Raw genomic sequence first — 56996 nt, 5'->3', positions numbered from 1 at the left:
GCGCTGCCGCTGGTGAAGAGGATCTTGACGACGGTGTCGGGGCCGACAGCAGCGTGGGCGGCCTCCAACGCGGGGCCGGGCTCGGTGGCGAGCATGGCCGCGAACGGTGTGCTGGAGCGGTCCTGCAGTTCGCCGCGACCGAGCACCACGGGCACATCGGCCGGCACCACCGCCGCGATCGCGCGGCCAAAGCCTTCATGCGCCGCGTAGATGAGGCCCGGCGTCAGCACGCCGAGGATGTGGCGCAGCCGTGCGAAGTCGCTGGACACCAGCGCATAGGCCACCGACACGCTGACATAGGGCACGCCGGCCCACATCGCGGCCATCATCAGCGTGGCGTGCTCCAGGCTGTTGTCGGACAGGATGGCCAGCGGGCGCTCGGCCGTGACGCCGGCGTCCAGCAGCGCCTGGCCCACGGCGCGGGCGCGGGCCAGCATGGCGGTGTAGCTGAGGTGCTGCCATTCGCCAGTCGCATCGCGTTGGGCGATGAAGGTGCGGTCAGGCACGGCCGCGGCCCATTGCTCCAGCACATCGGTCAGGCGCGGCGGGTAGTCCTCCAGCGGCTCGGTCGACGTCAGCACCTGGCTGCCGTCGGCCTGCATCGTCAGGCTCGCCTCGACGCAGCCCGCCACGCGCGCAAAGCGGAACGGCGCGCTCATGACTTCACCACCTTGGAGGCCTTGCCGTCGAGGAAGGCCTGCAGCCGGGCCTGGGCCTCGGGCGTGCTGGCTGCCACGGCGGACATCAGCGATTCGGTGAACAGGCCCTCTGCCGGGCTTTGCTCGGCGATGCGCGGCAAGGCATGCATGACCGCATAGGCCGTCATCGGCGCGGCGCGGGCAGCCTTCTGGGCCAGCTCCATGCCCTTGGCCACCGCCTCGCCTTCGCCGACGCGGTACTGAACCAGGCCGATGCGTTCGGCCTCCTCAGCGGCGTAGACGCGGCCGGTCAGCATCATGTCGGTCATGCGAGCGACGCCGATCAGGCGCGGGACACGCACCGAGCCGCCGCCACCGACAAAGAGGCCGCGCTGCCCCTCGGGCAGGCCGAAGTAGGCGCTGTCGTCGGCCACGCGGATGTGGCAGGCCGAGGCCAGCTCCAGCCCGCCGCCGACCACCGCGCCATGCAGGGCCGCGACGACCGGCACGCGGCCGTACTGCAGCGCATCGAAGGCGACATGCCAGCTGCGCGAGTGCAGCACCGCGCCGCCGATGTCGCGCTGCACCAAGGCCGACAAGTCCAGGCCGGCGCAGAAGTGGGCGCCCTCGCCGCTGATCAGCACGGCACCGACGTCGGCCGGCAGGTGCAGCAGCGCGGTGTGGATCTGCAGGATCAGCTCGTCCGAGATCGCGTTGCGCTTGGCGGCGCGGTTCAGGCGCAGATGCAGCACGGCGCCGGCGCGGTTGATCTTCAACAGGTCCAGCGTCGCCAGCAGGCCTTCGACCGGAAGTTCCGCCGGCAGGGTGGGATCAGCAAGGTTCATTTGATTCAGTCGTTGAACTACTCAATGGATTGAATGATAGTTCAATGTTTGAATCATTTCAAGCTAAATTTTCGACACATCGCAGGAGACATTGCGCATACAACCAACCACTTGATTACATCTTTTAATCGTTATACGATGAAATCAAGTTGTTTGGAGACATCCCATGAGCGCCTACATCCCCTACGGGGCCTACTGGTCCACGCCCTTTGCCAAGTGGCAGGGCTCGCTGGCCAACCTGAACGCGCTGCAGCTGGCGGCCCTGTGCGGCAAGAACGCGCTGGCGGCGCGCAGCTTCCCGACCGAGGCGATCGACCTCGGCATCCTGGGCGTGACCAACCCCCAGGTCGGCGGCTTCTACGGCCTGCCCTATGTCACCGGCCTGATGGGCATGGACCGCGTCGCCGGCCCGACCATTCAGCAGGCCTGCGCCACCAGCGTGCGCGCGCTGCAGATGGCCGCCGGCGAGCTGCGCGAAGGCACCGCCCAATGCGCGTTGCTGGTGATGGCCGACCGCCAGTCCAACGGCCCGGTCGTGCAATACCCGGACCCGAGCGGCAGCGGCGGCTACGGCATCACCGAGCGCTGGGTGCTGGACAACATGGCCCGCGATCCCTACGCGAAGAACTCCATGCTGCAGACCGGCGAGAACGTCGCCGCGCGCTACGGCTTCACGACCGCCCAGCAGCACGCCGTCAAGCTGCGCCGGCATGAGCAGTACCAACAGGCCCTGGCCGACGACCGCGCCTTCCAGAAGCGCTACATGGTCGACGTGCCGCTGTCCGACAGCCGCTTCAAGAAGAGCACCGGCGTGCTTTCGACTGACGAGGGCATCTTCCCGACGACGGCCGAGGGCCTGGCCAAACTCAAGCCCGTGCTCGAAGGCGGCACTGTCACCTTCGGCGGCCAGACCCACCCGGCCGACGGCAATGCCGGCGCCATCGTCACCACGCGCGAGTTCGCCCGCGAGGTATCGGCGGAGCCCGGCATCGAGATCGAGCTGCTGAGCTTCGGCATGCACCGCGAGCAGGCCGGCTACATGCCCGCCGCGCCCGGCCCCGCCGCGCTGGCCGCACTGAAGCGCGCCGGCGTCGCCGCGAGCGAGCTGGATGCCGTCAAGACGCACAACCCCTTCGCCGTCAACGACCTCGCACTGGCCGCCGACATCGGCTTCGCGTGGGAGCGCATGAACAACTACGGCAGCTCCCTCGTCTGGGGCCACCCGCAGGCGCCAACAGGCCTGCGCGGCGTCATCGAGCTGATCGAGGAACTAGTGCTGCGCGGTGGCGGTGTGGGCCTCTTCACCGGCTGCGCGGCCGGCGACACGGGCCTCGCCACCGTGCTGCGCGTCACCGATTCCCGCAACCGCTAACCGGTCAAACCCATGCAAGTCATCCACCCCGCCGACGTCGGCGCACTCATCCCCGACGGCGCCACTCTCTTCCTCGGCGGCCTGGCCGTCACCAGCCTGCCGGAGGAACTGCTCGCGGCCCTCGAACAGCACTTCTTGTCCACCGGCCACCCGCAGCAGGTCAGCACCTGGGCCTGCGGCGCCATCGGCAACTCCGGCGCGGCGGGCATGAAGCACTTCGCCCACGCCGGCATGATCAAGCGCGTCGTCGCCGGCCACTTCGGCCAGACCGGCCCCGAGATGATGAAGATGGTCTTCAACGGCGACGTCGAGGCCTACAACTTCCCGCAGGGCTCGCTGTCGCACCTGACGCGCCAGATCGCCTGCCGCTCGCCCGGCGTGCTCACCAAGGTGGGCCTGGGCACCTTCGTCGACCCGCGCCTGGAGGGCGGCAAGATGAACAGCCGCTCGACCGAAGACTTGGTGCGCCTCGTCGAGTTCGAAGGCGAGGAGTGGCTGTACTACAAGGCGCCCAAGATCGACGTCGCGCTGATCCGCGGCACGCTGGCCGACGAGCACGGCAACATCACGCTGGACAAGGAAGGCGTCATCCTCGAGCAGCTCTCCATCGCCCAGGCCGCGCGCGCCAGCGGCGGCATCGTCATCTGCCAGGTGGAGCGCATCGTCAAGGCCGGCACGCTGCACCCCAAGGCCGTCAAGATCCCCGGCGTCGTCATCGACTACGTCGTCGTCGCCGAGCCGCGCAACCACATGCAGACCATCGCCACGCAGTTCGACCCCGCGCTGTGCGGCGACATCCGCGTGCCCACCGGCAGCCTGGCCGTCATGCCGCTGGACGAGCGCAAGGTCATCGCCCGCCGTGCGGCCATGGAGCTGAAGCTTGGCGCCATCACCAACCTGGGCATCGGCATCCCGGCGGGCATCCCGTCGGTCGCCGCCGAGGAGGGCATGGCCGACGCGCTGACGCTGAGCATCGAGAGCGGCGTGACCGGCGGCATCCCGGCGCAGCTGGGCGACTTCGGCCTAGCCTACAACGCCGAGGCCATCATCGAGCAGAGCTTCCAGTTCGACTTCTACGACGGCGGCGGCCTGGACGCGAGCTTCCTGGGCCTGGCCCAGGTGGACGCGGCGGGCAACGTCAACGTCAGCAAGTTCAACGGCCGGCCGGTGGGCTGCGGCGGCTTCGTCAACATCACGCGCTCGACGAAGCGGCTGGTGTTCTGCGGCAGCTTCACGGCCGGCGGCCTGGCGCTGCAGATCGGCGACGGCCAGCTGCACATCGAGACCGAGGGCCGCTCGCGCAAGTTCATCAACCAAGTCGAGCAGATCACCTTCAACGGCCGCGATGCGGCGCAGCGTGGCCAGCAGGTCGTGTTCGTCACCGAGCGCGCCGTCTTCCATCTGCGCGAGGACGGCCTGGAGCTGACCGAGATCGCGCCGGGCATCGACCTGGAGCGCGACGTGCTCGCGCACATGGACTTCAAGCCCATCGTGCGTGACGTCAAGCGCATGGACACCGGCCTCTTCCGCGAGACCTGGGGCGGGTTGAAGGCCGCGCTGGGCGGCTGAGGCTTCAGGCGGGTTCCGCTTCACTCACGCGGAACACGTTCACCGCTTCGGCCAGCCGCTGCGCCTGCTCCTGCAGGCTTTCCGACGCGGCGGCGGACTGCTCCACCAGCGCGGCGTTCTGCTGCGTCATTCGGTCCAGCTCGTTGACGGAGTTGTCGACCTGCGAGATGCCCGAGGCCTGCTCCTGGGCGGCGTTGCTGATCTCGCCAATCATCTCGGTCACGCGGCGCACGCCGTCGACGATTTCCTGCATGGCGCCGCCGGCATCCTTCACCAGCCGGCTGCCGCTGCTGACCTTCTCGGCCGAAGCGCCGATCAGCGTCTTGATCTCCTTGGCAGCCTGCGCGCTGCGCTGAGCCAGCGTGCGCACCTCGCCCGCCACGACGGCAAAGCCCCGCCCCTGTTCACCGGCCCGTGCAGCCTCGACAGCGGCATTCAGCGCCAGGATGTTGGTCTGGAAGGCGATGCCGTCGATGACGCTGATGATGTCGTTGATCTTGCGCGAGGCGTCGTTGATCTGGTCCATGCTCGTCACGACCTGGGCCACGATCTCGCCGCCGCGCTGCGCCGCCTGCGAGGCGGTGCTGACCAGGTCATCAGCCGTGCGCGCCACCTCGGCGCTCTGGTGCACGCTGCCGGTCAGCTGCGAGATGGACGAGGCCGTCTGCTGCAGGTTGGCCGAGGTCTGCTCGGTGCGGGTGTTCAGGTCCATGCTGCCCGCCGCGATCTCGCGTGAGGCCACCGCGATGGAATCGGTGGCGTGCCGGATGGTGCTGACCGTCTGGCCCAGGCGGCTGACCATGGCGATCACGGCCGCATGCAGGGATCCCGGCACCGAGGCATCGCCGCCTTCGCTGCTGAGGTCGCCGTCGGCCACGCGCTGCACGAAGCGCTGCAGCCGCGCCGGCTCGTCGCCCAGCTCGCGCCAGACCGACGCGAGGATGAGGCGCGAGGCCATGCCCAGCACCAGCAGCACGACGATGCCGGTGCCCAGCCCCACCCAGCCATTGGCCTTCACGCCGGCCAGCGCCGCCGCCTGCGCCTGGCTCACGGCCTCGGCGGCCACCTGCTTGTCGGCCTGCAGGCGCTGGTTGAAATCGGCCAGACCGGTCTGCATGCGCTTGACCGAGTCACCGGCGTCCTTCTGGGCCAGCATCGCCCGCGTCGCCTCCAGCGCGGCGCCCTGGTAGGTGTCGAAGGCGCCGCCCAGGCTGCGCGCGGCGTCGGCCTTGCCATCGAGCCCGGCGGCCTCGGCCACCGACTTGCGCACGCCGGCCACCACATCCTCAACCTCCTTGAGCTTGCTGTCGTCGCCCTCGGCAGCGGCCGACTGCAGCGTCAGGCGGAACTCCTCGGCGCCGCGGTCGATGCGGGCAACGCTTTCCATGTAGGGGTAGTCCACGTCGCGCAGGTGCTCCATCTGCGCCGAGGTGCGAGAGCCGACCACGTAGCTGACGCTCGAGCCGACGATGAAGACCAGCGCTGCGCTGATCGGCAGCATCCAGATCTTGGTTCTGAAGTTCATGGGGCGCTCCTGGCTGGCCGTGGAAATGCGAATGAAGGCCATCTTATTGAGACGCTTTGTTCGCATCCAGGCAGCTTCTCACGCTTTCACCGGAAGTGCGAACAATGCTCGCATTTGCCCTGATGTGGTGCAAATATGGCCAAAGCAATCCTTTTCAGCGGGCCTAAGGCCGGTTTGATGCTTGATCTGGCCATCCGGTGACGGATCGCACGAAAGCCATGGCATCCGACATCGTCGCCTCTATTTACGAACTTTTGTTCGTCTTAAGATGAATTCAACGCATCCCCAGCCGGGCTGCGCAGCGATGCAGAGCCAGGCCGCCGCCTGTGCCCGGCGGTCCTCCACACAACCCGTTGAACCCCACGATGAAACCCATTCTTCGCCTCGCGGTGGCCTCCGCCCTGGCCACCGCTGCCCTCGGCGCCAGCGCCACCGAATACACCTTCGGCGGCTACGGCACGCTGTCGGCCGTGCGCTCCAGCAGCGACACCACCGCCTTCCGCGCCAACTGGCGCCAGGACAAGGGCAGCCATGGCAATGTCGACTTCGGCGTGGACTCGCGCCTGGGCGTGCAGGCCACCGCCAAGTTCAACGACACCTTCTCGGCCACCGGCCAGCTGCTGGCCCTGCGCCGCGACGGCAAGGACAAGGTCGACGTCGAATGGCTGTACGCGCAGGCCCAGATCACCGACGAGCTGAGCGCCCGCGTCGGCCGCGTCGCGCTGCCGGCCTTCATGCTGTCGGACAGCCGCAACGTCGGCTACAGCCAGCACTGGGTGCGCACACCGGCCCAGGCCTATCTCGGCTTCCCGGTCACGTCCATCGACGGCGCGCAGGCCACCTATCGCGTGCGCCTGGGCGACGTCAACCTGACGGTGCAACCCACCTTCGGCCAGGCCAAGGCCAAGCTCTATTTCGACCTGGGCCCGCAACTCGGGATGGCCACCAACGACAGCGCCTGGAAGCGCCTGGGCAGCGTCAACGTGACGGCCGAGAAGGGCGACTGGCAGCTCCGCCTGGGCCACACGGTCACGCAGGACGCGAGCAACGTCTACGTCTCCCACCCCTTCATCCCGACCGACCATTTCCGCGACGCCTTCACTGGCGTGGGCGCGCAGTACGACAACGGCAGCCTGCTCGTGATGGCCGAATACATCATGCGCAAGACCTCGGGCAAGGTCTTCGACACCCGCAGCTATTACGTGACGGCCGGCTACCGTGTCGGCGAGTGGATGCCCTACGCCATCCACTCCTACCTGAAGTACACGGGCGTGGCCCTCGCCGGCCTCGGCCCGGCAACCACCGACGCCGTCGGCCTGCGCTGGGACTTCAAGACCGGCATGGCGCTGAAGGCCCAGTACGAACGCGCCAGCCAGACCGGCCAGCAGTTCCTCGTCATCGACCCCTCGGGCAAGAAGGTCGGCATCACGACCGTCGCCCTCGACTTCGTCTTCTGAAAGGACGCGCCATGCACAAGCATCTGATGGCGGGCGCCGCCCTGCTCGCGGCCTTCACGGCTGCCTCCTCTGCAATCGCCGCCGACATCGTCGTCGTAGGCCACCCCTCGGCTGCGCCCATGTCCAAGGACCAGGTCTCCGACGTCTTCCTCGGCAAGAACACCGCCCTGAACCCGGTCGACCAGCCGGAGGCAGCGGCCATCAAAGCCGAGTTCTACAAGAAGGCCACCGGCCGCGACCTCTCCCAGATCAAGGCCACGTGGGCCCGCCTCGTGTTCTCGGGCAAGGCCCAGGCGCCCAAGGAGGCGGCAGACGTCGCCGCGATCAAGAAGGCCGTGGCAGCGGATCCGAAGAGCGTGGCTTACATCGACAAGGCGGCGGTGGATGGCAGTGTGAAGGTGCTGGCTACGGTCGAGTAGGCGCTGTTGCTGGGCGACCAGCGACGGCGCCGCGTTTAGCGCGCGGTGTGATGCAGCAGAACCTGCAGAACTCCACGGCCTACGCGCAGGCCGCCCAGGAATACCGCGCCTGGTCGCAGAAGAACTGGCAGGCCGTGACCGACGCGCGCGGGGCCTCCACCGACCGCAACAACCGCCAATTCCGCGAGACGCTGGGCAATGTGCAGACCTACGCCAACCCTCATGACCCGCGCACGCCCGTCGAGCTGCCCAACACGTATCAACATTTCTGGGTGAACGAACAGGGCAGGATCATCGGCACCAACGATGCCGGCATCGACCCGAATGCCGGCTCGACGCGGGACTGGCGAAGGATGCCAAAGCAGGTGCCGTAGCGAGAGCGCCGCCGGATATTCCCAAGCGGCCCAATTCCGGCATCGTCAACAGCGGATCTGCTCGTAGAAAAGCGTCAAACAAACAGCGATCTGCCGCACGATGCACACCGCATGCGACGCAGCGACCAAGGGCGAATCGACCCGAACGGTCGCCCACCGCAGTAAGGGCACTTCGCGTCGGAGCCTCGCGTTCCCAGCCAAAACCAGATAGCGCCCCAAACCAAGAGGGCAAAGACCCCACCCGGTTCAAATGTGAACAAATCTCGTGGCAAGAGATTGAACAGCGCACGCAGCGGAATGGTGACTAGGCAGCCAGGAAACCACCAAAGGAAGACGAGGAGCTTGTCGCGGCGCAACATTGCTCGAAATTCTGAGACATCCATGGGTGTTAACCACTCCGGCCTTCGCTGAGGCTCATTAGGTTTAGTTCCGAAGTCGGAACGCGACCTGCATGGTGTCCATGGTAGTAGCCCTTGACGCAAACACCTCGCATAGGTCTTTGCCACGACACCGGAAGCAAAGTTGCTTCGCAACCGGATAGCTGACGGTCGCAGGCGTCAGCTATCGGCCGAAATCGGCGCCCAGAATCGGGGCCTCCAACGTCCGAGTGGCCCGATATCCTCCGCATCCGAAACTGGAGCACACACTAGTCATGGGAACGTCGGGCGCCGCGCTATTCAGAGACGATGTCGCATGCGACATCAGACGGGATTTTCTCGACCTCTTGCAGCGCGGCCTCACAGCCGAAAGGGCAGCCGAGATTCTGATGAAGGACTGGGCCGACTCCATCGCCGATGCCGACGATGGACCGACGTTCTGGCTGGCTCTTGCCGCCACCCAATGGACATACGGCTGTCTCAATGAAGACGTCAGGCGCACAGCAATCGAGGTCATCGACAACGGAAACGACCTCGCGCGATGGTCGGGTGCAGCGTTGGTTAGACGTCGAAACATGCTCGAAGCGCTCAAACTTCAGTTGCTCTCACCTCAGCCAAAGGCTAGGCGCCCTCGCAGGCAGAAGCACGCGGAGCCGCCACCTAGCCACGAAGCCGCTGCACCGGATGGGCGCGGAAAAGCTGTCGCGTTTCGTCTGCCGGACGCGGAAATCACGCAGGTCTACGTGGAGCGTCTCGTCGGCACATCGCGCGGAGGAGGAAGCATCTTCGTAGCGGAGTGCGCTTACGGCGAGGTTGAACTGCAATGGCTGGCGGAGGGCGGATTGCAGGTCACCTACCCGGCGAGCGCCAAGGTGACGCAGAAGTCCGCGTCGCACTTCTACTGCGGCGAGATTACGCCGATCGTGTACCGGACGAAGGACGTATAGGACGGACTACTTGGCGAGGCTCTTGATCTGCCTTGTCGCATGCCGGGCCCACGTCGGCGCCCAGGTCACCTCACTTACTCGACGGAAACGCAAACACCGCGCCCTCGCGCACACCAGCCGACGGCCAGCGCTGCGTGATCTGCTTGCGGCGCGTGTAGAAGCGCACCGCGTCCGGGCCGTAGGCATTCAGGTCGCCGAACAGCGAGCGCTTCCAGCCGCCGAAGGAGTGGTACGCCACCGGCACTGGCAGCGGCACGTTGACGCCCACCATGCCGACGAGGATGTGGTCGGTGAAGTGGCGCGCGGTCTCGCCGTCGCGCGTGAAGATGCAGGTGCCGTTGCCGTATTCGTGCGCGTCGATCATGGCCATCGCGGCCTGCAGGCTGTCGACGCGGACGATGCCGAGCACCGGGCCGAAGATCTCCTCCTCGTAGATGCGCATGCCGGGCGTCACGCGGTCGAACAGGCAGGGGCCAAGGAAGTAGCCGGCCTCGTGGCCCGCCACCGTCAGGCCGCGGCCGTCGACGACGAGCTCGGCGCCCTCTTCCACGCCCTGGTCCACATAGCCGCGCACCTTCTCCAGGTGTGCCTTGGTCACCAGCGGCCCCATGTCGCAGCCGGCCTCGCGGCCCGAGCCGATCTTCATGCGGGCCATCTCGGCGATGAGCTTCTCGCGCACGGCATCGGCCGTCGCGTCGCCCACCGCCACCACCAGCGGGATGGCCATGCAGCGCTCGCCGCAGGAGCCAAAGGCCGCACCCATCAGCGCCGTCACCGCGTTGTCGATGTCGGCATCCGGCATGACGACGGCGTGGTTCTTGGCGCCGCCCAGGGCCTGCACGCGCTTGCCGTGCTTGGTGCCGGTCGAGTAGATGTATTCGGCAATCGGCGTCGAGCCAACGAAGCTGATGGCCTGCACACGCGGGTCGGTCAGCAGCGTGTCGACGGCCTCCTTGTCGCCATTGACGACGTTCAGCACGCCCGGCGGCAGGCCGGCGTCCTGGGCCAGTTGGGCGATGAAGAGGGTGCTGCTCGGGTCGCGCTCCGACGGCTTCAGGATGAAGGTGTTGCCGCAGGCCACGGCCATGGGCCACATCCACAGCGGCACCATGGCCGGGAAGTTGAACGGCGTGATGCCGGCGCACACGCCCAGCGACTGGAACTCCGACCAGGCGTCGATGCCCGGGCCGACGTTGCGGCTGTGCTCGCCCTTCAGCAGCTCGGGCGCGTAGGTCGCGTACTCGACGTTCTCGATGCCGCGCTGCAGCTCGCCCAGGCTGTCGGCCAGCACCTTGCCGTGCTCATCGGTGATGAGGCGGCAGATGGTGTCGGCATGGGCTTCGAGCAACTCCTTGAAGCGGGTCAGCACGCGGGCGCGCTTGAGCGGCGGCGTGTTGCGCCAGGCGGGGAAGGCGGCTTGCGCGGCTGCGATGGCCGATTCGACGGTGGCGCGGTCGGCCAGGCGGACCTGCTCGCCGACCTTGCCGGTGGCGGGGTTGAAGACGTCGGCCGAGCGGCTGCCGCCGTCGACCTGCTGGCCGTTGATGAGATGGGTGATCACGGGAATGCTTTGAATTGAGAAGTTAGGCGGTGGCGTTGAAACAGTCGCCCAGCGCCGAGACCAGCGTGTCGATCTCTGCTTCGGTGCTGATGAAGGGCGGTGCGAGCTGGATGGTGTCGCCGCCGTAGCGCACGTAGAAGCCCTTGCGGTACATGGCCATCGCGATGTCGAAGGGGCGCTTGGCCGGCTCGCCGGGCAGCGGCGTGACGGTGATGCCGGCGGCCAGGCCGAAGTTGCGGATGTCGGCGACGTGCTTGGCCGTCTTCAGGCCATGCACCGCGGCCTCGAACTTGGGCGCCAGCGCCTTCACGCGCTCCAGCGAATGCTCGCGCTCCAGCAGGTCCAGCGACGCGAGGCCCGCCGCACAGGCGACCGGGTGGGCCGAGTAGGTGTAGCCGTGCGGGAACTCCAACATGTAGTCGGGCCCGCCCTGGCTCATGAAGGTGTCGTGGATCTCCTGCTTGGCCACCACCACGCCGAGCGGCTGCACGCCGTTGGTGATCTGCTTGGCGGCGGTCAGGATGTCGGGCGTGACGCCGAAGGCCTCGGCGCCCGTCCATGCGCCCGCGCGGCCGAAGCCGGTGATGACCTCGTCGAAGATCAGCAGGATGTTGTGCGCCGTGCAGATCTCGCGCAGCCGCTGCAGATAACCCACCGGCGGGATGACGACGCCGGCCGAGCCGGAGAAGGGCTCGACGATGACGGCGGCGATGTTGCTGGCATCGTGCAGCGCGATCAGCTGCAGCAGGTCGTCCGCCAGGGCCGCGCCCATCGGGCCTTCCTGCGGCGGCATGCCCTTGAAGAAGCTTCCGTTGGCCGGCTGGGTGTGCGGCAGGTGATCGGCCTCGATGCCTTGGCCGAAGGTCTTGCGGTTGCCCACCATGCCGCCGACCGAGATGCCGCCGAAGTTGACGCCGTGATAGCCCTTGGCGCGTCCGATCAGCCGCGTCTTGCCTGCCAGGCCCTTGGCACGCCAGTAGGCCCGCGCCATCTTCAGCGCCGTGTCGGCCGACTCCGAGCCCGACCCGGTGAAGAACACGCGATTCAGTCCCGCAGGCATCTTCTCGACGATCTTGTTGGCCAGCTCGAAGGACAGCGGGTGGCCGAACTGGAAGGCGGGTGAGTAGTCGAGCTCGCGCGCCTGGCGGCTGATGGCGTCGACGATCTCGGTGCGGGCATGACCCAGGCCCGTGCACCACAGGCCCGACAGGCCGTCAAAGATCTGCCGGCCGTCGTCGGTGCGGTAGTAGGCGCCGGCGGCGCCGGTCAGCAGGCGGGGGTTGGCCTTGAACTCCCGGTTGCCGGTGAAGGGCATCCAGTGGGCGTCCATCCAGCCAGCGGGGCGGTCTTTGTCTGCGGTGAGCGTCATGGCGTCTCGTGCGAGTGATTTGCCCCCGAATCGTGCCGGCGCCGATGCTTGTAGACAATGACAACATCGCCATGTCTACTTGCCGACCCATGAAACCAAAGACCGCGAACATTCCTGGCCAGATTGCCGACGTGGACCTGCGCCTGTTGCGCGTCTTCAAGGCCGTCGTGGAATGCGGCGGCATGGCGGCGGCGGAACTGGAGCTCAACGTCGGCATGCCGACCATCAGCCGGCAGATCAAGGACCTGGAGGAGCGCCTGGGCCTGGTGCTGTGCCGCCGCGGCCGCGCCGGTTTTGCGCTGACGGCCGAGGGCGCCGAGCTGTACGCGGCGGCGCTGCAGCTGCTGTCCGCCACCACCGACTTCCGCGCCCGGCTGGAGGAGATCCACCACCAGATCGGCGGCGACCTGCACCTGGCGCTGTTCGAGAAGACCGTCAGCAACCCGGCCTGCCACATCGACCGCGCGCTGGCGCAGTTCAACCAGACGGCGCCCGGCGTGAAGCTGCACATTCACGTCGGCACCATCACCGACATCGAGCAGGGCGTGCTGTCAGGCCAGTTCCAGGTCGGCGTCATCCCCGAGCACCGCCGCTCGGAGAGCCTGGCCTACCGGCCGCTGTTCAACGAGAACATGCACCTTTATGCCGGCAGCGGCCACCCGTGGTTTGCGGCCGACCACCGCTGGAGCTGGGCCGACCTGAGAGGCCAGCAACTCGCCGGCCTGGGCTATCACTCGCCCAACCTCGTGCTGACGCACCGCCGCAAGCTGGAGCGGGCCGCCACGGCGTCTGACCAGGAGGGCGTGGCCACGCTGATCCTGACGGGCTGTTTCGTCGGCTTCCTGCCGGATCACTACGCCCAGCCCTTTGTCGACGCCGGCCGGATGCGCGCCGTGTCCGTCGATGAGCTGAGTTATGACTGTAGCTTCGCCTGCATCTACCGCCACGACCCCAGGCCCACCCGGGCCGCCTCGACGCTGGTGCAGGCGCTAGAAGAGGCACACGCGCCAGGCTAGCCAACTACCATCCTGCCCGCCCTCCCCCTTCATCAGCGGCCCCGTGCCGCGCACCACGCATGAGCCACACGCCCGATTCCTCGCGATACGACCGCCAACCCTATCGCCGCAGCGGGCGCAGCGGCCTGCTGCTGCCGACCTTGTCGCTCGGCCTGTGGCACAACTTCGGCGATGTCGACAGCTACGACAACGCCCGCGCCATGCTGCTTGGCGCCTTCGACCGCGGTATCACCCATTTCGACCTCGCCAACAACTACGGCCCGCAGCCGGGCTCGGCCGAGCTGACGATGGGCCGCGTGTTGCGGGAGGACCTGCAGGCCCACCGCGACGAGCTCATCATTTCCACCAAGGCCGGCTACCGCATGAACCCCGGCCCCTACGGTGAGTGGGGCTCGCGCAAGTACATGCTGGCCAGCCTGGATGCCAGCCTGAAGCGGCTCGGCCTGCCGTATGTCGACATCTTCTATTCGCACCGCCCCGACCCCGACACCCCGCTGGAGGAAACGATGGGCGCGCTGGACCACGCCGTGCGCAGCGGGCGGGCGCTGTACGTCGGACTGTCCAACTACTCGGCCAAGCAGACCCGCGAAGCCAGCGGCATCCTGCGCCGCCTGGGCACGCCCTGCGTCATCCACCAGCCGCGCTACAGCATGCTGGACCGCTGGGTCGAGGGCGGCCTGCTGCAAACGCTGGCCGACGAAGGCATAGGCTGCATCGCCTTCTCGCCGTTGGCTCAGGGCCTGCTGACGGAGAAGTACCTCTCCTCGGCCATCCCGGCCGACTCACGCGCCGCCCTGGGCGGGTTCCTGAAGCCCACCGACATCACGCCGGGCCGCCTGGCTGCGTTGCGCGCACTCAAGACACTGGCAGATGCACGCGGGCAGACCCTGGCCCAGTTGGCCCTGACCTGGGTGCTGAGGCAGCCGGGCATGACGTCCATCCTCATCGGCGCCAGCCGGCTGGCCCAGATCGACGACGCCCTGGGCATCGTCGCGGCGGCGCCGCTGACCGAGGGCGAGCTCGCCGAAGTAGAGGCTGCACTGGCGCTGGAGAAGGCGGCGGGCTGAGCTCAGGCAGCAGCCCTCAAGCGCCGCTGCCGGATTCCCCATCACCTGAGCCGTCTCTCGCCAGGTTCTCTTGGAGTTTGGCCAGCAGCGCCAGCAGCTGCCGACACTCCGCCTCGTCCAGCCCGCTGACGGCCTGGGCCGACACCCGCTGCGCCTGCTTGCGCACCTGCTGCTGCAAGGCCTTGCCCGCCGCGCTGACCTGCAGGCGCACGCTGCGCTTGTCGGCCGCGTCGGCGCTGGCCTCCAGCAGGCCGCGCTCGCGCAAGCCCGCAATCAGCCGCGCCAGCTGGCCCTTGTCGCGCCCCGAATGCTGCACCAGCTCACTCTGCGTCGCACCGGGCCGCGAGGCGAAGAAGCCCAGCGTCTTGGCCTCCATGTGGCTCAGGTCATGCGCGGCTTCCTTCAGCGCCTGGAACTGCAGCGAACGGAACCGATGCATGACGGTGTGGACGCTTTCCACGACCTCTTCGGCCAGGCTGGCTTTATTGTTGACAATATCAACTTGTTTGCGCATGATGGATGACATTATCAACCAATGTTCCAACCCTCATGTCTGAGATCACCACCGCTCCCGTCCGCCGCATCCAGCGCGTCCGCCATGAACTTCACCGCCGCGACCTCGAAGTCACGCGTGTCGAACAGCTGAGCCCGAATTTCGTCGCCGTCACCTTGCACGGCGAGTCGCTGGGCAGCTTCCGCTCCGATTCCTTCGACGACCACGTGAAGGTCTTCTTCGGCGAGGACGCCAAGCGCGACTACACCCCGCGCAGCTTCGACCTGACCCGGCAGGAGCTGACCCTCGAGTTCGCCTTGCACGGCAGCGGCGCCGCCTCCGACTGGGCGCGCCAGGCCAGCGCAGGCCAACGCCTTGTCGTCGCCGGCCCGCGCGGCTCCATGGTCATCCCGGCCGACTACGACTGGCACCTGCTCATCGGCGACGACTCCGCGCTGCCGGCGGTGCATCGCCGCCTTGAGGAACTGCCGCCTGAGGCCCGCGTCATCGTCGTGCTGCAGGTCAGCGACGCTGCGGACCGCCGGCTGTTTCCCGAGCAGGCGCACGTGCAGTGGGTGGAGACGCCCGAGGAACTGCACGCCGCCGTCGCCGCGCTGACGCTTCCCGAAGGCGAAGGTTTCGCCTGGGCCGCTGGCGAGGCCGCCGTGATGGCCGCTGTGCGCCCGCTGCTGGTGGCCAAGGGCCTGCCCAAGGAGGCGCTGAAGGTGGCGGCCTACTGGAAGGCCGGTGCCGAGGCCTTCCACGAGACGCTTGAGGCCTGAGCCTCGGCCGATCAGGAGAAGCGGTGTGTGCCCGCCGGCACTTGCCGTGCCTCACGCCCCGGCAAGGCGACGTTGGCGTTGACGCCTGCAGGCAGTTCGAGTTCGAACCAGGGCTTGCCGCTTTCGTCGATACCCCATGACGACGCGATGGCGCCATGCGCGGTCGCCTGCGTGCACCGCCCTGCCCCCAGCCGCGCGTCGAGCAGCGGCCGGCACAGCACTGATCCGAAGCCTGGTGCGCCGCTCGCCAGCCCGGCCACGCGGCGGTACAGGAAGCCGGTGATGGCGCCCAGCGCGTAGTGGTTGTAGGAATTCATCGCCACGTCGCCGGTGTCACCGTTCCAGCGCTCCCAGATCGTCGTGGCGCCACGCTCGACCATGTAGCCCCAGCTCGGGAACTCGGTGCGCAGCAGCAGCTCGACGGCGAGCCCGCCGTGGCCGTGGTCAGCCAGCACGTCGAGGCTGAAGGGCGTGCCGAGGAAGCCGGTCGTCAGCAGCGTGCCGCGAGCGCGGATGGCGGCGGCCAGGTGATCGGCCGCTGCCTGCTGCAGCGCGGGCGGCACGAGGCCGAAGGCCAGCGCGAGGATGTAGCCGGCGTGGCTGCCGTTGCCGATGCGACCGTCGGGCTGGATGAAGTTCGCCGCAAAGGCCCGGGCGACCCGCTCGCGCCACGCGCTGAAGTGCGCTGCACGCTCGCTGCGCCCGGTGGCCATGGCCATGTCGGCCATCATGCCCAGCATGCGACCCCAGCAGGCGGTGGCGCTCAGCAGCTTGGGCGTGGTCTCGTCCATCAGGCTGACGGCGTCCAGCGACAGCCAGTCGCCGAAGTCCACCTCGCGCCGCGCGCGCCACAGGCCCTCGCCGTTGGGCTCGGCGATCCAGGCCATCCAGCGCTCCATCGAGTCCCAGTGCTCGCCGATCAAGATGGTCTCGCCGTAGTGCTGCCAGACGGTGTGCGGCAGCACCACGCCGGCATCGCTCCAGCCATGCGCGCCGTAGGCCGGCAGCGCGGGCGGGTTGGTGTCGGCGTAGGCGCCGTCGGCACGCTGGCTGGCGCGCAGGTCGGCCAGGAAGCGGCGGGTGAAGCCGCGCACGTCCATGTTGAAGGCGGCGGTGGGCCAGAAGACCTGGGCGTCGCCCGTCCAGCCCAGGCGCTCGTCGCGCTGCGGGCAGTCGGTGGGCATGCCGACGAAGTTGCTGCGCTGGCTCCAGAGGGTGTTGTGCCACAGGCCTTGCAGGATGCGCTGGCTGCTCTCGAAGTGGCCGGCGACGGGCAGGTCGCTGTGCACCACCACGCCGTCGATGTCGTCGGCGGTCAGCTCGCCCGGCCAGCCCGACACCTGCACGTAACGGAAGCCGTGGTACGTGAAGCGCGGCTCCCACGTCTCGCCGGCCGGGACACCGCGCAGCGTGTACTGGTCGGTGCAGCGAGCCGCGCGCAGGTTGCGCATGTCGACCTGGCCGTCGTCGCCGACGATCTCGGCAAAGCGCAGCGTGACCGTGCGGCCCGCCTCGCCGCGCACGCGGATGCGGCACCAGCCGGCGAAGTTCTGGCCGAAGTCGATGACGTGCTGGCCCGGCACCGGCTCGGTGATGCCCTGCGGGCGCAGCGTCAGGTTGGCGCGGATGGGCGGGCCTTCTTGCAGGAACAGCGTGCAGCTGGGCGTAGGCGCTGGCCAGACCTCGTCCCAGGCCCGGTCGTCGAAGCCGGGTGACGACCATCCCGGCTGTTCCAGCCGCGCGTCGTAGGTCTCGCCGTGATAGATCTCGGCGAAGCGCACCGGCGCGGTGGCCGCACGCCAGCGCTCGTCGGTGGCGATGCGCTGCGTGCTGCCATCGGGCAGCGTGACGTCCAGCGTCAGCCACAGGCGCCGGGGTGCGCCGCCGAAGGGATAGCGACCGCGGCCGATGGCTTCGCTGGCGTAGAAGCCGTCGCCGACCATGACGCCGAGGGCGTTCTCGCCGGCCTGCAGTTGGGCGGCCACGTCATGCTGCTGCACGAGCAGGCGGTGGCGGAAGTCGCTGTTCTCGGGCGCCAGCAGGGCATCGCCCACGCGGCGGCCGTTCAGCTCGGCCTCGCAGCCGCCCAGGCCCGTCAGCGTCAGCGTGGCGGACGCGGGCTGCGCGGGCAGGTTGAAGCTGCGGCGCAGCAGCCGCGCGGGCTGGGCGGGCATGGGCAACCAGTCGATAGGCTCGGCGGGCGCAGTGGCAGGCTGCCATTCGGGACCTAGGTCACCAAGGTGCCAACCGGGTTCGGCCAGCACGCGGGTGCGCCAGTCGGCCGGCTGTGGCGACAGGAACCGCCCGCCGCCCCGCAGCAGCGCCGCCAGCCCGCCCTGGCGCGGCTCGGCGATGAAGGGGTGGAAGACACGCACCTGCGCGGCCAGCCGATGCGGTCCGGCGGCCAGCGCGCCCAGCTCGAGGTCCTGCATTGCGCGGCCGGACAGCATGTCCGCCGACTCGTGCAGCACCTGCCCGTCCAGCCACACGCCGGGCAGGCCCTTCTGCGCGGCGATCAGCAGGCGCGCGTCGACCAACGGCTCGTCGAGGTAGAAGTCCCACACGAACTCGCGCAGCCTGGGCTCGTCCTTCATGCCAGCGGGCAGCGCGCCCCAGGCCCAGTGCCAGCCGGCCTGGCGCTCCGCGCGCGCGGCGGCGTCCTCGGCGGCCAGCCAGCAGGCGGCGGTGCAATCGAAGTTGGTGCTCATGGAGTGATGTAGTCGAGCCAGCGGAAGCAAGCCGGCGCGGTGCTGCGGCGGCCGTTGCCGGTGGCGTAGAGGCCCAGGTAGACGCCGGTGAAGCCGCCTGCCGTCTCGGTGGACAGCAGCGCACATTCACCGCTGCCGAAGTCCTGCTCGGGCTGGCCGGGGCGTTGGAAGAAGAAGCGGTAGTGCTGCGCATCGGCCCGCAGGCCCAGCAGCAGCTCGCCGTGCGGCAGCGGCTGCTCCAGCTCGACCTTCCACAGGCTGCCGATGCGGCGACGCAGGAAGACGACGCGCTGGCCCGCGCGGCGGCCGACGGCGATCTCGTAGTGAAAGCGTTCGCTCTTGAAGACGGTCAGGCCGGCCTCTTCGCCATCGGCGGCGGGCTCGAAGTCCAGCAGCGTCGCGACCTCGCAGTCGAAGTGCTGCTGGCGGCGGCCGACAAAGGCCGGCGCGGTGGGGTTGTCGAGCGTGTCGGGCTGGCCTTGCAACGTCAGCCAGCCGGGGCGGGCTTGCAGGCTCCAGCTGCCGGGCTGCGGGTTGCGCAGGTGGTTGAAGGCGTGAGGCAGATCGGTGCCGTTGAACTCGGTGCGCGTCGCCAAGGTCTCGAGTGAATGAAGCGGCAGGCTGCCCGCGTCCATCGTCTCGAAGACCTGACCGATGGTCGGCCAGCCGTCGTCCGTCCATGTGACTGGCGCCAGGAAGGTCTCGCGGCCCAGGTGATGGTGCTGGCCGGCAAAGCGCACGGGCGCCGGGCGGATGCCGAGGAAGACGGCCCACCAGCTGCCGTCCGAAGCCTCGACGAGGTCGGCATGGCCGGTGGCCTGAATGGGACTGTCCAGGCTGCGGTGGCTGAGGATGGGGTTGCGCGGGCAGGCCTCGAACGGCCCCTGCGGCTGCGTACTGCGCGCCACCGTGACCATGTGGCCGTACTCGGTGCCGCCCTCGGCGATGAGCAGGTAGTACCAGCCGCCACGCTTGTACAGATGCGGCCCCTCCGGCGCCTTGCCGCCGGTGCCGGTCCAGACGAGCTGGCGCGGTGACAGCAGCGTGCCCGTCGCGAGGTCGATCTCGGCCTGGTAGATGCCCACCGGCTCGTCGCCCAGGAAGCCGCCGTTGCCGCTGATGAAGACGCGGCCGTCGGTGTCCTCAAACAGCGAAGGGTCGATGCCCGGCCAGTCCAGCCAGACCGGCTCCGACCACGGCCCCTCGGCCTGGTCGGCCCAGACGAGGAAGTTGCGGAACTTGTTCAGGTTGGTGCTGACGGCGACGAAGCGCCCGCCGATGTGCCGCAGCGTCGGCGCGAAGATGCCCAGCGAACTCTTGCAGCCGTGCAGGTCCAGCTGGCTGTCGCGCGCCAGCGCGTGGCCTATCGAGCGCCAGTTCACCAGGTCGCGGCTGTGGAACAGCGGCAGGCCGGGGAAGAACTCGAAGGAGCTGCAGGCCAGGTAGTAGTCGTCGCCCACGCGGCAGACGCTGGGGTCGGGGTGGGTGCCCGGGAGGACCGGGTTGCGGTACTGCATCAGTCAGGCAGGCGTTGCCGCCCGTGGATATGAAAGTGCAGCGCCACGGACGGCGCTTCCGTGCCGGGCTGGCCGCCGCCCAGGTGCAGGGTGTAGCGGCCTTCGCCCACCCAGCGGCTGCCGTCCGCAGTCACGTGGCTCAGCTGCCGGGCGTCCAGCTGAAGCCGCACGCGCTGCTCTGCGCCGGCCGCCACGGGGATGCGTTTGAAAGCCTGCAGGCTGGGTCGCGGAGCCTGGCCGCCGGGCAGGGCCAGATAGGCCTGCACCACCTCGTCGCCGTCGCGGTGGCCCAGGTTGCGCACACTGACTTCGGCCGTCAGCGCATCGCCGGCTTGCAGCTCAGTCGCCGACAGCCATGCATCGGCGTAATCGAAGCTTGTGTAGCTCAGGCCGTGGCCGAAGGGGTAGCGAGGCAGGCCCTGGAAGTAGCGGTAGGTGCGCCCCGCCATCGCGTAGCTCTCGAAGGGCGGCAGGTCGGCCACGTCGCGGTAGGTCGTCACCGGCATGCGGCCGCCCGGGTTGACGTCGCCCGCCAGCACCTGGGCGATGGCCGTGCCGCCTTCCTGGCCGGGGTACCAGGCGTGCAGCACGGCGTTGGCCGCGTCGACGTGGTCGTCCGACACCGCGCCGCCGGCCATCAGCACGACGGCCCAGGGCTTGCCGCTGCGGCGCGCGGCCGCCAGCAATTGCTGCTGCTCGGCGGGCAGCGCCAGGGTCTGGCGGTCGCCGCCTTCAAAGCCTGGCAGGCGAGCGGGCAGGTCTTCACCTTCGAGCCGACCGTTCAACCCCACGAAGGCCAGCACCAGGTCGGCCTGAGCCATCGCCGCTTCTGCCTGCTGCAAGGCACCCTGCACTTCACGAAACCCCACCAGGCGGCTGAAGCCCATGGGCATGCCCATCACCTCGAAGCGCAGCCGCAGGCGTTGGCCTTGCACCAGATCCACGGCGGCCAGGCAGTCGGCCGGCGCGTGCGGGTGGGCGTCGTCGGCCAGCAGTTGGTCGTCCAGCCACATGCGGCTGGCGCCGGTGCCATGGCTGCCGAGGTGCCAGCGGCCGGTCTCGGGCACCGTCAGCCAGCCGGTCCAGCGGGTGAAGCCCTGGCCCGCGCGACCGAACCACAGGGCCTGCGCGTCCACCCAATGGGCCACCGGCTCGCCCGCCGGGCCAAAGCCGGCGTGGCGCTGGACGCTCAGGCCGGGCTGGCCCTCGTCGGTGCTCAGCATGGACGTCGGCAGGTCCACCGGCGTCATGGGCACATTGGCACCCTGGGCGTGGATGAACTCGGTCTGCGGAAAGCGCTGCCGCAAGGCCTGCAGGGGCGTGAGGCCGCGGGTCGGCTGGCCGTGGTAATTGCCCAGCATGGACTCGAGGTCGTCGGCCAGCGGCCCGACCACGGCGACACGCGCGATGCCGGGCGCCAGCGGCAGCAGGCCGTCGTTCTTCAGCAGCACCAGGCTCTGCTGCGCGGCGCGCAGGGCGGTCTCGGCGTGCAGCGGCGTTGGCGTGGGCGCAGCCACCGCCACGGCGTCCGACGTCAGGAGCACGCCGAGCCGCTCGCGCACGGCGAGGCTGCGCGCCAGCGCGCGGTCCAGGTCGGCTTCGGTCAGCAGGCCCTGGGCCACGGCGTCCAGGTAGGCCGCGCCGGCAGGCACGGGGCCGGCGTACAGCTCGGTGTCCATGCCGCTCAGCACCGCTGCGGCCACGGCCTCGGCGTCGCTGGCCACACTGTGGTGCCGGCTGTGCATGAAACGCACAGCATTGCAGTCCGACATCACGAAGCCCTGGAAGCCCCAGGCCTTGCGGGCCGTGTCCTGCACCAGGCCGGCATGGGCGGCACCCGGCACGCCGTTGACGGCGTTGTAGACCGTCATCAAGCCACTCACCTGCCCGTCCACCACGGCGGCGCGAAACGCCGGCAGATAGGTGTCGTTCAGGTCGTGGGCACTTGCCTGGGCATCGAAGGTGAAGCGCAGCGGCTCCGGCCCGCTGTGCACCGCAAAGTGCTTGGCCACGGCGCAGGCCTGGTGGCCGGACTGCAGGCCGCGGATCAGGGCCACGCCTAGCTGGGCGGTGAGCTGCGGGTCTTCACCCAGGGTCTCCTGGCCCCGGCCCCAGCGCGGGTCGCGCAGGATATTGAGGTTGGGCGCCATGAAGCTCAGGCCCTCGGACATGCCTGTGCCGCCCGGGTTGCGCTGCAGCGCGCGGGCGTGGGCGATGCGGCCATCGGCGGCGATCTGCTGGCCGACGGTCTGCAGCAGTGCGGCGTCGAAACCGGCGGCCAGCGCGATCGGCGCCGGGTACACGACTGCCGCCTCGCCTGGCGAGACCAGGCCGTGCAGCGCCTCGGTCCAGTGGTCGTAGGCCAGCAGGCCGAGGCGGGGCACGGCGGCATTGGCGTTGCCCATCAGGCCGGCCTTCTCGGCCAGGGTCAGCTGCGGCAGGAGGTGCCGGGCCAGCGTCACTGCTTGGACAGCCAGGCCAGGTAGGCGTCGATCCAGCCGTCGCTGGTTTCGCCGCGCAGGTTGCGCAGGCCGAAGCCGTGGCCGCCCTTTTCGTAGACATGCAGCTCGGCACGCTGGCCGGCCTGCTTCCAGCTCTGCAGCAGGTCGATGCCGGTCACGGGGAACAGCGGGTCGTCGGCAGCCTGGGCCGCGAACAGCGGCGGCACCGGCGCCTTCGGCTGGGACGCTGCGAGGCCGCCGTAGATCAGCGCCAGGTTGGCCGGCATCTCGTCGGCAGCGGCCTGCTCCACCAGGCGCTGGCCGGTGCGCGCACCAGCAGAGAAGCCGATGAAGCCGATCTGCGCCGGCCGGACGCCGAATTCGCCCGCATGCTCGCGCAGCCAGCGCATCGCGGCCTTGGCGTCGTCCACCGCCGGCTGAAATTCCAGCTCGGGCGCACCGGGCACACGCGGCTTGCTGAAGGTCGCAGCAATGTCCTTCTGCAACCAGGTCTCGAAATCGGTATCCGCCGCCGGCGTGGGCTTCACGCGGTAGACCAGCACGAAGGCGGTGTAGCCCAGATCGGCCAGGCGTTGCGCCACCGGCAGGCCTTCGTTGTCGATGGCCACGAAGTTGTAGCCGCCCCCCGGCACCACCAGCACGGCGCGGCCGTTGGCCTTGCCGGCGGCGGGCAGCACCGGATACATCGTCGCGGTGCGCACATTGCGCAGCAACTGCTCACGGTTCATGCCGGTCCACTGGAACGGCGCGCCAGTGACAGGCGCGCCCAGTGCGATGGGCGTGGGCAACGGCAAGGGCCGCGCGGGCTCGATGCGCAGCGAGAAGGCCGGCCTGGCCGGTGCTTGTGGAGATGGCTCGGCGGCCTGCGCAGCGGGAACGTGAGCCAGACCCGCCGCAGCGATCAGCGTGCCCAGCAAGGGGCGAACGTAAGGGTGTGTCATCAGTTCGGTGCTTTGTAGAAGCGGCCGTCCTTCATGATGGCCTTGAGGTGGTGCTTGTTCTGCAGGATGGCGACGTTGGCGGTCGGGTCGCCGTCCACCAGCAGCAGGTCGGCGAGATAGCCCTCCTTCAGCTGGCCCAGTTCGTCGCCCATGCCCATGATCTGGCCGCCCAGCGCGGTGGCCGCGTGCAGCGCCTCGGCGGGCGTGTAGCCGAAGTGCTGGACGAACAACTCCAGGTCGCGCGCGTTGCGGCCATTGGGGTTGAACGGGAAGCCGTAGTCGCCGCCCGGCAGCAGGCGCAGGCCGCGGCGGCGCAACTCGGGCACCAGCTTCTTCTGCGTCTCCAGCACGAGGGCCGCGTCCTGCTTCATGTGCGTCATGTCGAAGTGCGGCGGCGGCGTGGCGTCAAGCGTGGCCTGGATGATGCCGATGCTGGGGGCGATGAAGATGCTGTCCTTGACCGACTCCAGCAGGTCCAGCGCCTCCTCGTCGGCATAGGTGCAGTGGTAGAGCACCCGAAAGCCTGCTCTCACGCCCAGCTTGACCGCCTCGGCCGCGTGGGCGTGGCCGGTCAGCCAGAGGTCGTGCTCGCGCGCGGCCTCGCCGGCGGCCATCAGCTCTTCCTCGGTGTAGAGCAGCTCCAGCGACGCACCGGGCTTGAGCGCGCTCTCGCCCGAGATCAGGAACTTGACGGCCTTGGCGCCGATGTCCTTGCAGCCCTTGACGAAGGCCGCCACGTTGGCCGGGCCGGCACCATGCTCGTCGACCTTGCCGGGGTCCAGCAGCGAGCCGTCGGACGGCGGCTCGCGCTCGACGGACGAGGCCACCATGCGCGGGCCAGGCATACCGCCGCTGTCGATCATCTCCTTCAGCGCCGGCTCGATGCGCTTGCCGAGAGCGCCTGCCGAGTAGGCGCTGGTAAAGCCGTGATCCAGCAGGATGCGGGCGTTGCGCGCGGCCGTGAGCGTCAGCTCCTCGGGCGGCAGGCTCATGCCGGGCACGAACTTCTCGACGCTGGTGGGCCAGGTCAGGTGGGCATGGGCTTCTGTGAGGCCGGGCATCAGCATGCCGCCCTTGCCGTCGATGACCTTCGCGTTGTCACGCGACACGCTGGCGCCGATGGCCGTGATGCGGCGGCCGTCCACGCGCAGTTCGCCGGCGAAATGCGGGCTGCCGCTGCCGTCGAAGATGCGCACGTTGGTGAACACCGTGCCGGGCTCGGCAGCAGGCGGGGTGTAGACGTGATTCATGGCCAGTTCCTGGGAGTTGCCGGGTTGCGGCTGGATGACGATGCCGTCGGGCAGCGCGTTGGCGCGGGCGATGGCGCCGAGCACGTAGGCGCTGGGCTTGGGCGTGCGCGCTTGAGTGCTGCGGTCCACGGCCACCAAGCCGAAGCGCATCGCGTAGCCGAACACCCACTCGAAGTTGTCGAAGGCCGTCCAGTAGGTGTAGCCGATCAGCGGCACGCCGTCGGCAATCGCCGCGTGCAGGCCGGCCAGCGCCTGCTGGATGAACTCGATGCGGCGCGTGTCGTCGTCGCCGCAGTAGCCGTTCTCGGTGATGAGGATGGGCAGCTTCAGCTCATGCGCCACGCGTCGCGCCACCGAAGCAATCGCCTGCGGCGCGAACTCGTAGCGCGCGCCGGTCGTCTCGCTGCCGGCGGGCGGCGGCACCTGGCCTTCGGGGCCGTAGATCTCGCGGGTGTAGTTCTGCAGCGCGAAGAAGTCGTCGCCTTCAATCGCCGGCAGCCACTGGCGGAAGTTGCCATGCCACATCTTGGCGGCCTGTTCCTCGCCACCGGGCGCGACCTGGGGCTGGGACAGCGCCAGCGCCAGGCCCACCTGCACGTGCGGTGCCACGCGGCGGATGACGGCGCGGGCTGCAACGTGGGAGGCCGAGATGGTCGCCACGCCGCGCTCGTCGCCGGCCATCTGGAAGGCGCAGTAGGTCGCCGCGTCGGTGCCGCAGGCCTTGGCGGCGCTGTTGCGCCAGCCCGGCGCGCGCCAGCTCTTCACGTCCACGCCTATGGGCGGCACGAAGCCCAGCGACGCGAACATGTTCTGCAGCAGCACGCCGATATTGCATTCGTTCAGCGTGACGACGCGCTTGACCACCGTGCCCAGCGCCGGCATGACCTGCTCGACATAACGCGCAAACAGCGCGGGCGTGCGCTCGCCGCGCCAGCCGCCCAGGGCCATCAGCCACTTGGGGGACGTGAAGTGGTGCAGCGTGACGACCGGCTCCAGGCCGTGCTCGACACAGGCGTCCACCACTGCGCGGTAATGCGCCAGCGCCTCTGCGCTGAACTGGCCCTCGGTCGGCTCGACGCGCGCCCACTCCACCGAGAAACGGTAGGCCTTCAGGCCCAGCGACGCGATCAGCGCGATGTCGTCGCGGAAGCGGTGGTAATGGTCTATCGCATCGCCGCTCTTGTCCACATAGGGCGAGCCCTCGGCCCATTCCTCGGCCCAGGTGTCGCAGTTGTCGTTGCCGCCTTCGACCTGGTGCGCAGCGGTGGCCGCGCCCCAGAGAAAGCCTTCGGGAAATTTCGTTTGCATGGCGGGAGCGGTGATCGTTCGGTGAGGGAAATTCAGGCAACAGCAGCGGCGCGGCGATGGCCCAGCTCTTCATTCATCTGCGTTAGCTGCGCGCGGCCCAGCGGGTAGGCCCAGCCCATGACGGCGGCCACACCCAGGGCCATGACGGCGGGGATGACGCTCATCAGCGCCACCACGCCCTGCAGCGCCTCGGGTGCCTGCTGCGCAGAACCGGCCTGGTAGGCGGTGACGCTGAGCACCCCGCCGACGATGGCGCTGGCCAGGCCGGCGCCGACCTTGTTGGCAAAGTTGATCGTCGCGACCAGCGTGCCGACCACGCGCTTGCCGTTGCGGCATTCGATGTCGTCGGCGATGTCGCCGTTCATCGAGTAGCTGATCGGTGCGCTGATGCCCAGGCAGACATTGGCCAGCAGCGACAGAACGAAGACCAGCGGCAGCCGGTCGGGCCCGCCCAGCGCGATGGCCGTCCACAGCAAGGCGCCCACGAGCATGCCGCCGACATAGACGCGCTTCTTGCACAGGCGCCGCGTCAGCTGATCACTCAGCACCACACCCGCCACCAGGCCGATGCCGCCCAGGCCCATGAAGGGCCCAACCAGCTCCGGCTTGCCGATGACGACGGCGAAGTAGTAAACGCAGGCGGCCAGCGGCAGGCCGATCAGCGTGGCCAGCACGCATTGAGCCAGCACGCCGGCGCGCCAGGGGCGGCTGGCTACCAGGGCGCGCAGGTCGGCCTTCAGATCGGGGCGCGGAGCATTGGCCATCGGCGGCACACGCTCACGCACGAAGGCGAAGCACAACCAGGTGAACAGCAGGCCGAAGCCACCGAACACGATGGCGGCGCGCTGGAAGCCCTGGGCTGGAACACCGTCGGAGAGCACGTCCTTCAGGACCGGGAAACCCACCGCGCAGCCAACGACGAACAGGAACTGCACGAAGCTGCTGACCCCGGCCATGCGCAGGCGCTCGTCCGGGTCGGGCGCGATCATCGGCAGCATGGACTGGAAGGGAATCATGATCAGGCTGTAGGCGCACCACAGCACGACGTAAGCCCCGACGAAATAGATCGTCTTGGCCGTGCCCTCCAGCGGCGGCACCGTGAAGCTGGCCACCAGCGCGATGGCCAGCACCGGCGCGAACCACAGCAGATAGGGCCGCGCCTGGCCCCAGCGGCTGCGCGTGGCGTCCACGCGGCGGCCGACGAAGATGTCCCACACCGCGTCGACGATGCGCACCAGCAGCAGCAGCGCGCCGATGAAGGCCGCGGACAGCCCGGCCACGTCGGTATAGAAATACATCGCCATGCCGCCGGTGGCCGTGACAGCCGTGGGCATGAAGTTGCCCAGGCCATAGGCGACCTTTTCATGGAAGGGAATGCGGAGCTTGCTCATGGAGGGCTTTCGGGAAAGGTCAGGCCGTGCGCAGACGCACAGGGCCGATGAGGCCGGTGGGCAGGCGGGTCAGGCGCCGCCCGGGCAGCGGCAGGCCGCCGGGGCGAGCGGGGTCGCGGTGGGCGTTCTCTGGCACGTTGGCCACGGTGATCTGCAGAGTATTGGTGCCGGCCTGCAAGCGCTGGGTCACCTCGAAGACAAACGGGCCTTCGCTGCGCATCCAGGGCGTGTCGCCATTGAGTTGCAGCGACAGCGCGTCAAAGGCCTTGCCGAGATCCAGCGACAGCGCGCCGCCAGCCAGCTCCTTGGACGTCAGCTCGAACTGCAGCGTGTAGGTCATCAGCCCGGCGAAATCGGCGAGGTCGGACAGGTTGCGCAGGTCGGCGAGCGTGTCCCAGGTGGCGTCGAAGCGGATGCGCCGGCCGCCCAGGCCCACGCCGTCGGCGCTGACCTGCCAGGGGCCGCGCAGTTCGCGCTCGAAGACCGGGGCCACTGCTACTCTGGCGGCACGCGGCTGGCGACTGGCCGCGGCGGGCGCGATGCGCAGCCAGCGCGAGCTGCCCGGAGGCAACTGCATCTCGACGTGGTCACTGGTCTTCATTCCGTCCACCTCTCCACTCCAGGCATCCCAGACCTCGGCGGCCTGGCCGGCCGGCAGGGGCCAGGCCAGCATCTGCGCCGTCATGCCGGCGTTGCGCAGCAACACCCATTGCTGCTCACCGTCCTCGCGCACATGGAAGCTGCAGCCATGACTCTGGGTCAGCGCGATGCTGGGCGGCACAGCGGCGGCCCGCAGCGCGCGGCCCAGTGCCGACGGCGCCACCAGGCGCGCAGCCTGCATGGCCCGCTGCACGCGCAGGTCGCGCGCGGCGGCTTCGTGCAAGCCCGCCTCGCGGCCCGGCACGCGACCGCAGGCCCAGATGGTCACGCCGGCCTCGGCGCAGGCGGCCAGGAACTCGGCCACCTCGGTGCGCAGCGCCGGCAGTTCCGGCAGCAGCAGCGCGCGGTAGCGGTGGCCACCCGGCGTCACCAGCGCACCGGCTTCCAGGCGGCTGGCGAGCAGGCCGTGGTCGTTGATCCAGTCCCAGTCGTAGCCGGCGTCCTGCAGCGCATCGTGCCAGGGCGGTGGCGTCATGCGCTCGGCCGCGTTGGTGAAGGCGAACAGGTCCAGCGGTGCCAGCACAGCCACCGGCACGCGAGCCCGGCCGCGCTGCAGCAGCGTCTGGTTGCGGGCCATGTAGTCGGTCAGCGGCCGGACCATGCTCCACCACGGGTTGGCGTCGTCCAGCGGCGTGCCGATCTCCATGGCCTCGAAGGGATACCAGGGGTGGCCGCCGGTCCAACCCGTCATGTGGGCGCTGGCACCGTGGCCGACGAGCTGCTGGATGCCGGCGGCAAAGAAGGCATCGGCGCGTTCACGCACCTTCTGTGGCGTGACGGCAAAGCCTTCCAGCAGCCAGCAGAAGGCCTCGCCGGTGACCAGCTCCCGGCCGTAGATGTGAGCGGCTGAACGAGCCACGCGCAGGAAGTGCGGCGCGGCGCCGCCGGCCAGGTCTTCGGTCTCGGGGATGCCGGCCACGCCGTAGGCCTGCAGCCAATCGACCGGCGCGCCATGCGCCTGCACCTTGGCCTGCAAGCCGCGCTCGCGGGCCCAGTCGGCCATCGGCGCGTAGAGGCGCTCGATCATCAGCTCCGACACCGTCAGCCGATAGTCGTGCCGCACGCGCGAGCCGACATCGGCGTCGTCGAACAGCGGTGCACCGTTGCGGGCCTGGAAGCAGTTGCGCCAGCCGGGCTGCAGCATCAGCGGCAAGTGCGGGCGCGGGTCGTAGCCGCGGCGACGCTGGAACTCGGCGCGGAAGTCGGCCGTCCACGGCAGGTCGGCCGGGATCTCCAGGCTGTCGATGAAGATGCTGCGCCAGGCCTTGCCGGCGTGCTCGCGCCAATGCGGCAGGGCCGCGTCGCCAACGCGCGAGGCGTGGGCGTCGAAGGCGGCGCGATGCAGATGGTCCAGCACCAGCTGCGGGCCGCGGCCGGCGCCTTCGAGGATCATGTGGTCGCTGATGAAGCGCTGCACGACGACGATCTGCCAGTCGCCGTCCGGCACCTGCCAGTCGAGGCTGCCATCGGCTTGCAGGCGGTCGGTCAGGTCGACGGTCTTGCTCGCGTCCAGCCAGCCAGCGGCCAGTACCTGGCCCCAGCGGTCGGGCAGCGTCATCGGCACGAAGCCGGGGTAAGGCCCCAGGCTGGGCACACCGCCGCGCACGGCCAGCACGGCGATGGTCTCGACAGGTGCGGCCATGCGCTCGAGCCATTCGGCGGGCAGCGCCTGCTCTTCGGCAATGCCGCCTTGCCTGGCCAACCAGGTGGCCGAGCGCAGCGGGCGCTCAGGCTGGCGGGGCACGCCGCGCCAGTGTTGAGGGCCTTGCACCGACGTCCAAGCCAGCGTCAGCTCCGACGTGGCCAGCTCGGGCGTGATGGCCTCACCGCCGCCAAAGGGCCAGGCCGAACCGAAGGTGACGTCCACCAGCATGCCCAGCCGCGCTGCTTCTTCCATGACCGCGCCGACGGTCTCGAACCAGCCCGGCGTGAACACATCGTGCACGCGGGCCGACCGCTCCACCATCAGGTCGTGCGGCAGGCCGACGCGGCAGGGCTGGATCTCGACGCCGCCCCAGCCGGCTGCCGCAAAGCCGCGCAGCTGCTCGCAAAGCGCCTCGGCGTCGACGGCGCCGCCCGGCCACCACCAGCGCAGCATGGGCCGCTGCGCGGTGGGCGGTTGGCGAAAGACTGCTTCGACCGAGGACATGGGTGCAGTGCCTGACGCCAGATCAGAACTTGATGTCGGCCGTCAAACCCACGGTACGGAAGGAGTTGGCGCCCAGCGAGTAGGCATAACCCGAGCCTGCACCCTTGCCAGGCAGCGGGTAGAGGATGGCGTTGGGCACGCGCTCGTCGCCGGCGTTGCGCACGAACAGCGTGATGCCCCACTTGTCGTCCGGGCTGCGCAGGCCGGCGTGAGCGCCGACGATGGTGTGGGCCTTGAAGCCGCACTCGGGCGCCAGCGTGTTGCACAGGCGCACGCCGGACTTGTAGGTCGCGTCCACGCCCAGGCTCATTTCATAACCGCCCAAGACCTCGGTGTCGTAGTCGGCACCCACGGTCAGCTTGCCCTTGGGCGAGTACAGCAGGCGCAGGCCGCCGACGTTCTGGTTGTCGAAGCTGAAGCCGGTCGGGTACTTGGTGCCCATGATCAGCGCGCCGCTGGCACGCAGGCTCAGGGAGCCCATCACACGGGCGCGCAGGTCCAGCTCCAGGCCGTAGCTCTTCACCTCGGGCACGTTCAGCGGAATGCAGCTCAGCGCGCCGACGGCGGTCAGCGTGCAGTTCTGCTCCTGGAAGTTCTTGATGGTGGTGTCGAACACCGCCACGTCCACATCAAGGCGCTTGTTGAAGAGGCTGGTCTTCAGGCCCAGCTCCAGGCTGGTGGGCTGCTCGGCCTTGACGATGGCGCCGCTGGTGCTGCCACTGGCGGTCAGCGCGGTGATGGGCGTGTCGTTGTCGATCTGCGGGCCCTTGTAGCCGCGGCTCAGCGTCAGGTAACCCTGCGTCTGCTTGTCCAGTGCGTAGAGCAGGCCCAGCTTGCCGGACAGGTCGCTCTCGCGGGCAGAGCCGCTGCTGTTCGTCACCGTCGTCGGCAGCGCGAAGTTGGCGAAGGCCACGTCGGCGTGGCGCATCTGCAGGTCCTTCACGCGGTCGCGGGTGTAGCGCAGGCCGGTGAGCAACTTGAACTGATCGTCCAGCTTGAACGTGGCCTGGCCGAACAGCGCGGTGGAGCCGCTGTCGGTCGTGTAGTCGATCAGCGTCGAGATGGAGCGCGGCACCGGCGGTGACGGCGCGAAGGGCGACGGCAGGATGGTGGTGGTGGAGGCCTTGGTGGAGTGGTAGTCGGACAGGAACAGGCCGGCCACCCAGTCCACCGCCTGGCCGGCGGGCGAGGACAGGCGCAGTTCCTGCGTCAGCTGGCGGGTTTTGATGGTGGTGCCGACGGTGCGGACCTTGTCGTAGCCCACCGACATGTCGATGCCCGCGAAGTCCGGCCCCTTGTCGCGCTCGCGCACGGCGGTGATGGAGGTCAGCGTCACGCCGTTGGCCAGTGTCTTGTCGACCTGGGCCGACAAGCCGCCCACCTTGGCCTGCCAGAGTTCCGGCGAGTCGGAGCAGACGTCGTTGTTCTTCAGGCTCACCGTCACGCCACAGGCGGCGAACTCGGCCAGTGGCGAGTGGTTGCCGGCCGTGTTCTTGGCATAGGCGATGGCGGGCGCGAAGAACACGGCATTGGTGCTCTTGTTGCGGTCGTAGTCGGCGATGAGGTTGATGCTCAGGTCGGCATCGGGCTTGAGCAAGTAGCGCACGCGCAGGCCGGTGCCCACGGTCTTGGCGTCGGTGCCGTTGTAGACGTTGTGATAGACGCCGGTGAGCTGGTCGGCATGGGCGGTGACGCGCAGCGCCGAGATGTCGTTGATGGGCACGTTGACCGCGCCGCGCAACACCGTGTTGCCGAGCTTGGAGCCCAGCACGTTCTTGCCCGACAGTTCCAGCGAGGCCGAGCCTTCGAACAAGTTGAACTTGGGTGCCTTGGTGCTCATGTTCAGCACGCCGGCCGAGGCGTTCTTGCCGAACAGCGTGCCCTGCGGGCCACGCAGCACTTCCACCCGCTCCAGGTCGAACAGCGCGTCGCCGGCCGTGTTGCCCAGCGGCACGCCGTCGACGACCACGCCCACCGAGCTTTCGGCCGAGGTGGTGAACACCGCCGTGCCGATGCCGCGGATGGAGGCGCTGCCGCCGGCGCCGCCGGTCTTGGTGTCGCCGAACTCCAGCGCGGCTACGGCCTTGGACAGGTCGGTGATGTCGCTGATACCCTGCTTCTGCAACTGCTCGGCGCTGACGACGCTGATGGCGACCGGCACTTCCTTCAGCGTCTGCGTGCGCTTCTGCGCCGTGACGATGACCGTGGGCAGCTCATTGATCTCGGCCTTGGCGGCAGGGGCCTCGGCGGCGGCCTGTTGCGCCCAGACCGTCGGGGCCATCAGGCTGATCGTGGTGAGCGCAGCCAGGGCGATGGCGCTGGGGCGGAAGGGCACGCGGGATGCGAAGGGGTTGTTCAAGTTTTGTCTCCTGGAATGGATGCCAAGGCTGAGCCTTGTGCGTTGACCGTGCGCTGGCAGCCGGCCGAGATCAGTTCACGGGCCGGCGCACGGGTGCTTTAGGAACGGGGGGAATCGGGGTGCGCGGTGGGCGCTGAGGCGGGAGCCGGCGAGGGGGTCGCCGAGGTCTGCTGGGTCATGGCTTGTCTCCTGTGAACCTCGCCCTGCGGGGATAGCGGGCGGGCTTTTTGATCTGTTGCGGCTCAGTCTATGGACTGGCCATCTATTCATCCAGGGGATGAAGTGAATTCCTCAAATCCATCTCGTGGATAGTTCGGCGGCTGTGCGGCGGGCCTGGGCGTAGCGCCGGGTGTGGCCCGCAAAGACGGGCCGAGAAGGCCCGGCCAGCCAGGGAAAACACCGAACTCAGTAGCTCAGCCCGAAGCCGAACGGATACAGCGTGTCCGCGGCGGGATAGCCCGGCGCGTCCGGCTGGTTGTCGATGACGGCTTGCAGCTTGTTGGCCAGCGCGAACGGCATCTTGCCCCTGGGCGCGAACCTGCCGGTGATGACGTCCATCAGCGCCGAGTCGCTGACGCCGAAGCCGGCAAGGATGGCGCCGGCGCGCTTGAGCCCGCTGGCGTCGTCGAGCACGTAGGGCTGTCGGAAGTAGATGTTCAGCACCACGCGGTCGGCGCCGATCTCCTTCATCACTGCCTGGATGTCGCCGAGGCTGGGGCTGACCTGCCAGGAAGCCGAGGCCGCCATGGTGGTGAAGGACAGGTTGTTGACCTCCCACGGCAGGGCACCGCCGAAGATCAATCCGGCCGGCACGCCGGGGCCGATCAGGCCGATCGCGTCGTCGACGCAGACGGGGTTGATGGCCGGCTGCAGCACGCAGGCATCCTGCGCGCCCCAGGTCTTGCCGGTGCGGGGGTCGATGTGCGCCGGATTGGCGCCCCACAAAGGGTCCTTGCTGCGGTACAGGCCGGTCGGCTTGGCGAACGGCCCGGCCGTGACCGGCGCGTAGGGGTTGCTGACCTCCACGCGGATGATGGCGACGTCGGCGCCGGCGGCGCTGGGCCGTGCCGTGTTGGCCGTGCCCCGGCCGTAGTCGCCCGTCACGACCGTGTAGCCGCCGTAGTCGCGGCTGGCCGTCACCTCGGCGTTCATGCCCATCGTGTAAAGCTTGACCGGCACCGCGTTCGTGGGTGCCGGCAGCGGCAGCAGCCTGGCCGAGTTCTGCAGCAGCACGATGGACTTGCGCTGCGCGTCCAGCCCCTTGGCGATCGCCTGGGCACTGCCGACGATGCCGGCGGCCTTGGCGGCATCGACATAGGGGTTCTCGAACAGGCCCAGCTTGAACAGTTCGACCAGCAGGCGCTTCACGGCCTCGTCGATGCGGGCCTCGCTCACCAGGCCGGTAGCCACCAGGTCGCCAATGGCCTGCCGCGAATGAAAGCCGGACAGGATGTCGTTGCCGTTGTTGATCGCCGTGGCCACGCGCTCGGCCACGGTCTTGCCCTCCAGGCCCCAGGCGCGGTCCGTCACGATGCCGGTATCAGTGTTGACGTAGCCCTTGAAGCCCAGCTTGTCGCGCAGCAGGTCGTTGACGATCTGCCTGGAGAACGCGAACCCGGTCTGCTCGTAGGTCACGCCTTCGTAGGTCACATTCACCGGCACGCCGTAGTAGGGCATGACGGCCGAGACGCCCGCCTCGATGGCGGCCCTGAAGGGCTTCAGGTGGTCGCCGAACCTGCCGGCCGGGTAGACCTGGGTCTTGCCGAAGGAGTAGTGCGGGTCCAGCCCCATCTCCTGCGGCCCACCGCCAGGGAAGTGCTTCATCGTCAGGGCCACCGGCGTCTTGGGATTCACCGGTCCGCCCTGGAGATGCTGCACCAGCGTGCGCACGATGTCGGCGTTCAGGTCGAAGTCTTCGCTGAAGGTCTCGCTGACGCGGAACCAGCGCGGCTCGGTCGCCGTGTCGGCCATGTAGCCGTACATGCCGCGCAAGCCGATGGCGGCCCACTCGGCGCCGATGGTGCGGGCGAAATCCTTGATCAGATCAAGGTCGCGCGTCGCCGCCAGGCCGGGCTCCTTGGGCCAGGCGGAGAAGGAGCCTGCGCCCGTGTTCACGCCGAAGCGGACCGCACGGTCGTAGTGGTTGCGGGCGTTGGACTTGAACAGCACCGGGATGCCCAGCGGCAGGCTCTCGGCCTGGGCCTGGACGGCGTTGGTCCACGTCGCAGCCTCCAGCGGCGTGACCGGCTGGCCGTTCAGGCCCGAGCTGGCAGCCTTGACCGGCGCGCCCGTCACCTCGCTGCGGAAGATGAAATGCCGCATGCGCTGGTTGGCGAGATAGTCGCCGGCCGGGTTGGCCACCGCGCCACCGAAGTCGGGGTTCAACGTGTCGATCAACATCATCCCGGCCTTGTCGCCCAGGCTCATGCGAGCGACAAGATCGTCGGCCCGCGCCTCGGCCGGCAGCCGCCAGTCCTCATAGGCATCGAGCCTGCCGTTGCCGTTCGCATCGCGGAACTGGAGGCCGTCTTGCGACAGCACGGCCCGCGTTCGCACGCCGATGACCGGCTGGGCTAGCTCGCTGCCAGCGGCATGGCCGGCCAGCGTGAGGGCCGCCCAGGCGGCCAGGCGCACGGCGCTTGCGCCGGTCAGGTTCGTCATTCAGAGTCTCCTTGGTCGCCGTCGATGACGGGCGCCAGCTCAGCCCGCGCGTCTGGCGATGAAGTCCAGCACCGGGCCGCTGAGGCTCTCGTCGCCGGTGTTGACGGCCAGCGTCTGCGAGAAGTGGTTGTGATGCCGGATGAAGCGCAGCTCGGGCGCAAAGCCGTGCCGGCCGCTCAGCCGCGCGAACAGCTCGCTGGCCTGCACCTGCATCTGCAGCAGGTCACGCTCGGCGTAGCTGATCAGGATCGGGAAGGGGGCCACGTCGACCTGCTCGACGATGCTCATCGCGGCCAGCGCCTCGGCGTCGTCGGTGCCGAAATAGGCGTCGTTGCGCGGGTCCGGCGTGGCGATGCCGAAGGCCTCGCGCGACAGGCGCTCCAGGCGGGCGTTGTAAGGCCCAGAGGTCAGGATGGCACCGCAGACATGTACGCCAAATCGCTTCAACAGCGACGCTGCAGCCACATGGGCCGCGCCGGCCGATTCGCCCATCAGAAAGATGCGCTCGGGGTCAGCGCCCAAGGACGGCGCCTGCTCACGCGCCCAGGCCACGGCGGCCGCCACGTCCTCGGGCCCGGCGGGCCAGCGGTGCTCGGGCGCCAAGCGGTAGTTGGGCAGCAGCGTGACGACGCCGTGGCGGGCCAGATGCCAGCCGATGTTGGCCTTGTGCGCCTTATCACCGCGGATGAAGCCGCCGCCGTGGAAGAACAGTAGCAGCGGGCGCGGTGCCGCGGGCTCGATTGCGGGCCGGTAGACGTCCAGCACCTGGCGCGCGTGGGCGCCGTAGCGTTGCGAGGCCTGCAGCAACACGCCGTCGGTGGGCTGCTGCGCCAGCAGCGGTTCGTACAACGCCTGCACCTCGGGCAGGTTGAAGCCCGAGCCCAGGGCGGCGAGTCGCGTGGCAATCGAGTCGGGTACGGTGCTCATGACTTGAGTATCGTCAGCCATGAAGGGCCACGACGGCGCCGTCCAGCAAGGCGTGCAGCCGCGTCGCGTCGCCAGCCGTGCCGTAGACGTAGTGATCAGGTCGCAGCAGCGCCGCCTGGCAGCCTTGGGCCTCGAACCAGCGCGCCATGACGCCCTCGGCCTCGGCCATGCAACCCTCGCCTTCGCCGAAGCGCAGCGTCTGCAGCCTAAGCGCACTGGACTGGGTCGGCGTGGGGCCACCCAGGTCGCTCCCGGCCGCGATGAGCAGGCGCCAGCCGCAGCCCAGCCAGTGGTCCATGCGCATGCGCCGGTCCGGCAACTGCAGCCAGGGCTGGGGTGCGAGGCTGCCCGTCGCAGTGCTGCCGGTCTCGTCAAGCAGGCCAGTTGTCAGGCGCGGCAGCATGTCCTGGCGCGGCTTGGGCGCCACGCCCTCGGCCAGCATCTGGCGGTCGCGGCTGCGCGCCGCGTCGATGTCGCGCTCGCAGATCACCGCGCCTATGCCCTTGAGCCGCGTCGTCAAGTCGCCCACATGGGCCTTGCGCTCCAGGCCGTAGCTGTCCAGCAGCGTGTCGGCCGCCGTGCCCTGCACGTCGCCGCGCAGCACGGCGGTCAGCTTCCACGCCAGATTGACGACATCGCGCACGCCCTGGCACATGCCTTGGCCCAGGAAGGGCGGCTGCTGGTGGGCCGCATCGCCGGCGATGAAGACGCGCCCGACCCGCCAGCGCTCGGCCACCAGCGCATGGAAGCGGTAAGCCGCCTGGCGCCACAGCTCGCCGTCGGCCGGCGTGATCCAGCGCGACAGCAAGGCCCAGGTCGCATCGTCCTCGACAACAGCCTTGGGGTCTTCGCCGGCTTTGAGCGAGATCTCCCAGCGGCGGTGGTTCTTCGGGCCCATCACATAGCTACACGGCCGCTCGGGTTCGCAGTACTGCACGCTGGTGGTGGGCAACTTGGCCAGGCCTTGTTCGTTGGCCAGCACGTCGACGACCAGCCAGGGCTCGTCGAAGGACAGGTCCTCCAGCGCGATGCCGACGAGGTCGCGCACGGTGCTGGACGCTCCATCGCAGCCGATGGCGTAGCGGGCGCGTATCTGTTGTTCGCTGCCGTCCTCAGCGCGGCAGTGCAGCAGCACCCGCTCATCGGATTGCTGCAAGTCGAACACGGTCAGGCCGGTCTTGACGATGACCGATGGCCGGGCGGCCACGGCGCGGCGCAGCGCCTCTTCTACTGGCGGCTGCGTGAACACGACCGAGGGCGTGTAGCCCTGCGGGTAGGGCGGCGCCACCATGGTCATGCGGCGGATCAGCTCGCCGTCGACGCCGTAGTAGCAGGAGTCGGTGAAGGGCTCGATGAAGGGCTCGATCTGCTCGACCACACCCAGCTGCTGGAACACGCGCAGGACCTCGTGGTCCAGCGCGATGGCGCGCGGGCGGTCGTAGACCTCGTGCGCGCTGTCCGCCACGAAGACCTTGAACCCGGCCTGGCCCAGCAAGGCCGCAGCCACGGCGCCCGAAGGCCCGAAGCCGACGATCGCCACGTCGTAGAGCGGCTCGGCCATTGTTCAGACCCCTTCGCGGCGGATGGGGTTGACCAGCGTGCCGATGCGCTCGATGTCGATCTCGATGACGTCGCCGTCCTTCATCCACACCGGCGGCGTGCGCGCCTGGCCGACGCCGGCCGGCGTGCCCATGACGATGACGTCGCCCGGCTCCAGCGTCAGGCAGTCGGACAGCAGCGCGATGGTCTCGGCGACGCTCCAGATCATGTCGGTGGTAGAGGCGTCCTGCATGACGCGACCGTTCAACCGGCTCTGGATGCGCAGGCCGGTGGCACCGGGCGCCAGCTCATCGGCCGTGACCAGCACCGGGCCGAAGCCGCCGGTGGCGTCGAAGTTCTTGCCGATGGTCCATTGCGGCGTGCGCTTCTGGTAGTCGCGCACCGACATGTCGTTGAAGCAGGTGTAGCCGAAGACGTATTGCAGCGCGTCGGCCTGGCTGACGTGGCGCGGCACCTTGGCGCCTATGACCAGGGCCAGCTCGGCTTCGTAGTCGAACTTCTCCGATACGCTGGGCAGCTGGCCGGCGGCGCCGTGGGCGATCAGCGAGCTCTTGCCGCGGAAAAAGAACCACGGGTACTCGGGCTTCTCGCGGCCGCCTTCCTTGGCGTGGTCGTAGTAGTTCAGCCCGAGGCAGATGGTCTTGCCGGGCTCGGGCACCAGTGGGGCCAGCGTCAGGCTGGCCAGTGGCAGGCGCGGGGCGTTGCTCGTCAAAGCAGCGGCGGCGGCGGCGGCGAGGTCGACGCCGGCTTCGAGGGCGGCGCGCAGGTCGGCCGGCACTTGGGGCTGGGCGGCGTTCAGGTCGATGACATGGTCGCCGTCGACAAGACCCAGGCGGTTGCGGCCCTCGGCGCTGACAAAGGTGGTGAATTTCATGGCTGGAGTCGTGTTCAGGTCGGGATGAAGAAGACGCTGCGCTGCGCGGCTTTCAGCGCTGCGCTGGGCGGGGCGGAGATGCCCCATTGGTCGACGCGGCCCGGCGGCCAGGTCCAGTCGGCGGGGCCACCGGCGCGGTAGCTGTCATCGATCTGCTCGACCTCGGCCGTGTATTCGATGACCTCGCCGAAGGGGCCGATGAAGTAGTTGAAGGCGTTGTTGCCGGGGCCATGGCGGCCCGGGCCCCACTCGATGGCGTGGCCGGCATCGCGCATGCGGCCGCCGCCGCGCATGACGGCGTCGACGCTGGGCATGACGAAGGCGATGTGGTTGAGCGCGTCGTTGTCGGCGTCGCCCAAGGCCAGTGTGTGGTGGTCGCTGGCGCAGTTCAGGAAGGCCATGATCCGCGTGCGGTCGGCGAGCGTGAAGCCCAGTGCTTGTTCGATCCACGCCTGGCTGGCGGGCAGTGCGTGGCTGTTCAGCACGGCGTGGGCGAGGCGGATGGGGCTATCGGCTTCATCGGCGGTGTCGGCGTGGCGGGTGTCGCCGTGGACGACCTGGAACAGGCGGCCGCTGGGATCGCGCACGGTCAGGCCCAGGCCGCCGCCGGGTTCGGTCAGGCGGGCCAGGTCTTGCTGGACGCGGCCGCCGGCGGCGACAGCGGCTCTTGCAATCTCAGTCAGTGCCGCCTCGCCGCGGGCACGGAGCGTGACGTGGCGGATGGCCAGCGTATCGGCTTGATGCAGCGCCAGCAGGTGATGGTCGGCGCCGGTGCCGCGCAGGTAGATCGCGTTGGCCGTGCGCGCGGCGACCTTGAGGTGCCAGACGTCGGTGTAGAAGGTCTCGGCGCGCGCCAGGTCGGGCACGTCCAGGGCGACGCTGCGCAGCCCGCTGATCCAGCGTGAACTCATGAGTGAACCTTGGGGGAGAGGCCGAGGAAGCGCTCGGCGTTGCCATGCAGCAGCGCGCTGACGGTCGCGGCGTCGAAGCCGGCGGCCTCGACACGCTGCGCCGGCGTGCGGTCATGGAAGTTGAAGGGGTAGTCGCTGCCCAGCATCAGCTGGCTCGCACCGAAGCGCTCCACCAGATGGCGCAGCGTGGCGTCGTCGAACACGAGGGTGTCGAAGAAGAGGCGCCGCGCCTGCTCGACCGGCGAGGCCTGCACCTGCTCGCGCAGCGCGGGGAACACCTGCCAGCCTTGCTGCAGGCGCGGAAGCAGCATCGCCAGCGTGCCGCCGCCATGGCTGAAGGCGATGCGCAGGCGCGGGCAGGCCAGCAGCAGGTTGGCGGTGATGACCGAGGCGGCGGCCAGGCCCACGTCGCTGGGATAGGCCAGCACCTGCTGCAGCGGCGCGGGGCCGACCAGGCGGTCCATGCCGGTGGGCTTGAGGGCGTGCACGAAGACCGGCACGTCCAGCGCCTCGCAGGCCTGGAAGAAGGGCAGAAAGCGTGGGTCGCCGATGGGCACGCCGTTGACGTTGCTGCCCAGCTCCACGCCCACCAGGCCCAATGCTTCGACAGCGTGGCGCAACTCGGCGATGGCGAGATCCAGGTCCTGCAGCGGCACGGCGGCCAGGCCCAGCAGCGCGCCGCTGCTGTCGGCCACCATCGCGGCGGTTTGTTCGTTCAGGTAGCGCAGCAGCGCCTGTGCGTCGGCCGGCTCCAGCCAGTAGCTGAGCAGTTCGGGCATCGGCGAGATCACCTGCTGCGCCAGGCCCATGCCGGGCAGGTCGGCCAGGCGGCGCGGCGTGCTCCAGCACTTCTCGGACACGGTGCGGTACTGCTTGCCGGCGATCATCACGTGGCGGTGGCAGAGGCCGCCCTGGCTGGGCGCAGCCACCGTCGACGGCCACTGCGCCGGCACATGCGCGCCGAGATAGGCCGGGAAGTGCTCGGGCACGACATGCGCATGCACGTCGATGCCGCAGGCGCAAGATCGCAACGTCATGCGGCAACGAGCCCAGCCGCGTGAACGCCGACGATGCAGATGGCCTCGTCCTCGTCACCGCTGCCGCCCGACGCGCCCACCGCGCCGAGCACGCGGCCGGCGCTGTCCTTGATGAGCACGGCACCCGTCTGCGGCAGGAATCGGCCCTGGGCCGTATCCGCCAGCGTGGTGAAGAAGTTCGGGTTGCCCTTGGCGCGCTCGGCCAGCACGCGGCTGGACACGCCCATGCCGACTGCGCCCCAGGCCTTGCCCGTGGCGATGTCGATGCGGAACATGCTGGCACCGTCCTCGCGCTGGGCGGCCTTGAGGTGGCCGGCCTCGTCCAGCACCACCACGGCCATCGGCGCGTGGCCGGCGGCTCGGGCCGCGGCCAGGGCGGCGGCCAGCAGGGTGTTGGCCTGCGCCAGGGTCAGCGTGGACATGCTTGTCGTCTCCAGGAAGAGCCTCTTGGCCCGGCTGGGCGAGGCATTGCTTTGCACTGGCGGCGACTCTAGGAAAATGCCTTCAATTCATCCAGATGATGGGGTGAATATTTAGAATCCACGAAATGGATATCTCCAAGGTCGACCTGAATCTGCTGGTGAGCTTTGACGCGATGGCGGAGCACCGCAGCGTCACGCGGGCCGGCGAAGCCATCGGGCTGAGCCAGCCCGCCATGAGCGCGGCGCTGAACCGGCTGCGCGCGCTGTTCGGCGACCCGCTGTTCGTCAAGACCGGCAGCCACATGGAGCCCACGCTGCGGGCCCAGACGCTGGCGCCGCATGTGCGGCGCGTCGTGGAGACGGTGAAGACCGAGATCCTGAACAGCGCCGAGTTCGACCCGGCCACCAGCGAGCGCACCTTCACGCTGATCACGCCGGACATCGGCGAGATGCACTTCGTGCCGCCGCTGCTGGCCTTCCTGGCCAAGGCCGCACCGCATCTGCGGCTGCGCGTGGTGTCGCGCCCTCGCCTCGCGGCGTCAGAGGCGCTGGCTTCAGGCGCGGCCGACCTGGCGGTGGGCTACTTCCCCGATCTGGACAGCGCCGAGTTTTTCCGCCAGAAGCTGTTCGACAACTACCACGTCTGCATCGTGCGGCGCGACCACCCCGGTGTCGGCACCGGCCCCTTGAGCGTGGACGAGTACCTCGCCATGCGGCACGTGCTCGTCAAGCCCGAGGGGCGGGCCCACGTGTTCGAGCAATACCTGCAGCAGCAAGGGCTCAAACGCGACGTGGTGCTGGAGATCTCGCACTTCATGAGCCTGCCGCCCATCATCGAAGCCAGCGACCTGATCGCCACGGTGCCGCGCGACCTGGCCGACATCTGCTCGCGCTACGCGGAGCTGCGCATCTTCGAGACACCGGTGAAGGCGCCGGTGATCCCCGTCCACCAGTTCTGGCACCGCCGCGCGCACAAGGACGCGGCAACGGTGTGGCTGAGGTCGAGCATTCAGAAGCTGTTTGCAGTCTGAATGCGAGAGCAGCCGGGGCACCGCCGCAAGGTGCATCCCCCGTCAACTGGGAAGAACATCGACCTGACGGACGTTACGTCGCACAAGCGGCCTCAAGGTGCCCGGACGTAGCGCCACTTAGAAACCCCGTCACAACGGCCCAGAAACGACAAAGCCCGCACTTGGCGGGCTTTGCTAAGTCCTTCACAGGACTTCTTATTTTGGTTGCGGGGGCAGGATTTGAACCTACGACCTTTGGGTTATGAGCCCAACGAGCTACCAGACTGCTCCACCCCGCGACTGAAGCTAGCAGTATATACGAGATTTGACCGTTCCGGCAAGCCGGCGGTCACGCGGATGAAATGACCCCGCTCAGAACGGCAGCTGAGCGCCGCGCGCCTGCAGCCGGGTGCGCAGATGCGAGCGAGCGCGGGACACGCGGCTGCGCACGGTGCCGATGGGCACGGACAGCAAGGACGCCGCGTCCTCGTAGCTCATGTCGTCCATGGCCACCAGCAGCAGCACCTCGCGCATCTCGGGCATCAAGCCGTCGAGCTCGGTCTGCAGCAGCGCCATCAGCTGGTTGAGATGGCATTGCTGCTCGGGGTTGGCCTGGTTGCACGGCGTGGCGTCGAGGGCGCTCTCGTCCTCGAAGCGGTACAGGCGCGACGGCGCACGGGACAGGTGGTTGCGCACCAGGTTCATGGCGATGCCATAGAGCCAGGTGGACAGCTGGGACTCGCCTCGGAATTGCTCGAAAGTGCGCGCCGCCTCGACAAAGGCCTGCTGGGCCAGCTCCTCGGCCTCGGTGCTGTCGCCGATATGGCGCAGCACGAAGCGGTACAGGCGGTCCCGGTGCTCGCCGAACAGCTCCGAGAAGATGATGTTCGGGTCGGCCACGGCGGGGTGACGGATCTGAGAGGTCTGAGGGCACTGGGGCTGCATGGCTGGCTCCGCGCGGGTGACACGGCCAGATTTGGCCGCCTTGTCTGATCAGACGCCGTAGCGATTCGGACTGCGACAGGGCGGACACGCCCCTCCCCACGTTTGCGGGAATGGGTTAACCCGCGTAGGCGTGAACTACATCACGACTATCAGTGCGTACCCTGAGTCAGCAGCGCCCGTAGCCGCTCGGCGACCGCGCCGGCGTCGGCCGGCAGGGGCACCCTGAAGTCAGCCTCCAGCAACTGGTCAAGCGCCCGGCGCCGCTCCACCCCCAGCGTGCCCGGGTCCAGGCCCAGGGTCTCGACGACGCGGCGAAAGCGCCAGCCCAGCATGACGGCCGAGAACTCGATCTGCATCAGGTGGGACTGGGCCTGCAACAGGCTGAGGGCCGACTCTGCGCAAGCCACGGCGCGGCGCACCGTGCGTGCGGGCAGCAGGCGGCGCGGCTGCAGGCTGAGCCGCCATTCACGCTCGGCGATGGCACTGGCCGCGTCGCCAAAACGCTCGCGCAAGGCCGCCACGAACAACCGGCCAACTTCGCTGGAGACAGGGCTGGTGGGCGTGGAGCCGCTACAGATCTCCAACCGCCCGTCTACCCAGCGCGCCCAGAGCAGTTGGCCCGCAGAGGCTGCGCTCACAAAAGCGTCCAGCTGGGCGGTTGGAGGCACCGCCAGCAAGGTGGCGGCCGGGGCGTGGGTTTGATTCAGGGCGCGGTCCGGAGGTCAGCGGGGGTGCCTGGCAGGGGCTCGCGGTTGCGAATCTGCTGGCCTCTGTAGGTAACCGCGATGTCGGCCGGGTTCCACCAACGGGGCACCCGCTTGACGTGGGCCTGCTATTTCACGGCTTCGACGCTGAAGACCGCCGCGCCGTACTCGGCCGCGCAGTTGGCGTGGCCGCAGTCCGGCTGGCCCAGCAGCCAGCTCGCCACGCCGGGCGACGCCCCGCCCGCAGGCCCCTGGGCCGGCAGCGACAGGAAGCCATAGGTCGCGTCCTTCTCCGTGGACCAGGGCTTGAAGCTGCGCGGCTCGGCGGTGACCAGCACGAAGAAATGCTCGGCGCCCGGCGGGTCGCTGGCCTTGAGCGGCCAGTTGGCGCCGGGCAGGCGCAGGGTTTCGTTGGCGCCGATGTGGTTGTTCTTGGCGCGGTCGTTGGGGTAGAGCTGGATGAGGCTGCCGTCGGGGCCTGCCAGCAGCACATAGACATAGCCCTCGCGCGAGGCGTTGACGCTGAAGCGCAGGTCATCGCGGTCGATGCGCAGCTGGGTGCGCTCGGCCTGGGCCTGCACGTCGAAGCCTTCGCTGTGCCGCGCCACGAGCTGCCGGAACTGGCTCAGCAGATCGCGTGGCACCGGTTCGGCCTGGGCGGGCGGGACTGCGGCAGCGGAAGCGGGAACAGCCGTCGCCACAGGCGCAGCGGCGACGGGCTCCACCGGCGCGGGCGCGTGGGTGGCGAACCAGGCAGCGGCGCCGGCGGCCACCAGCCCGGCCACGCCTAGCCCGGCGAAGAGGGGCATTCGGCTGGCACCGGGGCGGGCGGCGGTACCGGCCGGTGGCGACGCGGCCGGCGCCTGGATCAGCGTTGCCATCTGGCCCGGCTTGGGCGTGTAGTGGCCCGCCAGGCCCAGGTCCTCGCGGAACTCGGTCATGGACTGGGTGCGCTGCTCGGGCAGCACCTGCAGTGCGCGGTCGACGGCCTTCAGCAAGCGGTCGCTGTAGCGGCCCTGGGCCAGCTGGGCCAGGGGTTGGTAGTCGTCCTTGACGATGCGCCCGACACTGGGCGGTGGCGTGCGGCCCGTGATGGCGCAGTAGACGACAGCCGCCAGCGCGTAGACGTCGGTCCAGGGGCCCTGCTTCATGCTGGGCACCTCGGCGTACTGCTCGATGGGCGCGTAGCCGGGCTTGAGGATGACGGTCAGCGCCTGCGTCATGTCGCCGATGACGCGGCGCGCGGCGCCGAAGTCCAGCAGCAGCGGGCGGCCGCTGCCGGCCACCAGGATGACGTTGTCGGGCGCGATGTCGCGGTGGTAGCAGTGCTCGCCGTGCAGCACGAGCAGGGCCTCGGTCAGCGACGCCAGCATCTCCATCAGCCAGGCTTCGCCGGGTGGCTCGGGCATGGCCTTGAGCGTCTCCTTCAGCGTCTTGCCCTCGATGAAGGGCATGACCATGAAGGCCGTGCCGTTGGCCTCCCAGAAGCGGTAGACCTTGACGAGGGACGGGTGGTCGAACTGGGCCAGCAGCTTCGCCTCGTTGATGAAGCTCTTCAGGCCGGCCTCGAAGGTGTCGCGGTGGCGCTCCGAGCGCACGCGCACCTGGGAGGCGTCGCCGCGCAGGGCCAGCGCGGCGGGCATGTATTCCTTCAGCGCCACCGTGCGCTCCAGCGCGTGGTCGCGGGCCAGGTAGACGATGCCGAAGCCGCCTTCGCCCAGCACGCGGATGACCTCGAACTCGGCCTGCCGGCTGCCCACGGGCAGGGCATTGCCGCCCTCATCACGATCCACGCGCGCGGGCGGCGGCGCGGGCGGCGGCCCGGGCGTTGGCTCGGAGGAAATGGCGGGCGGGCCGCTCATGATCGTGGGCGCGTCCTCGAAGGGCACCGGCGCGGCAGCGGCACCGGCGCCAGTCGGCCGGATGATGGTCGCGTCGCTGTCGTCGCCGGAATCGGGAGGTGTGGAGGCAGGAGGGTTCATCGTGCAGACGTGGCGGCGGGCGCTTTCGGCACGTTTTGCGCGCGCCCAAGACACTGAGTGTCACCGCGCGCCATTCCGTTCCCGGCCACGTCGCCCGAACCGCCGCCCAGGGAACTAAGCGCCCACCCCGGTTACTTAACGCCGGAGCCCTCGTCTGCCGCCAACCCGGCAGGCGGCGGCCAGTCCCTCAGCGCCCTTTCGGAACCCCATGGACACGACTCCCTTTGATGAGCCGCTCGACCCTGCGCTGTCGCTCAGCCACCCGGCGCTGGCGCCCTGGCTGGTGGGCGTTTCAGAGGACGATGTCTGCGGCCCTGACCTGGAATACGACAACGACTTCCTGGCCCTGACCCAGGCGGCCGCGGGCAAACCCGAAACCCAGTTCGCCGCCGCCGAGCCGCCCGACTGGCGGGCCGTGTTCAGCCAGGCGGAAGACCTCAACGGCCGCAGCCGCGACCTGCGCATCGCCAACCTGTGGCTGCGCGCCCGCCTGCGCCTCGAAGGCTTTGCAACGCTGGCGCCGGGCCTGCGCCTGTTCGAACAACTGCTGACGCGCTGGTGGGACGAGCTCCACCCCCGCCCCGAAGACGGCGACGCCTTCGCCCGCGTCAATGTGCTGAACGAGCTGGGCAGCCTGGACACGACGCTGGGCGATGTGCGCGCCAGCCTGGTGCTGAACGACCGGAGCTTCGGCCAGATCAGCGTGCGCGACATCGAGATCGCGATGGGCGACCTGACGGCACGCGACGACGAGTCGGTGCCCTCGCGCGGCCAGATCGAAAGCATGCTGGCCGACGCGGTGGCCGACAACCCGCAGGTCAACACCCAGGCGACCGACGCCATCGCCGCGCTGGACGCGCTGACCGAATGCCTGTCCGCCCGCCTGGGCTATGGCGAGCTGCCCGACTTCACCGCGCTGCGAACCATGCTGGACAGCGTGGCGACCCTGTCCCCGCGCCCGGTCAGCATCGACGCCGACTCGGACGACCTGGCCGGCATGCTCAACGACCTGGGCATCGACGACAGCAGCAGCGCCGACGGCTCGCCCGCGCCGGCCCGCCGCAGCCGTGGTGGCGGCGGTGGTGGCCTGGGCGCCATCGAGAGCCGCGCCGACGCTGTGCGCGCCATCGACCTCGTCTGCGCCTATCTCGAGAAGAACGAGCCCACCAATCCGGCCGCCGATCTGCTGCGCCGGGCCCAGCGCCTGATCGACCGCAACTTTCTGCAGCTCGTACGAGAGTTTGCCCCCGAGGCCGTCGGCGAGGTGGCTCGTATGCTGGGCGTTGACCCGGACAGCCTGCAGTAGTCGCAATGGAGGCATCAATGTCGTCTTCATCAATACGCCTATCCCGCAGCGTCCGTGGCGCACTGCCTTTGAACCCCTGAATTCCGTCCGCAAGGAGCATTGACATGAGCAAGAGCAGCCAGAAATTCATCGCCCGCAATCGGGCCCCGCGGGTGCAGATCGAATACGACGTGGAGCTCTACGGCGCCGAGAAGAAGGTGCAGCTGCCCTTCGTGATGGGCGTGATGGCCGACCTGTCCGGCAAGCCCGAGGACCCCCTGCCCCCGGTGGCAGACCGCAAGTTCCTCGAGATCGACGTCGACAACTTCGACTCGCGCATGAAGTCCATGAAGCCGCGCGTGGCCTTCCAGGTGGAAAACACGCTGACGGGCGAAGGCAACCTGCCGGTGGACATCACGTTCGAGAGCATGGACGACTTCTCGCCGGCCGCCGTGGCGCGCAAGGTCGAAGGCCTGAACAAGCTGCTCGAGGCCCGCCAGCAACTGTCCAACCTCATCACCTACATGGACGGCAAGAGCGGCGCCGGCGACCTCATCGCCAAGGTGCTGGCCGACCCGACGCTGCTGAAGACGCTGACCGACGCGCCTAAAGCCGAATGACTGGCGCCTGACGCCGCATCCACAAGATCCCTGAAACGACCGGAGTTTCAAACATGACCCAAGCGGAACAGTCAGCATCAGCCCTGACGGGCGTGACCTTCGAAGGCAATGACTTCGCGGCACTGCTGAACAAGGAATTCAAGCCCAAGACCGAAGAGGCGCGCGGCGCCGTGGCGCAGGCGGTGCAGACGCTGGCGCAACAGGCGCTGAGCAACACGACGCTGCTCAGCGACGACGCCGTCAAGACCATCGAGGCCATGATCGCGGCCATTGACAGCAAGCTCACCGAGCAGGTCAACCTGATCATGCACCACGAGGACTTCCAGAAGCTGGAGTCCGCCTGGCGCGGCCTGCACTACCTCGTCAACAACACCGAGACCGACGAGCAGCTCAAGATCCGCGTGATGAACGTGTCCAAGACCGATCTTGGCAAGACGCTCAAGCGCTTCAAGGGCACGGCCTGGGACCAGTCCCCGCTGTTCAAGCGCCTCTACGAAGAAGAGTACGGCCAGTTCGGTGGCGAGCCCTACGGCTGCCTGGTGGGCGACTACCACTTCGACCACACGCCGCCCGACGTCGAGCTGCTGGGCGAGCTGTCCAAGATCGCCGCCGCCGCGCACGCCCCCTTCGTGACCGGCGCCGCACCCAGCGTCATGCAGATGGAGAGCTGGCAGGAACTCGCCAACCCGCGCGACCTGACCAAGATCTTCACGACGCCCGAGTACGCCGCCTGGCGCTCGCTGCGTGAGTCCGACGACGCGCGTTACTTGGCCCTGTGCATGCCGCGCTTCCTGTCGCGCGTGCCCTACGGCGCCAAGACCGCGCCGGTCGACGAATTCGCCTTCGAGGAAGACACCGAAGGCGCCGACCACAGCAAGTACACCTGGTCCAACGCGGCTTACGCGATGGCGGTGAACATCAACAGCTCGTTCAAGCAGTACGGCTGGTGCTCGCGCATCCGCGGCATCGAATCCGGCGGCGCGGTGACGGGCCTGCCCACACACACCTTCCCGACCGACGACGGCGGCGTGGACATGAAGTGCCCGACCGAGATCGCCATCTCGGACCGCCGCGAAGCCGAGCTGAGCAAGAACGGTTTCCTGTCGATGGTGCACCGCAAGAACAGCGACTTCGCGGCCTTCATCAGCGGCCAGTCGCTGCAAAAGCCCGCCGAGTACGACGACGCCGACGCGACCGCCAACGCCGCGCTGGCCGCCCGCCTGCCTTATCTGTTCGCCTGCAACCGCTTCGCCCACTACCTGAAGTGCATCGTGCGCGACAAGGTCGGCTCGTTCAAGTCACGCGACGCGATGGAAGACTGGCTCAACGCCTGGATCCTGAACTACGTCGACGGCGACCCGATGAACTCGTCGGAAGAGACCAAGGCCAGCCGCCCGCTCGCGGCCGCCCAGGTCGAGGTGTCGGAAGTGGAAGGCGCACCCGGCTACTACCAGTCCAAGTTCTACCTGAAGCCCCATTACCAGCTCGAAGGCCTGACCGTGTCTTTGCGCCTGGTCTCCAAGCTGCCGTCCGAAAAGTCGGCCTGAGGAAAAACCGGTCGGAGGGCCTGCCCGGCGCGGGAGCAGGGCGGCCTCTCCAGTCACCATCAACACAACCCGCGCACTCTGAACCCCCACAGGAGATATCACCATGGCAGTCAATGCATTCCTCACTTTCTTCGACAAGGCTGATGGCGAGTCCATCCAGAAGGGCAAGGAGAAGTGGATCGAGATCCAGGGCTGGGACTGGGAAGTCGAGGCCGAGACCAGCTGGACCAAGGGCGGCGGCGCCTCCGTCGGCAAGCCCAATCCCGGCAAGATGAACTGGGAGCACTACTTCGACACCTCGTCGACGGTCATCATGGGCTACATCTGTACCGGCAAGGCCTTCCCCAAGGTCGAGCTGCAGATGATGAAGACCACGGGCAGCGCCACGCCCGAGACCTACTTCACGATGACGATGGAAGGCTGCTTCATCACCAAGGTGCAGATGAACGGCACCGAGGAAGGCTCCGTCCAGCAGAAGGTCGAGATGGTCTTCAAGACCGTCAAGATCGAATACAAGCCGCAGGACAACAAGAGCGGCAAGCTCGGCGCAGCCAAGATCTACAACTGGGACATCCCGGCCGGTACCGCTTCGCCGTCTGCCTGATCGCATGACGCGCGTCCCGTTCGAGTACGCCTTCCGGGCCGCGCGCCGGGCCGCCCCAAGCCGGCCCGCGTTGGCGATGTGCCTGCCAGTCGATCTGGCAAGTATCGCCGTCCCCTCGGGGCACGGGCTGGCGTACTCGGCGGACGAGGGGTCCACAGGATGAGCCGTTCCAACATCTTCATGCAGCTCATCACCGTCGCAGGGCCGGTGGTGGGTGAAGGGTTGCTCGAGGGCTGGGAAGGCTCGATCGAGATCCTGGAGTTCGACTGGGGCATGCATGCCCTGAAGAGCACCAAGAAAAAGCCGACGACGCTCGCCGAGCGCGCCGCCGCCGCCGCCAATGCTGCGGGTTCGCTGCTCGGCCTGGGCAGCACGGTCACGATGAAGATGGAACCGCTGACCTTCAAGAAGCGGTTCGACGTCGGCTCGTCGCTGATGCACTCCTGCCTGGACAACCACATCCCCGTGATCAGTGCGTCGCTCACGCTGCTCAACATCAAGCAGCAGGGCCGGCTCATCCACCAGCCGGGTCTGGTGCTGGCGGCCACCAACGGCTACTTCGAAAGCTGCTCGCTGGAGATACGGGACGACGGCATCTCCAAGGAAGTGATCGAGAGCTGGGTGCTGAACTTCAAGAGCATCAAGCTTGCCTACATGAAGACGATGGGCAAGGACAACCTGCCCACGGCACCGTTCTTCTACACGGTCCCCTCCGGCGACCTCTAAAACCGACAGGCAAGACATGGGCGCCGATGCCGACATCTTCATGATCCTGCTGCGACCGACCCGCGTGCCGGTGGTGGGCGAGTCCGTGTCCCACCTCTTCCAGGGGCAGGTGCTGATCGAATCCATGAAATGGAATCTGCACAACGAGGAAGAGCGCAAGAACGCTCAAGCGGCGAGCAGCGACTTCGAGGAGTCGAGAGAGCTGGCCGACACTCAAAAAAGCGCTGAGCTCAAGCGCCGGCATCTCAGTTCGGACTATGAGAAAGCAGATAGGGCCATCAACAAGGCTTTCCGCAAGGGCGGGGGCTCAAGCAAGGATCCTGAGGCGGCCCACAAAGCCTATGTCAGCGACCGCGAAAAGCTCTGGGAAGACTACAAGAAGTCGTTGAACGCCGTCGGCAAGAAGGCCGAAAAGACCACGGAGTTGCTCGAAGGGGACGCGAAGCGCGATGCGGATCGCAATGCGGCTTACGCCGCAGCGGATCGCAACCGCAATTTCGAAATCACCTTTACGAAGCGGGTCGACCTCTCCAGCACGCAAATGCTGAATTCGATGAAGGCCGGCGACATCTTTCCTTCGGGCACCCTCACCATCCACAAGCGCTCGGCCACCGCGGCGGACGGCACCTCGCTGGTGTTCACCATCCAGAAGATCCGCCTGCTGGACTACAAGCTGGTGGTCTCGGTGTCGGACCTGATGACCGAGATGATGGAAGAGTGGACCTGCGAGTTCGCCTCGCTGGCCTATGTCTACAAGAATCCGCCCTCGCACTACTCGCACGGCAACGCAGTCCAGGGCGCGGCCAAGACGGCCTCGCAGGGCACCATGCGTGCCTTCACCATGAAGAACATCGGCTCGCCGATATGAAGCCCCTCGCCCGCCACGGCCACGCTGAACGCGGGCCACGCCAGTCGGTCCCCCGAGGGGACGGCGATGCTTGCGGCATCGAGCCGCAAGCACATCGCCAGACGGGCCGGCTTGGGAGCGGCCCGGCGCTCGGCCCGAAAGACCTGCTGTGCCTGGACTACTGATATGTCTCTGACCAACTACCGCGATGTCAGCACGTCCATGAGCGACGTGTCGGCCGGCTTCCAGTTCGAGTTCTTCTGCGAGAAGTGCGGCGAGACGTCGCGCTCGGCCTTCAAGCCGTACCGCAAGGGCCAGATCACCGGCTGGCTGAGCCGCTTCGCCTTCATGTTCTACGACCTGAACAAGGCCAGCCGCGCCACCGGCGCCTTTGCCGAGGCGGGCGGCGGCAGCGCCAAGGCCGAGGCTCTGGCCGAAGCCAGGGCGGCTGCTGCGTCGCTCTACGAGCGCTGCGAAAGCTGCCGCAAATGGGCGGGCCGCGAGTGCTGGAACAGCAGTACCGGCACCTGCCGGGAATGCGCCACGAAGGCAGCCACCGGCTCCGGCGGCGGCAGCACCGACGGCTACGGCGCGTCGGGCGGTGGCTCGACCTGCCCCAACTGCCAGACGGCCAGCCAGGGCGGCCGCTTCTGCCACGAATGCGGCTTCGACATGGCCAGCACGCACAAGAGCTGCCCGGCCTGCGGCGTCACCCTCTCGCGGCAAGCCCGCTTCTGTACTGACTGCGGCCATGGCTTCTGATCTCACTCCTCAACAAGCTGCCGAAGAGGCCATTCGCGCCGGCGACCCCCGCGCCGCACTGGCCAAGCTGACCGAAGCCGTGCGCGCCAAGCCGGCCGACCCCAAGCTGCGCACCTTCATGTCGCAGCTGCTCAGCGTGCTGGGCCAGTGGGAGCGCGCCCACACCCAGCTCAATGTCGTCGCCGAGATGGACAAGCTCGCCATCCCCATGCGCGAGACCGTCGGCCACGCCATCCGCTGCGAGCTGCTGCGCGCCGAGGTGTTTGCCGGCAAGCGCACGCCCGTCGTCTTCGGCCAGCCCGAGGCTTGGGTGGCGCAGCTGATCGAATCCCTCAGGCAACAGGGCGAAGGCAATAGCGAGCTCGCGGCCGACCTGGCAGCCAAGGCCTTCGAAGCCGCACCCGCCAGCGCTGGCAGCATCGACGACCAGCGCTTCGAGTGGCTGGCCGATGCGGATTCCCGGCTGGGCCCTGTGCTCGAGGTCTGCCTGAACGGCCACTACACCTGGGTGCCGTTCAAGCATCTGGCCAAGATCCATTTCGACGCGCCCGAAGACCTGCGTGACTGCGTCTGGACGCCGGCTCAACTCAGCTTCACCAACGGCGGCAACAGCGTCGCCTTGGTGCCCACGCGCTACCCCGGCTCGGAGAAGAGCACCGACGGCCTGATCAACCTGGCGCGCAAGACCGAGTGGCAGGCGCTGCCCGGTGAGGACCGCTTTGCCGGCCTCGGCCAGCGCGTGCTCACCAGCGACATCGGCGACCATGACCTGATGGCCATCCGCGAAATCATCTTCGACGCCGGCGAGGCCGTGCCTACCGAGGCGAGCTGATGGCCGGGCTTGGCGCCCAGGACCGCCTCCAGCCTTCGCTGCTGGACCGGCTCACCGACAACGATCCCGGCTCCAAGGTCGAGGCCCTGGAAGCCCGCGTGCTCAACCGCAAGCAGCTGCGCGACGCGGTGCTGCGAGACCTGTCATGGTTGTTCAACGCCGTCTGCGAAGAACCCGACCCGCGCTGGCACCCGGACCGCGAGCGCGTGGCGCTGTGGGAGAGCGTGCCTTACGCGCGCGACTCGGTGCTCAACTTCGGCATCCTGCCGCTGACGGGCCAGGCTTTCTCGGTGCACAACTTCCCCGTCATCGAAGCCCAGGTACGCCAATCCATCATCCGCTTCGAGCCGCGCCTGGACCCGACGACGGTCGAGGTCCGCATCGTCAACGAAATGGGCACCGGGCTGCGCCCCACCAGCCTGCGCCTGACCGTCAAGGGCCAGATGTGGAACCAGCCTGTGCCGCTGGAGCTGGTGCTCAGCGCGGACGTGGACGTCGACACCGGCCAGGCCGCCGTGCGCGACATGCGAGCCTGACGCGTGGGGGAACCGCCCCTGTTTGACGGTTACTCAGCCCTGGCATCGCCAATCGGAGGTTCGCATGCACCGCAAGATCAAGGACGGCACGGTCGAGCTGAAAACCGCTGACGGCAAGGACAGAAGCGCCACCGAAGACAAGGACAAAAAGGGTCCGCACTACGCCGCCCCCGTCAAGAAGTCGCCGCCAAAGGCCAAAGCCGATGTGGACCTGCTCGAGTTCCCCAAAGTGCACGTCGAGTCGCCCGACACGCCCATCGGGTCGGAAGGCAACCTGTCCCTGAAGAGCGCGGACGTCATGTTCCAGAAAGAGGACGTGCTCAAGTACGAGAACAACGGCAAGTTCAAGATCAAGATGACGCTCAAGGTCACCGCGATAACCGGCCCGAGCAAGTACAAAATCAAGCGCCTGACCTGACCGGCCACCGCCGGCGCGGGCCAGCCACACAACCAGGGGTGCCCGGCGCCCGATGATGCGCCTCGCCCATGGATCCCCGCCTCCTCCGCTACTACAACCAGGAACTGCGCTACCTCCGCGAGATGGGTGGCGAGTTCGCGCGCGAGTTCCCCAAGATCGCCGGCCGCCTGGGCATGGAAGGCCTGGAAGTGGCCGACCCCTATGTCGAGCGCCTGCTCGAAGGCGCTGCCTTCCTGGCTGCGCGCGTGCAGCTCAAGCAGGACGCCGAGTTCCCCCAGCTCGCCCAGCGGCTGCTGGACATGGTCAGCCCCAACCTCGGCGCGCCGCTGCCGTCGATGCTGGTGGCCCAGCTCGCGCCGGGCAACGATCCCAACCTGCTGTCCGGCTTCACGCTGCCGCGCGGTAGCGCGCTGCTGGGGCCGCGCACGGCGCTCGGTCCCACGCGTTGCGAGTTCCGCACCGCCCAGCCCGTCACGCTGACGCCCATCAAGGTCGCGCAGGTCGAATACTTCCTCAGCGCCACTGACATCCCGCTGAGCAGCCTGCCGCTGCGCGACCGCCCCAAGAGCGGCGTGCGGGTCAAGCTGGAACTGCCAACGGGCATGCGTTTCGCGCAGCTGCCGCTGAACAGCCTGCGCTTCTTCATGGGCGGGCTGCAGGACGTCGCGCTCAAGCTGCACGAGCTGCTGACCTGCCGCTGCGTGGGCGTGCTGGCCAGCGCCGGCGCTGCGGGATCGGCGCCACCCCAGCGCGTCTTCCTCGGGCCCAACCATGTGCGGCCGGTCGGCATGGCCGACGACGAGGCCATGCTGCCCGTCACGCTGCGCGGCCTGTCCGGTACGCGGCTGATGCAGGAGTATTTCGCCTTCCCGCAGCGCTTCCTGTTCGTGGACGTGGCCGGCCTGGCCCAGGCCTTCGCGCGTGCCCCAGGCAACAGCTTCGAGCTGGTCTTCCTGTTCGACCGGCATGACCCGTCCATGGAAGGCAGCGGCGAGCCGGCCAACTTCGCGCTCAACTGCGTGCCGGCGGTCAACCTCTTCGAGCGCCGCGCCGAGCGCATCACGGTGGACGACAGCAGCACCGCTTTCCAGGTCATCCCCGACCGGCTGGCGGGCACCGATTTCGAGGTCTTCGACGTCGCCAAGGTCACCGGCTTCTCCGGCGACACCGACGAGCTGGATTTCCTGCCGCTCTTCGACGTCCCGCATGCCGACCCGGCCGGTGCCGCCGGCTTCTTCAGCTGCCAGCGCGAGCCCCGTCTCGTCAGCGAAAAGGGCAAGCGGGAGGGGCCGCGCTCGGCCTATGTCGGCTCCGAGGTCTTCCTGTCGCTGGTGGACCTGCAGCGCGCGCCCTACCGCCGTGAGCTGCGCCAGCTCAGCGCCCAGATCCGTTGCACCAACCGCGACCTGCCGCTGTTCATGCCCACCGGCGGCGGCGAGTCGGCACTGACGCTGGAAACCCGCGCGCCGGTGCAGGGCATCAGCATCGTGGCCGGGCCGTCGCGCCCGATCAGTGCGGCGCGCGAAGGGCCGCTGGCCTGGCGGCTGCTGTCGCTGCTGTCGCTGAACTACCTGTCGCTGATGAACGAAGACCCCCAGCGCGGCGCCCTGGCGCTGCGCGAACTGGTGGGGGTGTTCGCGCAAGGCGCCGCGCCGGCGCTGCAGCGCCAGATCGAGGGCCTGCGCGACGTGCGCGTGATTCCCGTCGTGCGCCGCCACCCGGCGCCGGGCCCCATCGCCTTCGGTCGCGGCATGGAAGTGCAGCTCACCGTGGACGAACTCTCCTTCGAGGGCGGCAGCGCGGCATTGCTCGGCTCGGTGCTGCACCACTATTTCAGCCGCCACGCGTCGATGAACAGCTTTGTGCAGACCTTGCTGGTGTCGCGCACGCGGGGCGACCTCAAGCGCTGGGCACCACTCAGCGGCTCCCGGGCCCTGCTGTGAAACAAGCCCCCGACGCCGACGAAGCGGCGGCCCTGCTCCAGGCGCTGACGCAGCGGCCCGGGCGCTTCGACCTCTTCCAGGCCCTGCGCCGCATCGAGGCGGCCCACGCCAACAAGCCCCGGCTGGGCGACGCGCTGCGCCCGGGAGACGAGCCCATCCGTTTCAGCGGTGAGCCGGCGCTGAACTTTCCGCCCGGGCCGATTTCCCGGCTCGAGGCCAACCCCCATGGCCCGCCGCGCCTGGTGCAACGCGTCATCGGCCTGTTCGGCCCCAACGGCGCCCTGCCCACCCACCTGACCGAGTACGCGCGCGAGCGCCTGCTGCACCACGGCGACCGCAGCTTCTCGGCCTTCGTGGACATGCTGCTGCATCGCTTCGGCCTGCTGTTCTACCGGTCCTGGGCGCGAGCCAACCCGATCGTCAGCATGGACCGGGGCCGGGAAGCGCCCATCGTCAGGCATGTCGGGGCTCTGATCGGCCTGGCCGAACCCTCGCAGCGCGAGCGCGACGCGTCGGGCGACTTCCCCAAGCTGTTCTTCGTCGGCCGGCTGGCACGCTCGGTGCGGGATGCCGACGGGCTGCAGTCCTGGATCGCGCTGCGCTTCGGCGTGCCGGTGCAGGTGCAGCAGTTCTGCGGCCACTGGATGGCGCTGGACCCCGACGAACGCACCCGGGTCGGCCGCCACGCCAGCCCCGGCATGGCCCTGGGCCACGGTGCGCTGCTGGGCAGCCGGGTCTGGGACGTGCAGCACAAGTTCCGCATCGTCATCGGCCCGCTGAAATGGCCGGACTTCGAGTCCTTCCTGCCCCAGGGCCAGCGGCTCGAAGCCCTGCAGGCCATGGTCAGGCAGTTCGTCGGCTTCGAGTTCGAATGGGACGTGCAACTGCGGCTGAAGCCCGCCGAAGTGCCAGCCTGGCCCCTGGGCCGCCAGCCCGGCATCGGCAAACTGGGCCGCAGCGCCTGGCTCAACAGCAAGCGGCAGCGTGCCCGGGCAGACCAGCTCATCATGAACGTCGAGAGCATCTGCCGTGCGCCTTTGAAGGCTTCGCTGGCCCCCGCGCACCTCGATTGAAGACGCAGCGGAACTGAAGGCGCTCCTCTGCCACCAAGCACTGAGGAGATCCTTATGACCGATATCAGCCGTCAAGCCTTGTTCGGCAAGCTCAACCCGCTGGCCTACAAATCCATCGAGGGCGCCACCGTCTTCTGCAAGCTCAGGGGCAACCCCTATGTGGAGCTGGTGCACTGGATCACCCAGCTGCTGGAGAACAACGAATCCGACGTGA

Annotated in this window: 47 protein-coding genes, 1 tRNA gene and 1 pseudogene (2 of these 49 running past the window's edge); 24 read left to right on the top strand and 25 right to left on the bottom strand. The window is 68.6% G+C overall.

Translation table 11 applies throughout. The features are described 5' to 3' along the window. A protein-coding gene (locus AC07V5_RS28140; RefSeq protein WP_495118918.1) for a feruloyl-CoA synthase crosses the window boundary here: on the bottom strand, nucleotides 1–659 show its 5' end (the start). The gene continues 1201 nt to the left of window position 1, outside the view; only the first 659 of its 1860 coding nucleotides appear in the window; the start codon lies at nucleotides 657–659; its stop codon lies beyond the left edge, outside the window. Continuing rightward, entirely contained in the window at nucleotides 656–1483 is an 828-nt protein-coding gene (locus AC07V5_RS28135; protein ID WP_495118917.1) for a crotonase/enoyl-CoA hydratase family protein, read from the bottom strand. Before AC07V5_RS28135 ends, AC07V5_RS28140 begins: the two co-directional genes overlap by 4 nt. A 166-nt stretch (nucleotides 1484–1649) precedes the next feature. Here AC07V5_RS28135 and AC07V5_RS28130 point away from each other — a divergent pair. From AC07V5_RS28130 to AC07V5_RS28120, 3 genes and pseudogenes are all read left to right on the top strand, one after another. Then, nucleotides 1650–2378, top strand: a pseudogene (locus AC07V5_RS28130) (thiolase family protein); the annotation flags it as partial. Between the two features lie 120 nt (nucleotides 2379–2498). Beyond that, on the top strand, nucleotides 2499–2855 hold the full coding sequence (locus AC07V5_RS28125) for a hypothetical protein (protein WP_495119343.1): 357 nt from the start codon (nucleotides 2499–2501) through the stop codon (nucleotides 2853–2855). Between the two features lie 12 nt (nucleotides 2856–2867). Next, complete coding sequence (locus tag AC07V5_RS28120) at nucleotides 2868–4424, top strand: acyl CoA:acetate/3-ketoacid CoA transferase (RefSeq protein WP_495118916.1); 1557 nt, start codon at nucleotides 2868–2870, stop codon at nucleotides 4422–4424. Between the two features lie 4 nt (nucleotides 4425–4428). Here AC07V5_RS28120 and AC07V5_RS28115 read toward each other — a convergent pair whose 3' ends face one another. Beyond that, nucleotides 4429–5949, bottom strand: coding sequence for a methyl-accepting chemotaxis protein (locus AC07V5_RS28115; protein ID WP_495118915.1), 1521 nt, complete (start codon nucleotides 5947–5949; stop codon nucleotides 4429–4431). Nucleotides 5950–6314: 365 nt separating this feature from the next. On the opposite strand from AC07V5_RS28115, the gene AC07V5_RS28110 reads away from it, so the two are divergent. The 4 genes from AC07V5_RS28110 (at nucleotide 6315) to AC07V5_RS28095 (ending at nucleotide 9523) form a co-directional block, all read left to right on the top strand. After that, nucleotides 6315–7406 carry a hypothetical protein gene (locus AC07V5_RS28110; RefSeq protein ID WP_495118914.1) on the top strand — a complete coding sequence of 364 codons (1092 nt, stop codon included), beginning with the start codon at nucleotides 6315–6317 and terminating at the stop codon, nucleotides 7404–7406. An 11-nt stretch (nucleotides 7407–7417) separates the two neighbouring features. Then, entirely contained in the window at nucleotides 7418–7825 is a 408-nt protein-coding gene (locus tag AC07V5_RS28105; protein WP_495118913.1) for a hypothetical protein, read from the top strand. A gap of 50 nt (nucleotides 7826–7875) precedes the next feature. After that, nucleotides 7876–8199: a hypothetical protein gene (locus AC07V5_RS28100; RefSeq protein WP_495118912.1), complete on the top strand. Its 324-nt coding sequence runs from the start codon at nucleotides 7876–7878 to the stop codon at nucleotides 8197–8199. A gap of 652 nt (nucleotides 8200–8851) precedes the next feature. Then, nucleotides 8852–9523 carry a hypothetical protein gene (locus AC07V5_RS28095; RefSeq protein WP_495118911.1) on the top strand — a complete coding sequence of 224 codons (672 nt, stop codon included), beginning with the start codon at nucleotides 8852–8854 and terminating at the stop codon, nucleotides 9521–9523. Between the two features lie 70 nt (nucleotides 9524–9593). Here the strand turns inward: AC07V5_RS28095 and AC07V5_RS28090 are convergent, their stop codons facing one another. Further along, nucleotides 9594–11090, bottom strand: a complete 1497-nt coding sequence (locus AC07V5_RS28090) for a CoA-acylating methylmalonate-semialdehyde dehydrogenase (RefSeq protein ID WP_495119341.1) — start codon at nucleotides 11088–11090, stop codon at nucleotides 9594–9596. A 16-nt stretch (nucleotides 11091–11106) separates the two neighbouring features. Beyond that, complete coding sequence (gene aptA, locus AC07V5_RS28085; RefSeq protein ID WP_495118910.1) at nucleotides 11107–12453, bottom strand: omega-aminotransferase AptA; 1347 nt, start codon at nucleotides 12451–12453, stop codon at nucleotides 11107–11109. 89 nt (nucleotides 12454–12542) lie between these two features. Between aptA and AC07V5_RS28080 the strand changes: the two genes are divergently transcribed. Further along, a complete protein-coding gene (locus AC07V5_RS28080; protein WP_495118909.1) occupies nucleotides 12543–13469 on the top strand; it encodes a LysR family transcriptional regulator in 927 nt (308 codons plus the stop codon). Between the two features lie 59 nt (nucleotides 13470–13528). Then, nucleotides 13529–14536: an aldo/keto reductase gene (locus tag AC07V5_RS28075; protein WP_495118908.1), complete on the top strand. Its 1008-nt coding sequence runs from the start codon at nucleotides 13529–13531 to the stop codon at nucleotides 14534–14536. A gap of 16 nt (nucleotides 14537–14552) precedes the next feature. On the opposite strand, the gene AC07V5_RS28070 is transcribed toward AC07V5_RS28075, so the two are convergent. Beyond that, nucleotides 14553–15050 carry a MarR family winged helix-turn-helix transcriptional regulator gene (locus tag AC07V5_RS28070; protein WP_495118907.1) on the bottom strand — a complete coding sequence of 166 codons (498 nt, stop codon included), beginning with the start codon at nucleotides 15048–15050 and terminating at the stop codon, nucleotides 14553–14555. A gap of 35 nt (nucleotides 15051–15085) precedes the next feature. On the opposite strand from AC07V5_RS28070, the gene AC07V5_RS28065 reads away from it, so the two are divergent. Then, nucleotides 15086–15811, top strand: a complete 726-nt coding sequence (locus tag AC07V5_RS28065) for a siderophore-interacting protein (RefSeq protein ID WP_495118906.1) — start codon at nucleotides 15086–15088, stop codon at nucleotides 15809–15811. Between the two features lie 11 nt (nucleotides 15812–15822). Here the strand turns inward: AC07V5_RS28065 and AC07V5_RS28060 are convergent, their stop codons facing one another. From AC07V5_RS28060 to AC07V5_RS27990, 15 genes are all read right to left on the bottom strand, one after another. After that, nucleotides 15823–18519, bottom strand: coding sequence for an alpha-L-rhamnosidase (locus tag AC07V5_RS28060; RefSeq protein WP_495118905.1), 2697 nt, complete (start codon nucleotides 18517–18519; stop codon nucleotides 15823–15825). Continuing rightward, nucleotides 18516–20036, bottom strand: coding sequence for a glycoside hydrolase family 43 protein (locus AC07V5_RS28055; protein ID WP_495118904.1), 1521 nt, complete (start codon nucleotides 20034–20036; stop codon nucleotides 18516–18518). The genes AC07V5_RS28060 and AC07V5_RS28055 overlap by 4 nt, the downstream gene beginning before the upstream one ends. After that, on the bottom strand, nucleotides 20036–22498 hold the full coding sequence (locus AC07V5_RS28050; RefSeq protein ID WP_495118903.1) for a glycoside hydrolase family 3 C-terminal domain-containing protein: 2463 nt from the start codon (nucleotides 22496–22498) through the stop codon (nucleotides 20036–20038). Before AC07V5_RS28050 ends, AC07V5_RS28055 begins: the two co-directional genes overlap by 1 nt. Next, complete coding sequence (locus AC07V5_RS28045; RefSeq protein ID WP_495118902.1) at nucleotides 22495–23439, bottom strand: alpha/beta hydrolase; 945 nt, start codon at nucleotides 23437–23439, stop codon at nucleotides 22495–22497. The genes AC07V5_RS28050 and AC07V5_RS28045 overlap by 4 nt, the downstream gene beginning before the upstream one ends. Continuing rightward, on the bottom strand, nucleotides 23439–25997 hold the full coding sequence (locus AC07V5_RS28040) for a family 1 glycosylhydrolase (protein ID WP_495118901.1): 2559 nt from the start codon (nucleotides 25995–25997) through the stop codon (nucleotides 23439–23441). Before AC07V5_RS28040 ends, AC07V5_RS28045 begins: the two co-directional genes overlap by 1 nt. Nucleotides 25998–26029: 32 nt before the next feature. Further along, nucleotides 26030–27388 carry an MFS transporter gene (locus AC07V5_RS28035; RefSeq protein WP_495118900.1) on the bottom strand — a complete coding sequence of 453 codons (1359 nt, stop codon included), beginning with the start codon at nucleotides 27386–27388 and terminating at the stop codon, nucleotides 26030–26032. Between the two features lie 19 nt (nucleotides 27389–27407). Next, nucleotides 27408–30197, bottom strand: coding sequence for a glycosyl hydrolase (locus AC07V5_RS28030; protein ID WP_495118899.1), 2790 nt, complete (start codon nucleotides 30195–30197; stop codon nucleotides 27408–27410). Between the two features lie 22 nt (nucleotides 30198–30219). Then, nucleotides 30220–32556: a TonB-dependent receptor gene (locus AC07V5_RS28025; protein WP_495118898.1), complete on the bottom strand. Its 2337-nt coding sequence runs from the start codon at nucleotides 32554–32556 to the stop codon at nucleotides 30220–30222. Between the two features lie 405 nt (nucleotides 32557–32961). Then, entirely contained in the window at nucleotides 32962–35217 is a 2256-nt protein-coding gene (locus AC07V5_RS28020; protein ID WP_495118897.1) for a glycoside hydrolase family 3 protein, read from the bottom strand. Nucleotides 35218–35256: 39 nt separating this feature from the next. After that, nucleotides 35257–36144, bottom strand: coding sequence for an alpha/beta hydrolase (locus AC07V5_RS28015; protein ID WP_495118896.1), 888 nt, complete (start codon nucleotides 36142–36144; stop codon nucleotides 35257–35259). 13 nt (nucleotides 36145–36157) lie between these two features. Beyond that, complete coding sequence (locus AC07V5_RS28010) at nucleotides 36158–37705, bottom strand: bifunctional 3-(3-hydroxy-phenyl)propionate/3-hydroxycinnamic acid hydroxylase (RefSeq protein WP_495118895.1); 1548 nt, start codon at nucleotides 37703–37705, stop codon at nucleotides 36158–36160. Between the two features lie 3 nt (nucleotides 37706–37708). After that, nucleotides 37709–38578 carry a fumarylacetoacetate hydrolase family protein gene (locus AC07V5_RS28005; protein WP_495118894.1) on the bottom strand — a complete coding sequence of 290 codons (870 nt, stop codon included), beginning with the start codon at nucleotides 38576–38578 and terminating at the stop codon, nucleotides 37709–37711. Between the two features lie 14 nt (nucleotides 38579–38592). Next, nucleotides 38593–39489, bottom strand: coding sequence for a VOC family protein (locus AC07V5_RS28000; RefSeq protein WP_495118893.1), 897 nt, complete (start codon nucleotides 39487–39489; stop codon nucleotides 38593–38595). Then, nucleotides 39486–40526: an amidohydrolase family protein gene (locus AC07V5_RS27995; protein WP_495118892.1), complete on the bottom strand. Its 1041-nt coding sequence runs from the start codon at nucleotides 40524–40526 to the stop codon at nucleotides 39486–39488. Before AC07V5_RS27995 ends, AC07V5_RS28000 begins: the two co-directional genes overlap by 4 nt. Next, nucleotides 40523–40948 carry a GlcG/HbpS family heme-binding protein gene (locus AC07V5_RS27990; protein WP_495118891.1) on the bottom strand — a complete coding sequence of 142 codons (426 nt, stop codon included), beginning with the start codon at nucleotides 40946–40948 and terminating at the stop codon, nucleotides 40523–40525. Before AC07V5_RS27990 ends, AC07V5_RS27995 begins: the two co-directional genes overlap by 4 nt. A 125-nt stretch (nucleotides 40949–41073) precedes the next feature. On the opposite strand from AC07V5_RS27990, the gene AC07V5_RS27985 reads away from it, so the two are divergent. Next, nucleotides 41074–41979 carry a LysR family transcriptional regulator gene (locus AC07V5_RS27985; RefSeq protein WP_495118890.1) on the top strand — a complete coding sequence of 302 codons (906 nt, stop codon included), beginning with the start codon at nucleotides 41074–41076 and terminating at the stop codon, nucleotides 41977–41979. Nucleotides 41980–42180: 201 nt separating this feature from the next. Here AC07V5_RS27985 and AC07V5_RS27980 read toward each other — a convergent pair. The 4 genes from AC07V5_RS27980 to AC07V5_RS27965 all read right to left on the bottom strand — a co-directional run bounded on the left by AC07V5_RS27980 (nucleotide 42181) and on the right by AC07V5_RS27965 (nucleotide 45589). Beyond that, nucleotides 42181–42257 (bottom strand) — tRNA-Met (locus tag AC07V5_RS27980). 73 nt (nucleotides 42258–42330) lie between these two features. Continuing rightward, complete coding sequence (locus AC07V5_RS27975) at nucleotides 42331–42903, bottom strand: RNA polymerase sigma factor (RefSeq protein ID WP_495118889.1); 573 nt, start codon at nucleotides 42901–42903, stop codon at nucleotides 42331–42333. A 149-nt stretch (nucleotides 42904–43052) separates the two neighbouring features. Next, the gene (locus AC07V5_RS27970; RefSeq protein WP_495118888.1) at nucleotides 43053–43541 is read right to left on the bottom strand and encodes a hypothetical protein; all 489 of its coding nucleotides are present in this window, start codon (nucleotides 43539–43541) and stop codon (nucleotides 43053–43055) included. A gap of 194 nt (nucleotides 43542–43735) precedes the next feature. Beyond that, a complete protein-coding gene (locus tag AC07V5_RS27965) occupies nucleotides 43736–45589 on the bottom strand; it encodes a protein kinase domain-containing protein (RefSeq protein ID WP_495118887.1) in 1854 nt (617 codons plus the stop codon). A gap of 208 nt (nucleotides 45590–45797) precedes the next feature. Between AC07V5_RS27965 and tssA the strand changes: the two genes are divergently transcribed. From tssA to tssH, 13 genes are all read left to right on the top strand, one after another. After that, the gene (gene tssA, locus AC07V5_RS27960; protein WP_495118886.1) at nucleotides 45798–46895 is read left to right on the top strand and encodes a type VI secretion system protein TssA; all 1098 of its coding nucleotides are present in this window, start codon (nucleotides 45798–45800) and stop codon (nucleotides 46893–46895) included. Nucleotides 46896–46999: 104 nt separating this feature from the next. Continuing rightward, the gene (tssB, locus tag AC07V5_RS27955) at nucleotides 47000–47494 is read left to right on the top strand and encodes a type VI secretion system contractile sheath small subunit (RefSeq protein ID WP_457394438.1); all 495 of its coding nucleotides are present in this window, start codon (nucleotides 47000–47002) and stop codon (nucleotides 47492–47494) included. Between the two features lie 53 nt (nucleotides 47495–47547). Further along, nucleotides 47548–49041, top strand: a complete 1494-nt coding sequence (tssC, locus tag AC07V5_RS27950; protein WP_495118885.1) for a type VI secretion system contractile sheath large subunit — start codon at nucleotides 47548–47550, stop codon at nucleotides 49039–49041. A gap of 103 nt (nucleotides 49042–49144) precedes the next feature. Beyond that, nucleotides 49145–49645: an Hcp family type VI secretion system effector gene (locus tag AC07V5_RS27945; RefSeq protein ID WP_495118884.1), complete on the top strand. Its 501-nt coding sequence runs from the start codon at nucleotides 49145–49147 to the stop codon at nucleotides 49643–49645. A 159-nt stretch (nucleotides 49646–49804) separates the two neighbouring features. Next, nucleotides 49805–50371, top strand: coding sequence for a hypothetical protein (locus tag AC07V5_RS27940; protein WP_495118883.1), 567 nt, complete (start codon nucleotides 49805–49807; stop codon nucleotides 50369–50371). A 16-nt stretch (nucleotides 50372–50387) separates the two neighbouring features. After that, the gene (locus tag AC07V5_RS27935; RefSeq protein WP_495118882.1) at nucleotides 50388–51239 is read left to right on the top strand and encodes an Hcp family type VI secretion system effector; all 852 of its coding nucleotides are present in this window, start codon (nucleotides 50388–50390) and stop codon (nucleotides 51237–51239) included. 165 nt (nucleotides 51240–51404) lie between these two features. Beyond that, the gene (locus AC07V5_RS27930) at nucleotides 51405–51980 is read left to right on the top strand and encodes a double zinc ribbon domain-containing protein (protein ID WP_495118881.1); all 576 of its coding nucleotides are present in this window, start codon (nucleotides 51405–51407) and stop codon (nucleotides 51978–51980) included. Beyond that, nucleotides 51970–52812, top strand: coding sequence for a type VI secretion system accessory protein TagJ (locus AC07V5_RS27925; protein ID WP_495118880.1), 843 nt, complete (start codon nucleotides 51970–51972; stop codon nucleotides 52810–52812). Before AC07V5_RS27930 ends, AC07V5_RS27925 begins: the two co-directional genes overlap by 11 nt. Further along, nucleotides 52812–53348 carry a type VI secretion system baseplate subunit TssE gene (tssE, locus tag AC07V5_RS27920; protein WP_495118879.1) on the top strand — a complete coding sequence of 179 codons (537 nt, stop codon included), beginning with the start codon at nucleotides 52812–52814 and terminating at the stop codon, nucleotides 53346–53348. The genes AC07V5_RS27925 and tssE overlap by 1 nt, the downstream gene beginning before the upstream one ends. A 64-nt stretch (nucleotides 53349–53412) precedes the next feature. Then, nucleotides 53413–53766, top strand: coding sequence for a hypothetical protein (locus AC07V5_RS27915; protein ID WP_495118878.1), 354 nt, complete (start codon nucleotides 53413–53415; stop codon nucleotides 53764–53766). 68 nt (nucleotides 53767–53834) lie between these two features. Next, nucleotides 53835–55709 (top strand): type VI secretion system baseplate subunit TssF, encoded by a 1875-nt coding sequence (gene tssF, locus AC07V5_RS27910; RefSeq protein ID WP_495118877.1) that lies wholly within the window; start codon nucleotides 53835–53837, stop codon nucleotides 55707–55709. Next, nucleotides 55706–56782, top strand: a complete 1077-nt coding sequence (tssG, locus tag AC07V5_RS27905; protein ID WP_495118876.1) for a type VI secretion system baseplate subunit TssG — start codon at nucleotides 55706–55708, stop codon at nucleotides 56780–56782. Before tssF ends, tssG begins: the two co-directional genes overlap by 4 nt. A 54-nt stretch (nucleotides 56783–56836) precedes the next feature. Next, nucleotides 56837–56996, top strand: partial view of a type VI secretion system ATPase TssH gene (gene tssH, locus AC07V5_RS27900; RefSeq protein ID WP_495118875.1) — the 5' portion only. The gene runs 2516 nt beyond the window's last position; the window shows 160 of its 2676 coding nt (coding positions 1–160); the start codon lies at nucleotides 56837–56839; its stop codon lies off the right edge, out of view.

Source organism: Roseateles sp. GW821-FHT02E12, assembly GCF_059421665.1.
Note: the sequence above shows the minus strand (reverse complement) of the source record. Positions and strands in the feature narration are given on the sequence as shown.

What these genes read in the sequence shown, in the direction of transcription:
- AC07V5_RS28075 (WP_495118908.1), top strand. Translation starts at nt 13,529, where the DNA reads ATGAGCCACACGCCCGATTCCTCGCGATACGACCGCCAACCCTATCGC.
- AC07V5_RS28115 (WP_495118915.1), bottom strand. Translation starts at nt 5,949, where the DNA reads ATGAACTTCAGAACCAAGATCTGGATGCTGCCGATCAGCGCAGCGCTG.
- tssB (WP_457394438.1), top strand. Translation starts at nt 47,000, where the DNA reads ATGAGCAAGAGCAGCCAGAAATTCATCGCCCGCAATCGGGCCCCGCGG.
- AC07V5_RS27985 (WP_495118890.1), top strand. Translation starts at nt 41,074, where the DNA reads ATGGATATCTCCAAGGTCGACCTGAATCTGCTGGTGAGCTTTGACGCG.
- AC07V5_RS27975 (WP_495118889.1), bottom strand. Translation starts at nt 42,903, where the DNA reads ATGCAGCCCCAGTGCCCTCAGACCTCTCAGATCCGTCACCCCGCCGTG.
- AC07V5_RS27995 (WP_495118892.1), bottom strand. Translation starts at nt 40,526, where the DNA reads ATGACGTTGCGATCTTGCGCCTGCGGCATCGACGTGCATGCGCATGTC.
- AC07V5_RS28110 (WP_495118914.1), top strand. Translation starts at nt 6,315, where the DNA reads ATGAAACCCATTCTTCGCCTCGCGGTGGCCTCCGCCCTGGCCACCGCT.
- AC07V5_RS27930 (WP_495118881.1), top strand. Translation starts at nt 51,405, where the DNA reads ATGTCTCTGACCAACTACCGCGATGTCAGCACGTCCATGAGCGACGTG.
- tssA (WP_495118886.1), top strand. Translation starts at nt 45,798, where the DNA reads ATGGACACGACTCCCTTTGATGAGCCGCTCGACCCTGCGCTGTCGCTC.
- AC07V5_RS28035 (WP_495118900.1), bottom strand. Translation starts at nt 27,388, where the DNA reads ATGAGCAAGCTCCGCATTCCCTTCCATGAAAAGGTCGCCTATGGCCTG.
- AC07V5_RS27935 (WP_495118882.1), top strand. Translation starts at nt 50,388, where the DNA reads ATGGGCGCCGATGCCGACATCTTCATGATCCTGCTGCGACCGACCCGC.
- AC07V5_RS28100 (WP_495118912.1), top strand. Translation starts at nt 7,876, where the DNA reads ATGCAGCAGAACCTGCAGAACTCCACGGCCTACGCGCAGGCCGCCCAG.
- AC07V5_RS28020 (WP_495118897.1), bottom strand. Translation starts at nt 35,217, where the DNA reads ATGACGAACCTGACCGGCGCAAGCGCCGTGCGCCTGGCCGCCTGGGCG.
- AC07V5_RS28000 (WP_495118893.1), bottom strand. Translation starts at nt 39,489, where the DNA reads ATGAGTTCACGCTGGATCAGCGGGCTGCGCAGCGTCGCCCTGGACGTG.
- tssE (WP_495118879.1), top strand. Translation starts at nt 52,812, where the DNA reads ATGGCCGGGCTTGGCGCCCAGGACCGCCTCCAGCCTTCGCTGCTGGAC.
- AC07V5_RS28065 (WP_495118906.1), top strand. Translation starts at nt 15,086, where the DNA reads ATGTCTGAGATCACCACCGCTCCCGTCCGCCGCATCCAGCGCGTCCGC.
- AC07V5_RS28040 (WP_495118901.1), bottom strand. Translation starts at nt 25,997, where the DNA reads ATGCAAACGAAATTTCCCGAAGGCTTTCTCTGGGGCGCGGCCACCGCT.
- AC07V5_RS28010 (WP_495118895.1), bottom strand. Translation starts at nt 37,705, where the DNA reads ATGGCCGAGCCGCTCTACGACGTGGCGATCGTCGGCTTCGGGCCTTCG.
- tssF (WP_495118877.1), top strand. Translation starts at nt 53,835, where the DNA reads ATGGATCCCCGCCTCCTCCGCTACTACAACCAGGAACTGCGCTACCTC.
- AC07V5_RS28005 (WP_495118894.1), bottom strand. Translation starts at nt 38,578, where the DNA reads ATGAAATTCACCACCTTTGTCAGCGCCGAGGGCCGCAACCGCCTGGGT.
- tssC (WP_495118885.1), top strand. Translation starts at nt 47,548, where the DNA reads ATGACCCAAGCGGAACAGTCAGCATCAGCCCTGACGGGCGTGACCTTC.
- AC07V5_RS27925 (WP_495118880.1), top strand. Translation starts at nt 51,970, where the DNA reads ATGGCTTCTGATCTCACTCCTCAACAAGCTGCCGAAGAGGCCATTCGC.
- AC07V5_RS27940 (WP_495118883.1), top strand. Translation starts at nt 49,805, where the DNA reads ATGAGCCGTTCCAACATCTTCATGCAGCTCATCACCGTCGCAGGGCCG.
- AC07V5_RS28080 (WP_495118909.1), top strand. Translation starts at nt 12,543, where the DNA reads ATGAAACCAAAGACCGCGAACATTCCTGGCCAGATTGCCGACGTGGAC.
- AC07V5_RS28105 (WP_495118913.1), top strand. Translation starts at nt 7,418, where the DNA reads ATGCACAAGCATCTGATGGCGGGCGCCGCCCTGCTCGCGGCCTTCACG.
- AC07V5_RS28120 (WP_495118916.1), top strand. Translation starts at nt 2,868, where the DNA reads ATGCAAGTCATCCACCCCGCCGACGTCGGCGCACTCATCCCCGACGGC.
- AC07V5_RS28125 (WP_495119343.1), top strand. Translation starts at nt 2,499, where the DNA reads ATGCACCGCGAGCAGGCCGGCTACATGCCCGCCGCGCCCGGCCCCGCC.
- AC07V5_RS28015 (WP_495118896.1), bottom strand. Translation starts at nt 36,144, where the DNA reads ATGAGCACCGTACCCGACTCGATTGCCACGCGACTCGCCGCCCTGGGC.
- AC07V5_RS27945 (WP_495118884.1), top strand. Translation starts at nt 49,145, where the DNA reads ATGGCAGTCAATGCATTCCTCACTTTCTTCGACAAGGCTGATGGCGAG.
- AC07V5_RS28055 (WP_495118904.1), bottom strand. Translation starts at nt 20,036, where the DNA reads ATGCAGTACCGCAACCCGGTCCTCCCGGGCACCCACCCCGACCCCAGC.
- AC07V5_RS27965 (WP_495118887.1), bottom strand. Translation starts at nt 45,589, where the DNA reads ATGAACCCTCCTGCCTCCACACCTCCCGATTCCGGCGACGACAGCGAC.
- AC07V5_RS27990 (WP_495118891.1), bottom strand. Translation starts at nt 40,948, where the DNA reads ATGTCCACGCTGACCCTGGCGCAGGCCAACACCCTGCTGGCCGCCGCC.
- AC07V5_RS28060 (WP_495118905.1), bottom strand. Translation starts at nt 18,519, where the DNA reads ATGAGCACCAACTTCGATTGCACCGCCGCCTGCTGGCTGGCCGCCGAG.
- AC07V5_RS28095 (WP_495118911.1), top strand. Translation starts at nt 8,852, where the DNA reads ATGGGAACGTCGGGCGCCGCGCTATTCAGAGACGATGTCGCATGCGAC.
- AC07V5_RS27915 (WP_495118878.1), top strand. Translation starts at nt 53,413, where the DNA reads ATGCACCGCAAGATCAAGGACGGCACGGTCGAGCTGAAAACCGCTGAC.
- AC07V5_RS28045 (WP_495118902.1), bottom strand. Translation starts at nt 23,439, where the DNA reads ATGACACACCCTTACGTTCGCCCCTTGCTGGGCACGCTGATCGCTGCG.
- AC07V5_RS28070 (WP_495118907.1), bottom strand. Translation starts at nt 15,050, where the DNA reads ATGCGCAAACAAGTTGATATTGTCAACAATAAAGCCAGCCTGGCCGAA.
- aptA (WP_495118910.1), bottom strand. Translation starts at nt 12,453, where the DNA reads ATGACGCTCACCGCAGACAAAGACCGCCCCGCTGGCTGGATGGACGCC.
- AC07V5_RS28030 (WP_495118899.1), bottom strand. Translation starts at nt 30,197, where the DNA reads ATGTCCTCGGTCGAAGCAGTCTTTCGCCAACCGCCCACCGCGCAGCGG.
- AC07V5_RS28135 (WP_495118917.1), bottom strand. Translation starts at nt 1,483, where the DNA reads ATGAACCTTGCTGATCCCACCCTGCCGGCGGAACTTCCGGTCGAAGGC.